Raw genomic sequence first — 57,671 nt, 5'->3', positions numbered from 1 at the left:
ATTGATACTTATGTATACCGTGTAGGCTTGTTGAATGCCCAATTCAGCTATACCACTGCAATTGGATTATTCCAGTCCATTGTTGGATTGGTGATGGTCATGTCGTTAAATTCCTTAAGCAAGAAGGTTTCTGGCGAAAGTATTTATTGAGAAGGGAGTAGGAGTTATGGTTAGATCGAAATCAGACTGGGTATTCACCTCCATTAATGGAACAATCTTAATTCTTATTTCCGTATCGATGGTGCTGCCGCTTATTCATCTGCTTGCGGTGTCATTCAGTGATGCGCTGTATGCTAATGCGAAGCTGGTGTATTTCTGGCCGAAAGGATTTCAGCTTGATGTCTATAAAACGATTTTTGGCATGAACACCTTATGGCGTTCAATGGGAGTTACGATTTTTATAACGGTGGTTGGTACGCTCATCTATTTGATGTTTACAACCTCAATGTCTTATGGACTTGCGAGACCTTTCACGCCTGGCAAGAAAATTATTCTGCGTCTTGTACTTGTCACACTCGTGTTTAATGCGCCGCTTATTCCGAATTATTTGGTCATTAGCTCAATAGGGCTCGAAAATACGCTATGGGCATTAATGCTCCCGGGTGCGCTTAATGCGTTCGGCGTTATTATTATGAAAACCTTCTTCCAGGGATTGAGCTCCGAGCTGTTCGATGCTGCCAAAATTGATGGCTGCAGTGAGTTTGGCATTTTTACCCGGATTGCATTACCGTTATCCACGGCTGGTATAGCGACGCTTGCGCTTTTTCATGCGGTAGGGCTATGGAATTCTTACTTCGCCGCTCTCATTTATATTCGTACGAAAGAGCTGTTCCCGCTGCAAATTATGCTTCGCAGTCTTGTCGTTGAAGAGAATTTCATGTTCAATCCAAGTGGCGGAGAAATACTATCGGCTACACCAGAGATGATGAAGGCAGGAATCATACTATTTGCGACTGTTCCTATTCTGATTGTATATCCGTTTCTGCAAAAATATTTCGTGAAGGGTGCTATGCTTGGTTCGTTGAAGGAATAGAAGAATATGGGAGGATTGTCGATGAAAAAGTATTTTATTTGTATCTTTGCTTTCATCATAATGATAGGCTTATTTCCCTTTTTAGCTTCTGCAAACGCACCAAATGTATACGATAATTTACGATTAAAATATAGAAATACACTATTGGGCGGCACTTTGGATGCGACCGATCCTATAGTTGCTTCTAAGCTGGCAGTAATTGACGACGATACGGAAAAATATTGGGCAAGCCAAAATGTGGACGGGGTCTGGGATGAGTATGAGCAGTTTGTTGATTCAAACTCGGCGTATACGGCTTACTCTTTACGAAGGTTGAAAAATATGGCGATCAGCTGGTCACTTCCTGAATCGCAATATTATCAAAATTCAATTCTCTTAGCAGATATTTTGAAAGGAATGGATTACCTGTACACCGACCAATATAACGAAAATACTGTTCGCTATGGGAATTGGTGGTGGTGGGAGATTGGTACACCATTCGAGCTAAATGATCTCGTCGTCCTTCTCTATGATGAGCTGACTAGTACACAGAGTGCGAATTATATGAAGGCGGTTAAAAAGTTTGTTCCCAACCCAGTTAGAACGGGGGCAAATTTGACGGATTCAATCAAAATAGTTGCTGTCAGCGGTGTGATCAGTAAGGATAGCGTTCGAATCCAGGCAGCATCGGATGCACTAAGTCAGGTTTTTCCTTATGTAACGGCTTTGGACGGCTTCTACGCTGATGGCTCCTTTGTTCAGCATTTCTATTTCCCTTATGCAGGCGCTTATGGGGATGCATTGCTGGCCAGTATTAGCGTATCGATGAATTTGCTTGCAGGCTCGCAGTGGGAAAATACGGATCCGTTGAAAACGAATGTGTTTAACTGGGTGTTCGACACGTTCGAGAATGCCTTGAACAAAGGGACAATTATGCAGGCTTTTATGGGCCGCGGCCATTCGAGGTCTGCTAATTCAACGAATATATTAGCTGCCATATCAAACATCTCTCAAATGTCGGGCAATCCCTATGCTAGCGAAATGCAGGGACTGGTTAAATATCATATCCAGAACAGCGATGAGACGATGATCTATGAAGCGTTGTCTCTAGCGAACTATACGCAAATCAAGCAAATCATGGATGACACGACTATTTCGCCTAGACCAGCACCTGCTGGCAATCGACAGTTCTATAATCAAGATGTGGCAGTTCATCATGGTAATGACTGGACACTAGTTGTGAGAAACCACTCGACGCGGATGGCGACCTATGAGAGCTTCGGCGGTGTGAATCTGGAGCCGTGGTACCAAGCAGACGGTGTGACTTATTTATATAATGATTCGCTGGACTTTACGGATAACTATTTGACGACAGTGGATAATCATCGACTTCCGGGCATCACTGTCGATATTGACCGCTCCAGACCATCAGCGGGGTCAGACGGATTCAGGAGCGAGCAAGATATGACCGGAGGCGTGGAGCTGGATCGTTTGTTCGGCGTGACACTGATGGATTTCAAGCAGCACAATTATTCGAATATGGACTTGGAGGCGAAGAAATCCTGGTTCATGTTCGATGACGAAGTAGTAGCCTTGGGGTCAGGGATAACGAGCACGTCGGGAAGAACAATTGAGACGATCGTGGAGAACCGGGCACTTGATAGCGGCGGCTTGAATCCGTTAACGGTGGACGGAATAACGAAGCCTGCAAGTTCAGGCTGGCAAGAGACGATTGCTTCGACAGATTGGGTGCACTTGGCAGGTACGGGAGGCTTCTACTTCCCTAAAGGCGATTCGATTAAAATGTTAAGGGAGCAGCGTGCTCGAGAAGCTCGTGAAATTAATGCGAACGGCCTTCCAAGAAGCAGTGAGTTCGATAGTGCATCATTGCCATCTGCATGGCAGTGGACTCGTGAAGATTCTTCGCATTGGAAGCTGGAAAATTCAGCTTTAGTGCTTACGGCTCAGCAAGGCTCGTTAGCTGGAGCAGCAAATTCCACGAAAAATATTTTGACATTTGAAGTACCGCGTGGCGACTACACGATGTCGACTAAGCTGACGTTCGATCCAGTAGCTGATGGACAAGAAGCGGGAATCATAATGTACTTGGATGATGATAACTACATCTATCTATCCAGGGCGGGAACAGCCTCAGGGACGGAACTGCGTGCTGTCAATGAAGTGATGGGTTCAGCGACGGTGCATAGCAGCTTGGACTCGTTTAACAGCACGATGTATTTGAAGCTGGACAAAGACGGTGACCAATATTCGCTCTATGCAAGTAGCGATGGTGTGAACTGGGGAACTGTCATTCACGCCTTTACGAGGCAATTTGAAAGGCAGTTAGGTCAAAAGCTCACGATGGGGGTTTTTGCTCATAGTGGTACGGGTACCTTGGAAGCCGAGGCTGCCTTTGATTGGATTGAAACGCTTGTGACGAATCATTATGTCACGATATGGAAGGATCACGGCGAGGATCCATCTGATCAGATGTACAGTTATGTGATGTTGCCCAATATGAGCAGCACAGAGGTAGAGAGCTACTCCGTTAATCCAGATATCGAGATTGTGGAACAATCGAAACAAATTCATGCGGTGAGAGAGCGATCGCTCGGTCTATTAGGAGCTGTGTTCTGGGAGCAAGCAGGAGGCATGATCGATTATTTGTCCAGTCGCCAGCAAAGCGCGGTCATGGTGAAGGATACAGGGACAGAGATGCAACTCGCTGTATCGGATCCATCGCAGAAGCAGGCCAAGGTTGTTATCGAGTTGAACAGAAGCGGGACGGGTGTCATCAGCCAAGATCCAGAAGTAACTGTCGTTCAACTACAGCCGACCATCATTCTGGAGGTCAATACAGCCAGCACTCCGGGAAAATCTTTTGAAATCAGCCTGGCCTATGACGCGAATACAACTGCGTTGCCTTCAAATGCTCCTGTTGGTTTAACAGGCAATTACAATGGCGTTGACGAGAGCCATCGTTTATCTTGGAATGCGATTGATAGTGCAATAAGCTACAATGTGTATCGGAGTACGACTAGCGGAAGCGGGTATGTACAGCTGGCATCGGGTATAACTTCCCCTAGTTATACGGATGCCGCGATTGGTCATGCACCTTATTACTATAAAGTGACAGCAGTTTCGACCTATGGGGAAAGTTCTTATTCCGATGAGATTCGAGTGGAGAACGAATCGAACATTCGATTACTGCCTGCAGCTGACACTTTCGTGCGCGATGGAGCAGAAGAGGGCATTAATTATGGCAGTGATCGTGAACTGATTATTAAAAAATCAAATTCAGTTGGCTTCACCCGTGAAACTTTCATGAAATTCGATCTCAATGGCATTGATGCTGATCAAATTATATCTGCCACGCTCTATGCTTATGGGAGGGCCATTGATGGCACCTCCGTTCAGGTGCATGCTCATGGTGTGGAGGATGATAGCTGGGATGAGAACAGCTTGACTTGGCTCAATAAACCGACTCTATCTCCAATACAATCAACATTAGTAATTGACAGCTTGGCCGATCGGTGGAGGGCGTTCGATGTCACATCGCATGTGAAGAGTCAGTATGCAGGAGATGGTATGGTCAGCTTAGCATTCAGCTCTGCAGCAGGCGCTGGCGCTAACTTTGAAAGCCGTGAGGGTGGTGTAAGGCCATATTTGGAGCTAAAAGTAAGAGAGGATCGCGCGCTTACGCCTATGGCGGATGCCTATGTGCGGAATGGAGCGTACTCGGAGCAAAATTTTGGTTTCAAAGATGAACTTGTCATTAAGAAATCAAATTCCACTGGTTTTGCAAGAGAGTCATTTTTGAAATTTAATCTAGATTCGATTATGGGTGAAGAAGTGGCTTCAGCGAAGCTTTATGTGTATGGCAGAGTGGTAGATGGTGTTGACCTTACCTCCGATGTGGAAGCCTATGGGGTTGATGATGATAGTTGGACCGAGCATGGAATCACCTGGAGTAATAAGCCGCTATTAACCGCGCTGCAATCTACAGCAACTATTGATAGTACGAATGAATGGAGAGAATTTGATGTTACTGAGTATTTGCAAAGTCAGCTGGATGGAGACCGGGTCGCGACGATCGCTCTAAAGGATATAGGCGGTTTTGGATCCATATTTACAAGTAAAGAAGGAAACTTCCAGCCATACTTGGATGTGAAGATGTCAACGCTTGTTTCTACAACAGCAGATGCCTATGTCCGTGACGGGACTTATGCAGACGTGAATTACGGATCGGATCGTCAGCTTGTGACGAAGAAGGGGAATGTCGGCTTTTCTCGACGAGCCTATTTGAAGTTCGACCTTTCACATTTAGAAGGAAAGACTGTCTCTTCAGTAAAGCTGCTCCTATACGGTAAAGCCGAAGCAACTCACTTGGTTGCCAATGTAGAAGCCTATGGTGTCGAAGATGATACTTGGACAGAGAGCGGGATTACCTGGAATAACAAGCCCGCATTCACCTCGTTCCAGTCGGCGATAAGCATAAACGGTACTGATGAGTGGAGAGAATTTGATATTACTGCATTCGTGCAGAATCAGCTGGCGGGGGACATGATTGTATCTATTGGCTTGCTAGATGTGAGTGCGAATGGGTCGATATTTTCCAGCAAAGAAGGTATAAATAACAGCTATCAGCCCTATTTAAGTATTGTTCTGGAGTAGCTGCGGCAGAATTTACATCAATCTGGCAGGAGAGATTGATATGATATTAGAGATGATTTTATAACCAGGCATCTGAAACGCAATATTCAGTTCATCAAATTGAACAACCTTTCGTTGAACTTTATATTTTGCAGCAAGTCCTTGTCGGCAGAAGCGGAATCGCTCCTACCAAGACAGGGGCTTGTTTTGATTAAAATAATAGAAAGTATTAGTTTTAACTTATCCTGTTTCTATATTTCATCGGTAAACGCGCCTGTCCAAAGGACGGCGGAGCCGTTTATCCTTGTTCCATTCGGCCCTTCCTTATATAATGTCTGCTTTCTGGTATACTATATCAATAGATATATATAGGAGTGGAATTTAGAATGAGTAATGGAAAATTGCGCAGCAGCATAAAGCCGGGTCTCGAGGTCGATATTGTGCTGAAGCAGGATCAAAGAACTGGAAAACTGACGCGAGGGGTTGTGAAGGATATTTTAACGAACTCCGCACAGCATCCGCATGGCATTAAGGTTAGGCTGCAGGACGGGCAGGTAGGCAGAGTTCAATCTATTGTATCGCTGTAATAAAAAAAAAGTAAGTTTTACAGATTGGCTATTTTAATATATTATATTAGTTAAGTTAATTATTAAATAGTTAGTGAGGAGTTCATATTGAAGAGTAAAGCGGGGAACCCAAAATTAATCCGGTCAACTAATCTTAATTTGATAACAGATTTAGTTAGAAAACAGGGACCTATTTCTAGAGCTGATGTAGCTAAAATATTAAAATTGAGTGCGCCGAGCGTATCTTCCATCACGGAGCATTTGCTTGCCATGGGCATTGTGGAGGAGGTAGGGACGCGTGATTTGGTCGGCAGCGGCAGGCCTCCTATTATGCTGAGCTTTAATCAGCACTATGGTTATATTATTGCAATCGATTTGGCTGGTGACAAAATACGTCTTGCAGTAGGGGATTTGCAAGGAAACATCATCGTTGATGATGAGGTTATGTTCTCTTTGCGTGCAAATATTACTAAGGATGATTTCACAACTGTCATGAATCGAATTAAGCAATTGCTGCAGCAGCAAAATATTTCAAATGAAAAAATACAAGCCGTCTGTGTAGGCACGCCTGGTATTATCAATAAGGAAACAGGCTTCTTTCAAGCTGCGCCTCGCTACAAGGAATGGAATAAAATTAATATACGCCAGCTCATTAAGCAGGAATTTCAATCTGATGTCATCGTGATGAATGATATTAATCTTAGCGTTATAGGCGAAAGCCGCTACGGAGCCGGCAGAGGCTTCTCTAACTTGCTGGGCATTAATATAGACATAGGTATTGGAGCGGGCATGATCATTCAAGGGCAGTTGTACGAAGGCAGCCGACTTGCTGCCGGTGAAGTAGGCTATTGGATTTGTGATACGCCTAGTATCGATGAGCCGGAAAATTTTCATAAGCATTATTTAGATTATCGTTTATCGCTTCATGCGCTTATGGGTAAAGTAAAACAGGACTTGCAAAATGGGCAAGCAAGCAAAATATTGGATTATTGCCAGCATAATTTGGATAAGATTACCTTTGAAGCCTTTTGCAAAGCTGTAGAAGATGGGGATGCCTATTGCATAAAGATGACAAAAGAACTGGTACAGTCGCTGTCCGTAGTATTGGCTAATATGAGCGTACTGCTTGATCTCGAGCTTATTGTAATTGGCGGGGACATTATTAAATTAGGCTATTCCTTCGTTCAGCCTTTGCGAGAACTGGTTAATCGGATGGTGCCGTTAACGACAACGATAGTATTTTCTGAGCTGGGCGAACGTTCAGGCATATACGGAGGCTTTGCTGTTGCCCTGGATCATGTAATGAGCCAGCTGTTTGAAGAATAGTCGACATAAAGAAATGAGAAATAGCAGGTTGACGAGTCTCATTTCATCCTTTATTATTAAGTTAAGTTAATTAATTAATTAGTTGAGAAGGGGGAAGCCATGCAGCGTAAGTGGATACTAGGAGCCTCGATCACTCAAATCTTGTTTATGATTTATGCTCTTTCGATTATTTACCCGTTTATTTGGATGTTTATTAATTCTTTCAAAACAGGACCTGAGTTTTATCAAAATATTTGGTCGCTGCCTGAGCAATGGAGATGGTCGAATTACACAAAGGCTTGGAATGATACCGGCCTGGGCACTTATTTTATAAATAGTGTTTTTATAACATCAGTAGGAACGGCGCTAGCTGTACTGTCCGCAGCGACATCTTCCTATGTCGTGGCTAAGTATAAGTTTCCTGGAAGCGGCATCATTTTCTTTTTTGCGGTATCTACATTTTTAATTCCATCTGTCGGATCTTTGGCAGCTCTGTACAAGCTAATGATTGATTTAAGCCTGTTTAATTCCCATTTGGGACTTTTGATATTGTATTCGGCTGGCTTGAGCATGAACTTTATTATATTGTACGGCTTTTTCAAGGGTGTCTCTTGGGAATATGCCGAAGCGGCTTATATGGATGGAGCGAATGATTGGCAAATATTTTTCCGCATTATGCTTCCGATGGCCAAGCCCGGCTTGGCGGCAGTTGGATTAGTTACGATGATTGGAATATGGAATGATTACTTTTTGCCGTATATATTTCTGCAGGACAGAAAGCTGTTTACAGTGTCCGTAGGGCTGCAGGATCTTGTGTTGAAGCAGCAGTATGCAGCCGATTGGACAACTTTGTTTGCAGCATTGACGATGTCTACCATTCCAATCTTAATCGTATACTTCTTTCTGCAAGACCGTTTGATTAGCGGATTGACAACAGGGGGACTTAAAGGATGAGAAAGATATATCTGATATCCTCGTTCGTAATTATATTATTGGTGGTGCTAGCAGTAATGACTTTATTCAAAAAAGACGAAAACAATCAGACAACAACAAACAACGAAGTATTTCCGATCGGGCTATGGGTTTCTCCGCCTGTTGATCAGATAACGATGGGACGCTATAAGGAAATCAAAGATGCTGGCATCACGTTTATAACGGGGTTTGCCGAATGGACAGGCGGCGAGGAGGCACAAAAAAAATCGCTTGATTTTGCCGCTGCCAATGATTTGAAAGTAATTTTGCGCGATCCGAGTATTAACGCACTTGGCATGGATGAATTGGAGCAAATGAAAGATAAAATTACTGCTTATTCCAGTCATCCTGCATATATGGGCCATGTTTTTTATGACGAGCCCTCTCGCCAGCAATTTGAATGGCTTACAGCTATGAAGGATGAATATAGCAAGCACGCGCCTAATGGACTAGCCTATATTAATCTATTTCCAACGTATGCTTCGGTAGAACAGAAAGGCGGAACCTCCGTAGAGTATGTGCAGGACTACTTGCAAACCTTTAAACCAAGCGTGTTGTCTTATGATCATTATCCTTTTCTAAAAAAGACCTCGGAAGATGAAAGCGCGAACATTACAGAGGATTATTACTATAATCTTGAACTGATACGCAGTGAAGCATTGAAAGCCAATACTCCATTCTGGCTGTTCATTCAGACGCTGGACTTTAACCTGACTCATCGTGATCCGACGGAGGATGAGCTGCGTTGGCAAATATATACCAGTCTTGCTTATGGCGCTAAAGGCATTCAATACTTTACTTACTGGACTCCTAAACCTGGCGGCAGTGAAACTTTTGGCAAGGGGATCATCGACCTTGAAGGCAATCAGACGAGACATTACGGAGAAGTACAACGATTAAACAAGGAAGTCCAGGCTCTCGGGCGTCAGCTGCTGAATTTAAAATCAGAAGGCGTCATTCATCACGGGTTTGTTCCCCCTCTAATAGCAGAGTTAAAGGAATCCTTTGGTCCTATTGAAGAAATAGCAGGCGATCCAGCTGTTATTGGCTGCTTCAGCGATGATAAGGGACAATCCAGCATTTTGGTTGTTAATGCAAGCTATGAGAAGTCTTCATCTACGACAATATCTTTAAAGCCAAACATCAAAAACATAACGTTGTGGAAAAATGGCGAGCCCCAAACAAGTAAAGTAGTGGGCGGCAAGGTTGAATTGGAGCTTATACCAGGACAAGGTGTCTGGATCCAGCTTGGGAAATAAGGCGGCATATGCGGCTTTATATCATAAAAATATTAAGGGGTGTACGTCAATGAAGTCTACATTAACTCGTCATCGTTTTTTTGTAATAACCGCAATTGTACTCGTTATGATGCTTGCAGTAAGTGCTTGTTCCAGCGGCAAGGAAAACAACAACGGATCCGGCAAGGGATCAAACACACAGCAAGAAGGAGGAAAAGGAGAGGCGGCAAAGAAAAAAGTGCTGAAAGTCGCCTTTTTTCAGGGAGGTTTTGGTGACGCATGGTTTAAAGAATTAAAAGCAGGCTTTGAAGCCTTGCATGAAAATGTAACGGTAGAGCTGGAAGGCGACCCTGGCATTATGGAAAAGATGGGTCCGCGCTTTGAGTCGGGAGCTAATTTGCCAGATGTCGCTTTTCTTACAAATACGCATTGGCAAATGTGGGCGGCACAAGGATACTTGGCGGATTTGACGGACTTTTTCAACGGCCCGGGAGCTGACGGCGTATCGATTAAAGAGTCGTTAAACGCTGCAGCTCAGCAATACGCGGTATATCAAGACAAGGCGTACCAAATTCCATGGTCTGATGGCGTGCTCGGCATGGCTTACAACAAAGGAATGTTTGAGGAGAATGGCTGGGAAGTGCCAAAAACTTGGGACGAGTTTGCAGCGCTAGCCGAAAAAATTCAGCAAAAGGGCATTGCGCCAATCGTTTATCCAGGCAAAGTTGCCGGCTATTGGGACTTTGTGGTGAAGCCTATGATTGTACAAGCTGGAGGGTTTGAGTATTTGGATGAGTTTTTGAATATGACAACGCCTGAGGTGATGGGCAATCCGGCCAGATTGGCTGCTCTGCAGCAATTTGAAGCGATTTTCAAACAGGGCTGGACATTAAAGGGCTCGGAAGCTTTGAATCATACGGAAGCGCAAATGGAATTTGTAAATGGCAAGGCTGCCATGATTCCTAACGGAAACTGGCTGGAAATTGAGATGAAAGCTTCCACCCCTGAAGGTTTCCGTATGGGCATGATGCCCGTTCCTGCAGTGAGCAATGCCAAAGAGCCTAACGTTTATTTCAGCATGATCGGAGATATTACGGTAGTACCGGCAAAAGCAAAGGAACAAGAGCTTGCGAAAGAGTTTATCGCATTTGCAGCTTCCAAAGAAATGAACAAAAAGTTCACGGAATTGACAGGCAACTTTAGACCATTTAATTATTCTCTTGAAGGCGTGGAAGTTTCAGAGTTTACAAAAAGCGTGATGGACATTATGAATAACAACAAGCCGTTCACTTTTAACTCTAACCACCCTATGTTTATAAAAATGACCATGTATCCGTCGGGAGATGCATACGGCAATATCGTATTTGGTACCAAGACAGCTGAGCAGCAGTTTAATGACGACTTATCGTTTGCAAAAGAAAAATGGGATGCCTATAAAAAAGAAGTAGGAATGGAATAAGATGCAAGGGGGAGCCTGTCGGCTTCCCCGGCTTTGAAAGCAGGGGATATTGATGCGATGGTTTTCCAACCGCTCGAAACGGATGAGGCTTTTATTTATTTTATCAATGACCATCTATCCAGTGGCTCATTATTTATTGTTTACGATATATGTAAACTTCAATACCATTTTGTATTCTTTTAAACGCTGGAACATTTCGACCGGCAAAATCGATTGGGTCGGCTTTTATAATTTTACAGATATAATAGAAAAAATTGCGACTCAACCGCCTTACAAATATGCCATAAGAAATACACTTCTATGGATACCTTTAAACATAGCTGTTTTACTGCCGCTTTCTTTAGTGGTTGCCTATTTTTTCTCGAAAAAAATAAAGCTTCACAATTTTTATCGGATTGTGTACTTTTTTCCTTCTATTTTATCTATCGTCATCATCACAATGGTTTTTTCATTTATGGTTAGTCCTAATCTAGGTGTTGTGAATGCGGTTTTGGATGCGGTCGGACTTGAAAGCTTAAAGCGTTCCTGGCTTGGTGATCCATCCACTGCACTAGGAACAGTTTTTTTCTTTTGCGTATGGGCTGGAATAGGGTTCAACGCAGCTATATTGCTGGGTGCAATCGGGCGAATTCCTAATGACCTGTATGAAGTCGGCATGCTAGAGGGGATTACAAAAAGAAAAGAACTTATTAAAGTTGTTATTCCTATGATATGGCCGACGATTTCAACCTTAGTCATTATTGGAACAAGCGGCGCGTTTACCATTTTTCTGCAGTCCAAGCTGCTGAGCAACGGCGGGCCAAACTTTACTACCAATACAGCTGCGCTGCAAATAGTTAATTTAGTAAGTGACGGAAATTATGGCACAGCATCTGCATTTGGAGTTATGCTCGCTATTGTTGGCGGAGTTATCACTTGGATGATTAAGTGGTTCTTGGATAAAAAAACAACGGTTGAATATTAAAGCATAGGATGCGGTGCTAATGAAAATGTGTAAACAGATAGGTGAGGCTGTTGTATTTGAAAAAGAAGCGCCCCATTCGCTGGCTAATCACAATATTCAAAGCGGCAGTTTGAAATTGTATAAAAGATCGATTCAGTCTGAAGATGAGATCGTATATGTTCCTATCGTTGATTATATTGTGAACGAGCAGGAAGGAATCATTCAAAGGACAAAGGATAGCCGCATACCGGACTGGTCCCGCCATATTTTTTATGGGCAGCAAAAGTTCGACCAAACTGGCCTCAAGGATTACAGCAATGAGCCATTTACCTTGTATGCCGATTATTGTTGTCTTGGCGATATGGATGCAGCTGAAAACGTAAATGCGCCCACTATTGAAGAGGCGCTGCCTGTTTGCTCTGCAAGGCATCTTGCGGGAGAGCCTATTGTTTATGTCGTATATGGCGATAGTATCAGTACGGGAGCTGAGGCGAGTCAACAGCGCTATGCTTATTCCTACCTATTATATGAAAGCTTGAAGAAGAACTTCCCCAACAGCCCTGTTCATTACGAGATGAAGGCACTTGGCGGGGAAACGAGCAAGGGCGGCTTAAGCAGACTGGCCGACGATGTTATAGCTGTAAAACCGCAATTAGTTACGATTGGATATGGCATGAACGATCAAAATCGATTGCAGCTGCATAGCAATGATGTACCTGTCGAGCAATTTGAGGACAATATTCGGCAAATGGTCGAAGCGCTGCGTACCCAGGCACAGATCGATATAATTCTGGTAACCCCATGCGCGCCTAATCCGCTGTGGAAATTCAGCAGCGGTGAAATCGGCCAGTATGCAGAGGCCTTACGTGCGATAGGAAAGGAATATGAAATTCCAGTCGCCGATGCCTATGCAGTATGGATGGAGCAGATAGAGGCCGGAAAAACGTATGAAAGCTTACTGTTAAATAATATCAATCATCCCAACGATTATGGACACTCCATTTACTTCCGATCCTTTGAACGATTATGGCAGTCCAGGCTTTAGTTAAACGGTGCAAGCGGTTTAAGCTGAATTAATAAATGGAGGGATTATTCGTGTTGAAGAAAAGCATAAGTATGTTTCTTGCCATGCTATTGCTGGCAGCAAGCTTCTCCGAAATCGGATCGGCATACAGTCCAGCTATTCAATCGTTTCCAATCGGTATTTTTTGGCCGCCTTCTCCTTCTAATACAACTAATGCCAACTATGCTGATATAAGCGCAATGAACGCCAACTTTATTGTGGGCGGCAATGGAGTGAGTGATTTTACTTCTAGTGATGCCGCTCTTAGCTATGCAGATAACCATGGATTAACGCTGCTGGTTGAGGATAGCCGGTTAATTTGGAGGGAGCATACTGTTTCTCAGAATAGCTCTGGGCATGGGTTGTTTGTAAGTACAACCTCTTCATTGGGGCAAACCATCCGTACGCCTGCAGGGTCGGGATGGGGACTAAATCGAGTTCAATTTTATATCGACAAGCTAAATTGGCCGGCAGGCACCACCATTACGCTTCGTTTGTATGACAGCCCTGCCAAAAGCCAGTTGATTGCTTCGGATGCGATTACAGCTCCTGTTTCTACCTACTATCCGGTCTTTAACTTGCATACTGCTGTTCAAAGCAATACCGTTTATTACTTGGAATTGACAAGCAACAGCTCTACGTCAATCGGCTGGGTGACGACTAGCACGTCTAACGTATACGCGGATGGACAAGCCTACATGAACGGCGTGGCACAGTCTATAGATTTATGGTTTAATCTTGAATATTCGCAGCGAGCTTATAATGATGGCAATCAGCCAGCCCATGCAGTTATTGACGATATAGCGAATCACTATCGCAATAAAGCTGCTTTGCAAGGCTACCATGTGCTGGATGAGCCGTCTGCCTTGCAAATGACACGTTTGCAGGACACGATTCGCCGTCTCAAAATGACGGATCCCAATCATATGTCCTTTGTTAATTTATTCCCAAACTATGCCTCTGCCAGCCAGCTTGGCTTGAATCAGCAAACAGGCGAATTTGTAACGGACGCTTTCTCGCTAGGCCAGACCTTTACAACGAAGAAGGGTCAGACCCAAATCGATACAGTGCAATGGTGGATTGATAAAAACACATGGGGAACAGGCGAACAGCTGACTTTAAAGCTATGGAGCTCTCCGGCAAAAACGAGTTTGATCGCTCAAAACACATTAACTACGCCTGCTACGGAGTGGCCGCAATTTCATTTAAATGCCACGGTTTCACAAAATACGCAGTATTATATGGAGTTAACGCATAATGGCGGCGGCGATCGTTCGGTCGGCTGGGTTATCCGGTCCAATACAAATGATAATTGGTATAATGATGGGTCCGCTTATTTGAATGGCTCGCCGATTGCTGCAGATTTTTGGTTCACAATTAATCAAAATATTACAGGCGCTTCATATGAGGACTATGTTTATCGATGGATGTATACGGAACCAGACGTGCTAGTATTTGATCATTATCCATACATGGCAAACGGGCAGTTCCGCGCAGACTATTATGACAATCTTGAAGTCATTCGACGCCAGGCTAAGCTGGGCGGAGTTGATTTCTGGTCATATATTCAATCTGTCGGGGTTAACGGCGTATGGAAAGCACCATCCGAGAGCGAGATGCGCTATCAAATTTATTCTAATCTTGCGTATGGAGCAAAAGGGTATATTTACTTTACCTATTGGACTCCGGATGCCAGCGGCGGCGAGAGCTTCAATAATGGGCTTATTTTGTCTAACGGCATTAAAAATGCCTCGTACAATTGGGCTAAAAATATTAATGCGGAGGTGCTGCAGCTTGGCAGTACGCTGATGGGATTGGAGTCATTGGCGGTGTACCACACGGGGAACAGCTTGCCGGCATCAACGACGCAGCTTCCAGCTTCATTTGTTATGCAGCCTGGCAGCAACACGGTGCCGCTTGTCATTAGTCATTTCACGAATCAGGCGGGGCAGGAATATGTGATGATCGTAAACAAAAACACGGTGAGCCAACAAACGGTTTCATTTACGGTTCATTCATCAGTTAGCAATGTAAGAGAAGTATCTAAGATAGATGGACAGCTCATAGCCACTAATTTTAGTGTGGGCGGTATGTCTGTTCAGCTGGCTGCAGGGGAAGGAAAGCTGTTTAAGCTGGAGTAAGGGATAGGGAGCATTACTGCAAAGTAAGGAGGGCTCCCCGAGTTAAACTCCGTTGCTCTAACGGTTGCTATCGCTGCTATTTCGATTATTTTAGCCAGTTTGCTTGTGTGACGGTTGTGACAAGCGTTAATGCACCATTTTACGAAAAAAATAGCCGTTTTTACGATATTAAGCGCGGCTGCAACCATTAGAAAATTTTTTGCTTCATTTTAACATGATTAGCGTCTGTGGCAACCGTTAGCAGTCGCCGTTAGAAGTCACTCGTTTCGCAAAACCAATTCAATACCAGTACTTAGGGATTGCTGATTATTCGGCGGTCCTTTTTTTATTTTCCATTTTACCGATAATCATTTGATCTGATTATTTCTTTATTTAGAAATCGTTTATACACTTATCGCAGATACACTAAATGGCAGCAGGAAGGTGATTCATTTTGAAGATAGAAAATCTGGGCTCGGTTGTTTACTCCAGCTTTGGGCAAGGCGCAGCTATAAGACAGTATGAGGGCAAGAGCTCCATATGCTTCGTAGGCAATGGGCTGCCTGCCGTATTTTATGAGTTCGATTTATTTACAGGAGAATTATTGTTTTCACGGGAGCTTGAGAATCAAGATTGTGTATGGGCAATTACTCGCAATCCTGACGGCGAAGTGTATTTCAGCGGCACAAATGACGGTATTCTTTATCGTTATAGAGGAACTGGGCAGCTGGATAACTTAGGTGTGAACCCGGCGAATAATTGGGTCATTAATCTTGTATGGGAAGAACAATTTGTGTGGGGAGGAACATATCCGAATTCGAAACTGTTTTCGTATAATCATCAAACCGGAGAATTTAAAGATTATGGCACGATGGCAGAGCATGAACAGTATTCGCGCGGCATAGCCAGAGATGGCGATTGGCTTTATGTTAGCACCGGGAGCAGGAAGCATTTCTTCAAATATAATCTTGTTACAGGCGAGCAGGTGGAGATCCAGCTGGACAAGCTGACTGGCAGCAATGGTTTTCTGGACCGCTTATGGCTGGTCGATCAATATTTATTTGTAGCATCTGACTTCATTGATATGTATGTGTATGATCGGAGAACGATGGAGCTCGTCGATCAGTTTTCTTTTGATAATTTGCTGCTCACGGATCATCCGCTTGATCCGCAGCTAGTGCTCTACAAAGACGGGGCATCCTTACGGGGCTGGCATAAAAAAGAGCGCAAGGCTGTGACCGTAGTAGACGGCGGATTGCCTGTAGGACGCTGCAAGGCGTTGGAATATATCAAGCACAATGACAACGAATTTATTGCACTTGTAACCGTAAATGCGGAGCAGGCGCTTATAAATTTATCGGATATGTCCATTTCACGAAGTATGCTTAAGATTGAACCTCAGCCGCTGCTTCAAACCTGCTTGGAAGTTGCGCCGGATGGGGCGGTGTACGTAGGCGGTTATCATAGGGGGTTAAGCAAATATAATCCGGATACGAATGAGATTGAATGGACGGTTGGGTTATTTCCACAGTCTGAAGGGATGACCTTCCATAATAATCAAGTGTATTTCGGTACGTATACGAAGGCCCATTTGTATAAGTATAATCCCGAGATGCCTGTAGCATTTGACTGGTCGGCAGAAGGAAATCCAAGCTGGCTCGGACAAATTCAGCATCAGCAGGATCGTCCGTTTACGATGACTGCAGGCGATCATTATGTGTTTGCGGGTACAGTTCCTGATTACGGTCTTCAAGGAGGAGCGCTTGCAGTCTATAATACGCGCACTAACGAGCTGGAGACGTTTCCTCAGGTTGTGGAAAACCAATCTATTCTAGGGTTAGCTTACTGGAAAGGGCTAATATTTGGCGGCACTTCTGTTTGGGGCGGCCTAGGAGGCGAACCGTATGCTGGGCCTGCAAAAATTTTTGTGTGGGATGTAGAGAAAAAACAAAAAATCGCGGAGTTTATTCCTCAAATTCCAGGCGCTGCACAGCAGCCTTTAATGATTGGCGAACTTATGCTTGGCCCGGACGGATTAATATGGGGCGCCGATGATGGCACGATATTTGCTTTTGATCCCGTAACCTATGAAATTGTGAAAAGCAAAATCGTGTTTCCGACGGAATATGCGTACAGCAAATGGCGCCCGATCGTCGTGCGATTCGGCACAAACGGCTTGCTGTACACGACGCTTGCCCGCAAAATTATTGTGCTAAATCCGGAAACGCTGGAGCATCGGCAAATAACGGATGAGATTGTAGGGAATATGGCGATTGACGCGAGCAATCGGATTTATATAAACAAGGGCAGTGAGCTAGTACGCATTACAATGCCAGATAATCTTTTGAAATGATTATATCAATCGCAAGATTATATCCGTTATGATAGGCGTACATCTGAGACATCGCTGATTTATTGGGAAGGGAGCATGATCATGCAAGCGGATTCTTCTATAGACATTTCTGCTGAGTCTGTTCAGCCGCAGGAGCCAAGACGCCGCCGTTTTAAGCTGGGGTGGCTCAGGAGCGACTGGGATTTATATTTGATGCTGGTACCCGGTATTTTGTTTTTTGCTTTATTTCGTTATCTTCCAATGTGGGGGATTGTTATTTCCTTTCAGGATTACAATCCTTTCGGTGGAATTTGGAAAAGTGACTGGGTTGGTTTAAAGCATTTTATCGCCTTATGGAATTATGATGGATTTTGGTTAATTTTTCGAAACTCTATTATGTTGAGTTTGCTAAATTTAATTTTCTTTTTTCCAGTTCCGATTTTGCTTGCGCTTATGCTGAATGAGGTGCGGAAAAAGTATTTTAAAAATGTGATTCAATCTATTATTTATATGCCGCACTTTATTTCATGGGTAGTCGTAGCTGGTATTTCATATTTAATTCTGGCTACGCAAGATGGTATTGTGAATGAATATTTGACGAGGCTGGGCGGCGAGGCACAAAGCTTCCTTACGTCAAGCAATTGGTTCAGGCCGCTCATTATTTTGCAAAGCATATGGAAGGAAGCGGGCTGGGGCACAATCATTTTCCTGGCTGCTCTGTCAGGGGTTGATCCTCAGCTTTACGAAGCATCTGTGGTAGATGGCGCTAACCGCTGGAGACAGCTGTGGCATATTACGCTGCCAGCAATTCGCAGCACGATCTTTATTTTGCTCATTTTAAGATTGGGGCATATTTTGGACAACGGATTTGAGCAAATTTTCCTTATGCTTAGCGCTACTACCTATAGTGTGGGAGATGTGTTCGAAACGTATGTGTACCGCGAAGGTCTTGTAGGCGGCAAATACAGCTATACAACGGCAGTCGGCTTGTTTAAGTCTGTTGTAGGCTTAGTCATGGTTGTGCTTGCGAATCGTCTCGCTAAAAAATTCGGCGAGGAGGGCGTTTACTAATGAACAAATTCCGCAGCCGTGGCGAGAAGGCCTTTGATGTATTTAATATTTTGCTGCTGGCCGCCGCCGCCGCCATTACGCTTTTTCCGTTTTGGTACATTGCAGCCGTATCATTATCTCCCATTGAACAAGTAATGCGCGGCGGTCTGATCTTATGGCCGGAGTCGCTTACTCTGGAATCGTATAAATTGATTCTTACCAATGCTCATTTCACCAGGGCGCTTTGGATAACCGTAGCTCTTACAGCGGTCGGAACACTTACTAATCTAGTGCTCACTGCATTAATGGCATATCCCTTGTCTAAAAAAAGGCTGAAGGGCCGCAGCGCGCTGCTGTTTCTAGTATTATTTACAATGCTGTTTTCAGGAGGCATGATCCCGAGCTATCTCGTTATGAAATGGCTGAATCTATTGAATTCCTTCTGGTCTGTTATTATACCAAGCGGAATCAGCGCATTTAACCTAATCATATTGAAAAACTTTTTTCAGGGTATTCCGGAAGAGCTCGAAGAATCCGGAAAGATGGACGGCTGTACAAATACAGGAGTATTGTTCCGAATCGTGCTGCCGCTGTCGATGCCGGCTATGGCGACCTTTACGCTGTTTTACGCGGTAGGGCATTGGAATCAGTTTTTTACATCAATTTTGTATGTTACCAATTCCAAGCTCTGGCCCATTCAGGTTGTACTGCGCCAAATGATTATTCAAGGCTCCACAGAGGAGTTTCAGGCGGCAATAGCAAATGAGACAACTGAAATTATGCCAACTACGATTAAGATGGCGGCTATTATCGTAGCAACTGTTCCGATCTTGTTTGTTTATCCGTTCTTGCAGAAGCACTTTGCAAAAGGCGTGCTATTAGGTTCAGTGAAAGGCTAGTATATTAGCTTTTTATAAAGATATAAGGATGACAAAGAGACTGTCGATTAATTGTGGGCAATTATTGATAAGCAATGAGAAGAGGGAACGGAGAGCAAGAATTGGACTACAACAGCGGTCGGAATCCCAATCTTGATCGCAGTGGGACCTTTTTCTATTGCTTGTTGCCCTAGCCACAATTAATCGGCAGTCTCACAAAAAATCGTTTATCCTTGTATATATTTTTCTACTAACAGGAGGGGTTCTAATTATGCAAAAAACAAGAAAAACGCTGGCAATGGCATTAACCTTTGTGCTTATGCTTGCTTTGCTGGCAGCTTGCGGTTCAAGCGAGAAGAAAGGCGAGGGCGGGGGCAGCTCGAATAGCACACAGCCAGAAAAAAATTCTACTGCGCCTAGCAATAAGCCAAAAGAAAGATTGAAAATCAGCATGATGTATCCGCTTAGCGGCGATGCGCCGCAAAAGAGTGAGGCTTGGAAGTATATGGAGGACTTGCTTGACGTGGAGCTGGATTTGATCGCGGTTCCCGCCAGCGGATATTTGGAGAAGGTTAGCTTGACTGTCGCTTCTGGTGAGCTTCCGGATCTTATGGTTTGGACAACATACCCGGATCCAGAGCTGATTAAATACATTCGCCAAGGTGCATTCAAGCAGCTTGATGATGTAGTCGGCAATTATAAAAATATTATGGAAACACCGGAGCAAACGTTTGAAAACGTAAAGGTGGACAAAAAGCTGTATTCGATTCCACGTACTCGTCCATTGCAAACATCCGCTGCCTATATTCGCAAGGACTGGCTGGACAATTTGAATTTGGAAATTCCGAAAACAGTTGAAGAATTCGCCGATGTAGCGTTGAAATTCACAACTATGGACCCGGATCAAAACCAAAAGGATGATACGTTTGGCATTGCGCTTGGCGAAGAGCTTGTTTTCCTTGATCAATTGTGGATGGCATTCGACGCAGGCAATCAGTGGAGAGAGAAGGAAGACGGCACGCTGGAGAGCTGGCATGTATCCGAAGGCCGCAAGGAAGCAATTAATTGGGTGACAGAGCTTTACAAAAAAGGTGCTATTGACCGCGACTTCCCGGTACTTAACTATGCACAGGTTAATGAGAAATTCATTGCAGGCAAGATGGGAATTATGATTGGCGGCGGTGTTACGAACTATGGTCAGTTTTTGGCTGATGCACAGAAGCTGAATCCAAAGGCGGAGTTCATTATGATTGACCCGCCAGTAGGACCAACCGGTAAAACAGGTGTGATGCAGTCTCATGGCTTCTACGGCCATTGGGTAATCAGCAATAAAGTATCCGATGACAAGCTTGCAAAAATTATGGAGGTGCTTGATTGGCAGGCAACTCAGGAAGCTCTTGATTTCAAACGCGTAGGTATTGAAGGCATCCACTACAATATGGAGAACGGCGCACCTGTACTTACAGATCAGTATAAAGCTGACGGTGTATTGAACCTTGTCGCGCATAACAAATTCAACCCTTACTATACAACGCCAGGCGCTCCGGAAGAGGTTGCACAAGCTCAGCTGGACGAGTGGAAAAAAATCGAGAAGCTAGGCGTGCCTAACCCGGCAGTCGCAGTTCTTACGCCTGCTATGCAGGAAAAGCAAGCCGATCTGAATAAATTTGCAATGGAATACTACATCAGCGTTGTCGTTGGTCAAAAATCAATCGATACCTTTGATGCATTTGTAGAAGAGTGGAACAAAAAAGGCGGCGAGCAAATGACGAAAGAGGTTAATGAGTGGTACGCTGCCAATAAATAATTGAATAGCAATGGAAGAGGGAGAACGCTCCCTCTTTCTTCTATTTAAAGTACAGCATGAAATATGAAGAATTATCCTGTATTCATGCAGGCTAATCGTTTAATATAGAAAAGCCTGATGAAAGATTGTCGAATTTTTTTACATGAAGGAAGTGAAAGTTTGAGGTGGATAGCTTTAAATAATAGGCTGCGATTGAAGTTTATTATCGGGACATGTTTAATCGCAATTATTCCTATTCTTATCTTTAGTTTTTTTTCCTATACGATAGCATCCTCGAGCTTGCAGCAGGAGCTTGGGAGAGCCAAAATTGAAACGCTGAAGCAGGTGCAGCAGCGGATTGATGATAAGCTGATTACAATCAATAAAAATGCCATTCAGCATCTGTATACAGCTTCATTTGATTCCTTTCTATCGAAGGAAGATTTAACGACGGATCTTGCCACCTATAGAGATGTGAAGTCTTTGCTGAGCTCCATCGAAGTGCTTGTCGACAATGTAGAGTCGGCTTCTTTATATTTGAAAAAAACCGATCAGCTAATTATACATGATAGTATACGGCCTGCTGAGGAGTACATGGCGCCAATCTTATATGAAAAAATACAAAACAACAAAGAAGCTTATTTTTGGGTGGATGATCTGAATGAGCACTCCAGCCATAGACGTAGTCCCAAGAATATTACCTACGTACGCGCAGTTCCTCTAAAAGCTGAGGAGCCGCTCGGCTATATTATTATCCGTCTGAATGACCGGACTTTTTTTGAAGTTTACGATAAACAGGATAATACCTTTATGAGCGAGATGCTCATTATAACGCCGTCTGGAACGGTTTTTTCCGATTGGAATCGCGATATGCTGCAGGATGACTTGTCGCAGTATCCGCTTGTAACATCAATTTTGAATGGCGATGAGCAGGAAAGCTCGTTTTATGAATATATGGACAATAAAAAAATGCTGGTAAGCTATTGGCAGTCCCCGCTTAACAATTGGTCGTATGTATCGATTATTCCGACGACTGAGCTGATGTCCAGCTTCAATAAAATCAAAAAAATAACGATTATTGCTTGTTCAGCTTTAATTTTGGCTTGTTTGGCGGCAGCATTATTTGTCTCCAGAAATTTCTATAACGGCATAAAAAGCATCGTGGATCGTATTCGCGGAAAATCACAATGGTCAGGCTCCGGCGACCGCAAGGATGAGATCGGGCTGATCAATTCGTATATGGATACGCTTCAGGACTTGAATACTTCGCTGCATAATCAAGTGAAGCGGGATAAGCCGATTCTTGCCTCCGGTTTTGTACAAAGTATATTGCTGGAGCATGTGCGCAAAAAGGATATGGAGCAGCAGTTTGAATATTTTGATCTGCCGCGCGAAAGCTCGTTTTACTCGGCCCTTTGCGTGGAATTGAACGTCGCGGAGGAGCTGGATGAGAAGGATGTTCAGTTGTTCGTGTATGCGGCGACGAATATTTGTGAGGAAATATTCGCGGCTAACTCGCCAGGCATGATCACGAAAGCAGGGCCTAACCAGATTGCTCTTATTATGAATCATACTGCAGATTCTGTTCAGGGACGGATGAATGAGGCGTTTCGGGTGGCAGAGGAAATATCAGCGGCGATATTCGATTCTTTAAGCGTAGAGGCTACAATAGGAATTGGCCGCTGCTATGAGCGCATCGATATACGAAAATCATTTATGGAAGCGCGCAATGCGCTGCAATACAGGCTTGTCATCGGCACAGGCCATGTTATTTATGTAGAGCAGGTAGAGCCGCTGCAAGCGGAGAATGCTTATGAGTATCCGCACGAAATCGAGCAGCAAATGATGATGCAGGTAAAGGTCGGCAATTTGGAGCAGGTCAGCCAGCTGCTTGATCAATTTTCCAATAAGCTGCGCGAGGACTCCAACATAACTGCTGCCCAAGTGCTGATGTCTTATACACAGCTGGTGTCGCATGCCGTCAGAGAGTTTTATAATATTGCACCGGAAGCAGCCGCTGCTTTATTTAGTTATAACGTATTTGATAAGCTGACAGAAATGCCGACCATGTCTCATATTCAGCAGTGGGTGTACCACCATGTATTTGTCAGTATGTCCAAGCACTTCGAATCGATAAGAACGGAGAAAAGCTATAAAACGATGGAGCAGGTGCTTACCTATATTGCCGAGCATTACGATGAGGACATTTCGCAGCCGCAAATGGCGGAGATGGCTGGCATTCCTCCGTCGCATTTCAGCCAGATGTTTAAAGACGAGCTTGGCATTACATTCAGCGATTATATTATTTTGTATCGGATGGATAAAGCAAAGGAGCTGCTGCTTCAAACCGATATGAAAATATTCGAAATTGCCGAGCACTTGCGCTATCAAAATTCGCAAAACTTTATTCGTACTTTTAAGAAGACGCATGGCATGACGCCTGGAGAATACAGAAGCAAGGAGAAGAAGGACGGAGCGTAGGGGAAGGAGCGCTGGCTGTTATTGTTACTGCGTGTTGAAAAGCTATATAGCAGCTTAATTGCACGGATACAGGTTACAGAATTTGTGAGCAAACGTGCAAAAAGCCTGTGACATTCAGTCGATGAAAAACCCTTTATTTCGCGAAATGAGTTACTAAAAAGTCGTTTTGAGGAAGCGACGACCAGATCTGTATGATTTTTCATATACAATCGTGTTTTTTGGGGCATTTCAGCGGAATGTATATGAAATTTCATATATAATTAGATGTTTTGAGGTGGCAGCGACCAGTTCTGTATGATTTTTCATATACAATTGTGTTTTTTTGGGCATTTCAGCGTAATGTATATGAAATTTCATATATAATTAGCCGTTTCGAGGTGGCAGCGACCAGTTCTGTATGATTTTTCATATACAATTGTGTTTTTTTGGGCATTTCAGCGGAATGTATATGAAATTTCATATACAATTAGCCGTTTTGAGGTGGCAGCGACCAGTTCTGTATGATTTTTCATATACAATTGTGTTTTTTGGGGCATTTCAGCGGAATGTATATGAAATTTCATATACAATTAGCCGTTTCGAGGTGGCAGCGACCAGATCTGTATGATTTTTCATATACAATCGTGTTTTTTGGGGCATTTCAGCGGAATGTATATGAAATTTCATATATAATTAGATGTTTTGAGGTGGCAGCGACACGGATAGTGCTGCTAAGCTTCGCTACAATCTAAAATGAGCTGTTTTCGCTGAAATAGTGCTTGTCAGCTTCGTTAGAATTATTTCCAACAGCGTTAGCAGGTAACTTTAGTTGAACAGAAGCTGGCTGCCCGTAAAAAGGGCTTAGCTTGGAGAGTTTAACAGCTCGTAATATTGCGACAAAATATGCTCAAGCTCATCGAAAAGGATAAAGCGCGCAGCGCGATACACTTCTTTGCCTTCGTAGAACAGAAGCAACAAAGGGGATGAAAAGGCTAGAAATTCGGCCGCGCTTTCTGGCGCATCCTCAACATAAAGATAAATCCCGTTGATATTGCTGAATTGACTTTGCAGCAAAGCGTCAGCTTTGGCCTGAACTGCTTCGCATACCCCGCATTGTCTTGTTTTTAGTATAAGCAATGTGAGCGGATGCTCGGCGATGCTTTGCTTTACATCCTCTAAAGCTTGCAGCTGCTGCATAATAGCGTCCTCCTCCATCCATTTGGTTTCAAAAAGCCTCTTCGATTATTATATACGTCGAAGAGGCTTTTCAACATAGCCCGCTTATTAGCTTTTTAACATATTGTAGACTTGTTCAACGTCCTTGTCGCCGCGGCCGGACAAATTGATAATAATAATTTGATCCTTACTCATTGTAGGAGCAAGCTTCTTGGCGTAAGCAACGGCATGCGAGCTTTCCAATGCAGGGATAATGCCTTCCGTACGAGAGAGCTCCTGGAAGGCTTCCAATACTTCTTCATTGCTTACGGCATAATATTCCGCACGTTCGCTAACCTTAAGGTGGCTGTGCTCAGGTCCAATGCCTGGATAATCCAGACCGGCTGCAATGGAATACGTAGGTTTCGGATTGCCATTCTCGTCTAGCAGCACCAGGCAGCGGAAACCGTGAATAACTTCAGGAACACCTTGTGTTAGCGTAGCGGCTTGATCAGGCTCAGCGCCGATCAAACGTACAGATGGCTCGTCCAAATAATGAGCGAAAGCGCCGATTGCATTGCTGCCGCCGCCTACACAAGCGATAACCGCATCAGGCAGCCGGCCTTCCTTCTCCAGAATTTGACGCTTGGACTCCTCGCTGATGATGGACTGGAAATGCTTGACCATCGTTGGGAACGGATGCGGTCCAACTGCGGAGCCAAGCAAGTAGAAAGTGTTTTTGTAATTGACTACGAGGTCATTGAGAGCTTCGTCGACAGCATCCTTCAGACGGCCTTGGCCGGCATGAACAGGCACAACCTTGGCTCCGAGCAGCTCCATACGGAATACGTTCAATGCTTGACGTTTTGTATCCTCGGCTCCCATATAGATGACGCATTCCATATTGAACATGGCACATACGGTTGCAGTTGCAACGCCGTGCTGGCCAGCGCCCGTCTCCGCAATAATCCGTTTGGCTCCCATGCGCTTGGCAAGCAAAATTTGTCCAAGCACATTGTTGATTTTATGTGCACCGGTATGATTAAGGTCTTCACGCTTTAAGTAAATTTTGGCGCCGCCCCAAGCTTCGGTGAGCTGTTCTGCGTATGTAAGCGGGTTTTCACGCCCCACATATTCCTTCAAATAATAGCGTAATTCTTCGTTGAACTCTGGGTCATCCTTGTAGGTATAAAATTGATCAGCCAAATAGTCCATAACCTCTTGCAGCTCGGGCGGAATAAAGCTGCCGCCAAACTCGCCAAAATAACCTGCTTGCTGTTGCGCTTCGCTCATAAAATTGCATACCTCCAATAGAATAAATTCGTTAATCTTCCCCATATCATACCATTATTTTTTAAATAAAAATATCCATTTGGCCAGGTGCAGCGTCCCATTTGCCCATATTTTTTGAAAGGTGAAATGTGTCTGTCCAGCCGGACAAAAAAAGACAAGCCTCATGGGAAAGAGACTTGTCAGGCTGTTGCGCTGCGTATTATGACCAACCAGTACTCATACTGCGATACGCTGCCTCTGCTTCGTCAGCTAATTACTTTTCCTCAAGAATGCCTTTGAACGACTGTCTAATCACATCGCCGCGGCTAATGACGCCAACCAGCACGCCGTTTTTGACAACGGGCAGTTTTTTAATTTGCTTCTCGCCGAGAATAGCGGCAATGTCTTCAATATTGTCATCCCACTGTGCCGTGAGTACCTTTTTGGTTGCCAGCCTCATCACATTAACATCCAGCACCTCACGAATGCGATCTTCAAATTCATCTTGATCACCTTGAATGTAACTGAACATATACACCATATTGATAATAATGTCATTATGCTTACCAATATAGCTCATCACGTCGCCATCACTAATATAAGCTACAATTTCGTTTGCATCATTAACCACCGGCAAGCCGCTAATATTATGATCAATAAACTTTTTGACAACGGTACGTATGGTATCATCTTTCATTACTTTGTACACGTTACTTATCATAATTTCATGTGCTTTCATTGAATATCTCCTCCTGACTGAATCGTATAGAAACGCAGGTCATTCATGCACAAAATATTATGGCCTATCTTTATTATAACGGATTATAACCAAATTTTCATATATAGCTATTTCCTGAGTTGGTCATTTTAGTGAAACAAGGATAAATGGCTTCGCTATTGTTGCCTGCAACATTACTTAGGTGATCTGCGTCTATTAACCTGTAATCGAAGAGCTCCGATTACTAGAATTTTAGTGCAAGGAGAATAACCCCATGAAAAAAACAGCAATGTCTCTTCTAGTCGTCACAGCTCTGCTTGGCAGCTTGCTGACGGCGTGCTCCGGCAATACGAACAATAATAGCGCAACTCCACCTGCAACAAACTCGCCGATCACAAGCGAAAGCCCGACGCCGAGCCCAAGCCCGTCTGATGAGCCGTCAAATACCGATAAGCCAGATGATAACAAAATTGAATCGTCTACTGATAAAATTATGAAAGCAATGCTAGACAAAATAGAACAACCGGGTCTCATGGACCTGACCTTGGACAATATTGACGCCTATTATGTCATCGATACCGATCTGATTGATGAATTTTCGATTAAAACACCGGCTTTCAACCTCAGCTCCAATGAAATTGCGATCGTCAAAGTGAAGGACAAAAAAGATATCGCTGAAATCAAAAAGAGCATGGAGCAGCGCGGAGCTGACGTGCAGAAGATGTTCGAGCAATACTTGCCAGAACCATACAAGCTCGCCCAAGACTATAGAGTAGTCACAGTTGGCGAATATGTCTTGTTCCTGATTTCCGAAAAAGCCGATGAGCTGGAAAAAGCCTTCAAGGAAGCGGCAGCTAGCGCGTAACTTGTGCTCCTTGGCCAATTTCGTTAGAAAAAAAGATGCATCCACCTTCTATTCAAGAAGGCCGATGCGTCTTTTTTCTTTCCTATATTTAAAATGACCGGGCGCTAAAGGCACTCGGTCATTTCATTAAGGCAGCGCTGTTGGAGCAAGCCAGCTCAGCGCAGGTAAATTTCTTGCTATGCCATATGCTATCGCAAGCGTGAGCATAATTAGCATTGCTGTATTGCTTGTTCTTTTCCATTGATATTTATTGGCCATGTAATAAATGACGTATAATGGCGGAACAATGAATAGCAACGCATTATAACGCAGGCTTTGATATATGTCTAAATGCAGCAATGTCAAAGCCGCGCGCGTCATCCCGCATCCAGGACAATAGAAGCCTGTAACAGCAAGAAATGGGCAAGGGATGCCGATATGAGTCAGCGGAAGCCAAACAAGCAAATAGAAAAGCAGGAGCAGCCCAAGAACAATGATCCATACTAGCTTTGGATTGTTCTTTACAAAGGTTGTTACCCTATGCCAGCTTGTTGACGTCATTTTGTGCCAATGCATACGTAACGATACCTAAACCAAAGATCGTCAGAATCAGATAGACAGCAGAGTTGTCCGTTGGCTGATAACCGCGATGGTATTGCGCATGAGCGATATGCTTGCCTACTTGGTAGGACCAAATAAACGACCATATTCCACATGTTACTATAGTAAGCAAAAAGTGCTTGCCGCCTGTAAAGCTTGGATCATTGCTTACTTTACCAATATCATTGGTAAGTACAATGAACCAATAGATACCGTAGATTCCGCATGTAATAAATGTTAATACGATACATAATGCAATGTTTCTTTGGATAATCACATTTACACCTTCCTAATAAAATAGTTTGAATTTGTAGAACCTTGTAGAAATATGCCAACGTCATTATATGCAACAATATACAGAAAAACAAGACAAAAATTAGTTAAGTCAGCCCAAACTTGATCGCAGTGCTCTTCCCTTTTTGTTGTTTGCTCCACTATTCAAAACGAATCGGCAGTCTAGTCAAAAAAATACTTTTTCAAAGCCTAAAGATTTACTCTTACTTTTATTCGGTGGTAGAATGAAGTATACATATTTTGAAAAAATGAGGGATGAATGATGGATTTAGGCAAATTGACTAATATGGCAAGCGGGCTTGGACTGGATTTGGACAAATTGAATCTGGAGCAAATCATTACCGATAAATTTATTAAAGACAACACTATGCTTGATTCGGTACAAGCTTTTCTGGATAAGGTTGGCGTAGGCAACGTGCTGGATTTGAAAAATATTTCTGCCGATAAGCTGGATGGAATTATTAAAGGAATCAGCAGCTTTGGTTCCTGGAAAGATTTCTTGGTGAAAGCAGCAGGAGGCCAAATTGGCGGCGGTCTTGGCGATAAGCTGGGCGGATTGTTCAAGTAATAAAAAGTGGCAAATAAAAAGCCGGGCGCATCATTCATGCGACCCGGCTTTTATCGAGAAACGGCACATCCTTAGCCTAGGACGCGCAGCGTTTCTTCTTGTAAACATAGCTTTCAAGTACTCGTTTTAATGTTGATATTTACATCGTAATAAAAAGACTTTATGATTTTGTATATGCAGGGGGGGAAACAGTGATAAAGAAACTAGCAAGAATAAAAAAGATTACCTTCAAAAAGAAAATACTTATCTATTGTTTATTTCTTAGTATCATTCCTGTTACTTTATTGGGAATGATTTCATCCTATACAGCAGTTAAAAGCATTCAATCAGAAGTGGATACGAATAACAGGATCATACTAAAACAAATTGAATATCAATTAAATGCATTTTTAGCTGAATTGAAAACGTTGTCATTACAGGTGTCAGAAGATTTAATTATACAAAATTCATTGCTGCTCGGCATTTCGACAACGCCAAAAGAAAGTTTTGAAGCTACCATGAATATGATGAGCACGGTATCGAAATATAGAAGTGTCACAAAAATCCCGTTTGGCGTAACTTTGGTTTACACTGACTATGATCAAATTTACTCAACTATTAAAGGACTGTCGTCGATAAGCAATTTTAATTACAGACAATTGATTCAAACCTATAATCCTAAATATTTTGGTGTATCGGTAATTACTCCCAACACCTATCTTAATCAAAATGAATTATTAATTGTAAAGCAAGTTTCTGTCGACTACAGTACAGCTGGAATCGTGATTTTACATGTGGATATCAAGAGAATGTATGAGTATTTACAATCCATTGAGATGGGAAATATTCAAGTTTTAATTGTCGATGATCAAGGGAAAATTGTTTTGAGTCCAAGGGCAGAAGAAATTGGTGCCCGCTTGACATTGGAATCACCTATTTATAGCGTGTCGAAAGAAAAGGCGGGGATTTCCAAACAATTGGTTATCGCCAATGAGAAGTACAATGCTACGACCATAAAGTCGACCTATAATAATTGGACATATATTGCGATGACGCCCATGCGTGAGTTAACTAATAAAGCTAATGATATTCGCAACTGGACATGGGGAATGGCAGCGTTTCTCGTTATATTCTGGGGATGTATATCCTTTTTAAGTTATCGAAGCCTCTACATGCCTATTTATCGTATTATGCAGAAGTTGCCTCGAGTGATGAAGGCGGGCACTGATGATGTCCAAGCCATTCATTCGTATATGGATGATGTGGTAGAAAAAAATAATTATCTGAAAGATCAATTGCAACAGGAGCAGCAACAGGTCAGGGAGCATGTAATGAAAAAGCTGATACATGGGGAAATATCAGCGGCTTCTATACAGGGAAAATTACAGCAATATAATCTTGTTATTGAAGGAAAATCATTTTATATATGCGTAGTGGATGTTGATCAAGTGAATGCGTTTAAACAGAGATACTTGAATAATGACAGAAATTTGATTATGTACGCGCTTAATAAAGTGATTCAAGAGTTATGCGACGAGAATGATCAGATTCACTATATCACTTCTAATGTGCAAATTTGTCAAGTTCTGCTAATACTCGGGTTGCAAGACTCATCAGATGATTCGGAACAATTGATTAGACATTTATGTGGACTAATACGTTATAAAATTCAGGAAATATTCCAGTTCACGGTTTCGATTGCGGTAAGCAGAGAAACTAATGATCCCTACTATCAAATAAATGACTTGTATGAGCAGACGCTTCAATTGTTAGGCTATCGTCATTTGATTGGTGTGAACAGCACGATCTCGTGTCAAGATGTGGAAGCATTATCGGTTATTGATTTGCGAGATAGAAACTCTGCCAAATGGCATAAGATGACGATATCATGCTTAATGGAAGGGAATGTGAATGAAGCGGAGGAAATGTATATGTCCATGTTGGATATATTGCCTTTGCACGTCCCTGATTTTAAAATGTTTCAAGGAATACTGACTTACTCTCTGGATGATATCGGACAATTTATGTATGAGAGAATGGGCTGCACATTTGATGAAGTGTTTGAGAACGATGTTTATCAAGATATTTTTGCAACTACATCACTGGATGAAATGAAAGAATGGTTTTCCATTGTATTTTTTCCTGCCATCAGAAAAAAAATTGAACATATGGAGCTTATAAGTGATAGAAAAACAGTAGATCGCACAATTGAATATATTCATAATCATTATGATTCCGATCTTTCTTTGCAAGCCATTGCTTCAGAGCTTGGAATGTCCACCTCTCAATTAAGTAAAGTTTTCAAAAAACAAGAAAATATTAATTTTGTTGACTACGTCATTAATTTCAAAATGAATAAAGCGAAAGAATGGCTGGTTTACACAGATTTGTCCATTAAGGAAATCTCCGATAAGCTGCAGTATACAACGACTCAAAACTTCACAAGAGTATTCAAACAAATTACAGGGATACCGCCTGGGAAGTACCGAAGCGATTACAGATCCGGTAAATCCGATGAAGCAGAACGATTGGAATAATAAAATGAACAGCCCTCATCTTGCTGTAGAGATGGGGGCTGTTTGTTTTTGGACAAGGATCGGGTTAGCAGTTTCTTCTTGAACAGAAGTATCATCTTTTGCCTTATTTGTTTCAATTTTTGCCGAACTGTATTTTAAAAAATGAAACTATGCATTAATTATGTGTTCCCCTATAGTGAAAGCAATAACAGGCAGAGAGAGGGAGATTGCAATGAGTGCGTTAAGGTTAGAGTCCCCGAAGAAATCATTATTAAAAGAGATTGCGAAGAACAAGTATATATATATCATTTTAATTCCGGGACTATTGTATTATGGCATTTTTTGTTACGGTCCCATGTATGGAGTTTTGCTGGCTTTTAAAGATTTTCGAGCAAACCTGGGCATATGGGGAAGCCCTTTTGTAGGTTTGGAGCATTACCGTTATATTTTCAATGATTATGAGTTTTGGCAAGCATTCAGGAATACGATTGAAATCAGCTTGAGCCGCATTGTGTTTCAATTTCCTGTTCCAATTATATTGGCGCTGTTAATCAATGAACTATGGGACGGGAAATACAAACGGTTTTTGCAAACGGTATTTACATTTCCTAATTTTTTATCGTGGGTTATTGTTTCGGGAATTATACTCAATTTATTAGGCAGTGAAGGGGTCGTCAATCGCTTTTACGCGTTGTTTGGCGCAGAAACGCAAATGTTTTTGGCTGATCGCGATTTGTTCAGACCGCTTATTTATATATCAGATATTTGGAAAAGCTCCGGTTGGGTGTGTATTATTTATTTGGCGTCAATTACTTCGATCAGTCCTGAATTATACGAGGCTTCTTATATGGATGGAGCAAATCGGTTTCAGAGAATGCTGTATATCACATTGCCTGGCATACGATCGGCCATCGTGTTGATGTTGCTCTTGCAAGTTGGAAATACGATGAATGCCGGTTTTGATCAAATTTTCAATATGTATAATGCTGCGGTTTTAAGTGTAAGCGATATCCTGGACACCTACATTTATCGCATTACATTTCAAACGTCAGGCGATTTCGGATTTAGTACAGCAGTAGGTTTGTTCAAGTCATTAATTAACTTTATGTTGCTTGTGGTTTTTGATCGTATCGCCAAACTGATGGGTGAAAGAGGAATTTTCTAGGGAGGTGCAATTGTTGAGAGTTAAAAAAAATCATATCTTCAATCTAATTAACGCTGTCTTGTTGGGAGCATGCGCCTTACTGATTATATATCCATTCTACAATGTCCTGCTAATATCGGTTGTATCGCAGAAGGAATATATGCAAACTCCGTTTATGATTTTTCCAAAAGAAATTACATTTGAAGCTTATCATTTTATTTTTCATAATCCACGTTTTTATCATGGCTATATCAATACGCTTATGATTCTGGTGATAGGTGTTCCTTATAATATGATCATTACAACTTGCACGGCGTATGCGTTGTCCAGGAGCAACTTCCCGGGAAAGAAGCTGATCACTTCCATGGTTATTTTCACCATGTACTTTAGCGGAGGCATGATTCCTCTCTATCTGCTTATCAAAGAGATGGGGCTGATGAACAATTTGCTGGCGGTCATTCTTGTTTCGGGTGCGAACACTTTCTATATGCTGCTTATTCGAAGTTATTTTCAATCCATATCTCCGGCTGTTGAGGAGTCGGCAAAGATCGATGGGGCAAATGATATTGTTATTTTGATACGAATTATGCTGCCTTTAGCATTGCCGATTATGGCTACCATCATTTTGTTTTTCTCGGTTGACCGTTGGAATGAATGGTTTAATGCCATGCTCTTTATAAGAGATGGTGATAAATGGCCATTGCAGCTTGTGCTGCGCAGTATTATATCGACCACTACGGTAGATATGAGCAGCGCAGGTATAACTATCGATCGCAATATATTTTCTGACGGGGTTAAGATGGCTGCTATTTTTATAACGATGGCTCCCATTATGGTGTTGTATCCTTTTCTCCAAAAATATTTTATGAAGGGCATTATGATTGGCTCTGAGAAGTCATGAACGAGTGATTTAAAGAGTTTCTCTTTAAATATAAAAAAATGTAGGAGGGTTAAAATGAAAAAGATTGTAATGGCTTGCTGGATTATTCTTCTCGCTGCAGTATTGGCCGGATGCAGTAAAGGAAATGGCTCTGACAACGGCGAAAATCAACAACCTGCTCAAAGCCCGAAAACAGGCGATGAACAACAAGGCTCGCAGGAAGGCGCAACAGGATTCGAGAAAAGAATAACCTTTACAGCCACCTCTGTAGACGTTACGGAAAACGGAAATTATACGGAAGATGAAATTTTCAAGACGTTGGATGAAAAATTTAATTTTGAATACAAGCTGGTTCCGTTAAGCTGGGATAATTGGGCAGAGAGAGATCGATTATGGATTAATTCCGGTGACATGCCTGACATGATGTTTTGGGATTTTAATTATACTGACTATTTGAATTATAGCAAACAAGGCTTAATCAAGCCTCTGCCAGATGATTACGAAAGTAAATATCCGAATTTGGCAAATTCCATTAAAAAATCCGGAATCGGAGATTTCTTGAAAAGCCAGGATCCGGATGGTCGATTGTATATGGTTCCTAATGTCATTTACAATAATCCAGTTACTGAAACTACCGATATTATTATTGATTCGAAGGTATTGTATTACAGACAAGATTGGGCTAAGAAAGTCGGAATTCAAGTTGGCGACACGATCACAATGGAACAAATAGCTCAATTGGGGAAAGCTTTTGTTGAACAAGATCCAGGTAATAATGGTGCTGGTAAAACAATCGGACTGTCATCTGCACCGGATCAATTATTCGCTGCATTTGTTCAGCCATTCAATAAACACTACAAGATATTCCATAAGGTTGACGGGAAGTATGTATGGGGAGCTTTCGAGGATTCCACGCTGGAAGGCGTGAAAAATTTCGAATATTACTTTAAGCAAGGCTTCATGGATAAAGATTTTTATACGTTTAAAGCACAGGAACATTTGGAAAAATTCAATGCTGGCATTAGCGGGATGTTCGTATGGGGTGCTTCAGCAGCAAACGTGAACGAAAGAATGCAAGCATTTGACAAAGCAAATCCGGATTTGGATTCTTTGGAATCGATTGGTATCGCCACAATTGTTGGAGATGACGGAAAGTTTTATGGTGAGCAGAACTTAATGAATTTCTGGACAGGAGAAATATTCAGTCCGACTTTGGATGATGAAACTTTTGATAGAATTTTGACTATTCTGGACTATATAGCGACACCGGAAGGCCAGCGTCTGATTTTTGCCGGAATTGAAGGCAAAGATTACGAAATGAATAGCGAGGAGCTAGTGATTACAAGAGAGAAGGACAGTGCGGGCAATTTCAAATATATTGCTGACATGTATCCTTCCTACTATTTCTTTTATACCAAAGTCATATTGCCGGATGATTGGTCTGCGCGCGATCCATCCTTGCCTGCCGCGGTACGAGATAGAGCTATAAGCATGTTTCGAGTAAAAGAAAAAATAACAGACGTTGTACCACCAGACTATGAGCTCATATTGTTGTCTACGCCAAATAAAAACAAGTTTAGTATTAATGTGGTCGATGCGATTGTGCAAGCTTTGTATAGTGGCAAAGATATTGAAACAGCTTGGGAAGAATGGAAGCTGAGTTCAGAGCCGAAGGTTAGAGATGTATTGAATGAAATTAATGGAGCGCTGATAAAGTGACGAAGCACGTCCCAGTATTCCTTTGACTGTGAAGGAATACTGGGGCTTTTTTATTGTTTGCGAAATTATGCATGGTTAAAATTGTGTTACCGATAGGTATTTTGTTGTTCGTCGACGTGCTTCAGCGCTTCGATGAGCAGCAGCTGCGTCATGGACTGCCCATATGTCATAGGCGAGATCGGAATATCCTTATAGAACTGGGCGTCGTAGCCTACCGGCGTGCCGTAGGAAACTTGCTGCACAACTCCGTCCTCGTTAATTTGAGCAAGAACTCCTTGCAGGGCAAGCATCCCATTATTTTTAAGCTCAGCAGGCAAATAGCCCAGCCGTACGCCTTTGAGAATGCCGTAGCCGATTGCAGCCGATGCGGAAGCTTCAAGATAAGAGCTTGGATCGTCAAGCACGGTATGCCATAAGCCGCTTTCATGCTGCAGCTCCACTAAAGCCAGTACTTGGCATCGCAGCGTATCCAATAAGTATTCCTTCAAGCCGGGCTCCATCGCTGCCGTATCTAGAAAATCAACGGCGCCGCACGTATACCACGCATTTCCCCTGCCCCAGTGAACAGCTCCGTAATTGTGCTTGCCATTGTAATCCCAGCCATGATAGAACAAACCGCTTTTTTTGTTGTACAAATATTTGATATGAAGAAGGTATTGACGCTTCGCTTCTTCGACATATTCCGGTTTTTCAAAATAATTGCCTGCTTTGGCGAGAAACATGACCGTCATAAACAGGGTATCGATCAGAATTTGCCCATCGTTGGCATCGCCGGTAATCATATGCTGGAAAGCACGATCCTCGCCTGTACGGATGAGACCGTTCATCACCCATTCCGACCATTCCTTGCATATATGGCGGTATTCTGGGTTATCAGTTTTTTCGGCTAAAGAGACAAGAGTAATCAGCGGTGAGCAGGTGTTGACATTACGCTCCGGCAAGCCAGCTGCAATGCGGCGGTCATACCAGCTTATCAAATATTGCAATACGTCGGGATCGGCGGTCGCTTCAAAATATTGATACATGCCGTATAATCCGACCCCTTGCGGCCATTCCCACAAATCAATATCGATCAGCCCAATCGGATATTGTTCATTCATAGAGCTGTTTTTAAGAGTTTTCATCGCTTCAGAAACTTTTTTTATAGCAGATAGCAGCTGCTGCTTATTAATGGCAGTTTGTTGCGGCATTATGCTTTCACTCCTTTGTTTGCTCATCCAACATCGTGAGCCGTCCCATTACGCCAGCTCCGTCCACCTTCTGTATTTGACCGTTAACGGTAAAGCCATGTTCCCAATAAAGCTCTGCTGAGCCATATTCGGGATCCTGCAGGCGGATATGAAGGCCAGGCTCGTTCTCAATTCCAGCAGCAAGCAAACTTGCGGCGAATTGCTGGAAGCTCCCAGCTTCTGCTACGTTGGAGCAGCGCATCACCCATGTATTAAACAGCCCGTCTGATACCCATTCCCGTCTTCGATTAGCGCCTTGCTCCGTCATTTTCATGCCATTTGCCGTCCAAACACCGATATACGAGCAGTCCTTGCGGGCAAACAGCCAGTTGCCCTGACTGAACCACTCGTCGTATTCATCGACTGGCAAGAAAAGATGCGTATATCCGGCATCATGCTGCGGATTGATCTGATAGTGCAAGACGGCAAGTCCTTTGAACTGCGCAGCCTTTGGCAGGGTGCCATTGCCGGCCCAGAAGCTTGGGCGTCCGCTTCCATAGCTATGAAGCTCTCCGGGATGGTTAATCCAAGCTTGTGCGTACGGCGATGCCGCATAGTGGACGATGTGCTCCTGATAGCCCGCATACCCCGGGCGGAAATCTTGAATGGAGGACATGACGCCATCCTTCGTTTTATAGTGATACAAGCGTGCGTAACCGTCTTTTCCTTGCTCATACTCAAAGATGAAGCCTTTGCCGGCAGGCTTTAGATAAGCAGCGTAGTCAGCAGGAGCTTCGTATGAGCAAAGGCTGAAAATAACATTGCTTAAGGAGTAGCCATTCAATATGCCTTCGCCATAAGCAATCCAGCACATCGAGGAGGTGCCGGCTACATTGTGTCCTTTCAGCTCTTTTTCATAGCTTCTGCCAAAAGTCGTCATCAACCGTCCGTCATGCGCATGAACAGCTATATAATAGAACAATTGATCCATCGCTCGCTTGGCCGCTTGCCGCAGCTCAGCCGACTCGGCCAAATCGTAAATATGGAGAAGCCCTAGCGCATCGACAGGAATATAGGCATTAGAATTCCATTCTGCAAGACCTTCTTCAAAGAACCGCTCGAACCATTCGGCTAACCGGCTTTCAGCTTGCTTGCGATGCTCCTTGCCGGTTTTTCCGCTGTTGCTAAAGCGCTCATCCGGGAACAGCTGTCCGGCAAACAGCTCGCAGGCATGGAATAGCAGAGCATGGTTTTCGCTGAAAAACCACATAACATCACTGCCTGGATCATCGATCCAATAGCGGAAGGAAAGCATGCATTCCTTCACCTGCTGCCAGAACTGACCGGTTAAATACGAATCATAATCGTTGCCTTTGTATTCCTTCCAAAGCTTGAACAATCCCGCTAAATAAAAATCAGAGCAATCCTCGCGCGCATGAATTCGTTTCATGCCTTCGTACAAAATAGCCATCGTCTGATCAGAAGGACCATGTATGTGCAGCTGCGCAACGGCGGTATGAATATTTTGGCTGCCTTGATCCGCAATAAAGCGCAGCGCAGCCTGCTTTCTTTCTTTGATCGTGTTCGAGGCAGGAGGCGGGTCTAGCGTTATGCAAGCCTCCATTCCAATTCGCTTGCTCAGCTTCAATCCGTCAAGCCAGAAATCGAGCGTAAAGTAATGATAGCCCATACCGATTTCATCTGTATGACCTAGCTCAAGCTGCTTCATGCCCGGCTGCAGCATAATCTGCTTCTTCTGCTGGCCGTCAAAGAAATTGCCCCATGTCACGTCAACCTGGATCGGCTCGTGCAAAGGATTATCCAGCTGAAGCGCGATAAAGCCGTCCGTGACAGACTCCTTTTCAAAGTAGCTGGCTTCAAGCGCCAGCTCCAGCTGCAGCCACTGCTCTGACCGTTCAGGTGCAATCGGAAGCAGGATGGAGGGCTCGCTAGTGCTATATTCATCCAGCTGAAAGTAGTACTCGGTATCCCGTTCCGCCAAATCCTCAAATCGTATTTCAAATAAATGCACGCCTTGCTCAAGCTCGAGCTCGAATTCGGTTTGCTGCACTTTGTTGCGTTTGTACGATACAAAATCTATAACTAATGTGCCATCGACCCACAGCGTGACCGCACCACAGGTGCGGAGACTAAATTTGTAACGTCCGGCATTATCATATTCAATTTGCGTCGCTGCATAAGTGGTAAGCAGTGTCGGCTCAAACCAAAAGCCGGAATGATCGACTCTTGGATTGTCCCAAGGACAATAGACGGTCCAGCTTTGCTGCTCGCCCTCATGGCTGACAGCAGCGCCTGGGCCCGGCATTTCTAGCTGGAAAGGATATTGAGGCGGCTGCTTGCGCCGCTCCTCAACATATTCTTTTCTGCAAGGATTCTCGTGAATAGAGAAGCCTTCCAGCAGCCAAGTATTAATTTCGCCCGTCATCGTAACAGGCTCGAATTGTATTTTTTTCTCAAAAGGGCCGCTTATTAACCAGCGATTGATAGATTTTGCAGCACTATTATGCCCGTTTGGGCTGAATTGGCCTGTTTGATACGGTTTGTAGCTCACGGTTGTATGCAGCATCGGATATTCTGTCCTTTCCTTATTTCATTCCTGTAGTGGCCATCCCTTGCACAAAGTGCTTTTGGAACATTAAAAACACAGCAAGCACCGGAACCATCGTTACAACGGTCATCGCAAGCAGACTGCCCCAGTCCACGTCATATTGTCCGATAAAGTTGGAGATTGCCAGCTGTACGGTATATTTGTTCGGGTCGCTGATCACGATGAGCGGCCAGAGGAAGTCATCCCAGCGCCACATAAAGGAAAAGATAGCGAGAACGGCCATAATAGGCTGGGCAATCGGCAGCACGATGCGCCAATAAATTTTCCATTCGCCCGCCCCGTCTATACGCGCTGCCTCCAGCAGCTCATTAGGGATCGTAAGCAAATATTGGCGCATCAGGAATACGCCGGTTGGCGTTGCAGCCGGAGGAATAATAATCCCCCATAGCGAGTTGTATAACCCGAGCTTGCTAATCACCTTAAAGATAGGGATCATAATAACCTCGAGCGGAATCATAAGCGTAGAAATAAAAGCGATCAGAATAAACGTATCTCCGCGGAAACGGTATTTTGCCAGAGCGTAGCCCGCCATCGAGTTGATCAGCAGCAGCAGCAGGGTAGACACAATCGTAACGAATAAGCTGTTCATAAACAGCAAGCCGAATTTCCCGGCCTTAAAAGCTATTTCATAGTTTTCAAACGTAAAATGGCTAGGGAATATGGACGGCGGCCATTTGTACAATTCATTTTTGCCCTTAAAGGATGAAACGACGACCCAGAACACAGGGAATATATATACGATGGACAGCAGCGACAAGGTGATGTACGTAAATGGTTTCGATCTCAATCGTATGCTCCCCCTTTGGACAATTTGAACTGCACGAATGCGAACGTGCCGATAATGGTAAACAGAACGACAGACATGGCGCTTGCCAGGCCAAGCTCGGTCTTTTCAAAGCCGATTTCATAGATGTACTGCACCATATAAGTCGTTGCTTTGCCTGGACCGCCGCTCGTTAAAGCATACATAAGCGGATACTGCTTGAAAGCGTCAATGACAGTTAGAATAAGCACAAGCAGGCTCGTCGGCTTAAGCAGCGGCAGCGTGATTTTGAAAAATATGCGGGAACGCGATGCCCCGTCAATGCGGGCTGCTTCATAGAAGTCTGTAGGGATGGAATGCAATCCGGCTATAAAAATAACCATATAGAAGCCGATACGCGACCATAGCGTTGCTGCCACGACGGATACTTTCGCCCAGAACGGATCAGTCAGCCAGCCGATTTCCGGCAGCCCCAGCCCTCCCAGAATATAGTTGAGTATGCCGAAGCTGCTTCCAAAGATCCATTTCCATGTCAGACCGACGATAATAAAGGAAATCATAACCGGCCAGTAGTAGACGGCGCGAAACAAGCCTTTAAAGCGAATCTGTTGCGCAAGAAGCAGCGCAATGCCCAGCGAGCAGATAAACAGCAGCGGCACTGCTGTACCTGCATAAAGGAAAGTATTTTTGAGCACCTCCCAAAATTGCGAATTGGATAAAATAGATTTATAGTTATCAAGGCCAATAAACTTCATTGGATTGAGCCCGTCATATTTGTGCAAGGAATAGTAAAACCCCAATATAGCCGGGATGACAATAAACACGCTGAAAATGATAATGTTAGGCAAAACAAACAAATAAGGCGTTATCAGCTGTTTGAATTTGTGCATACGCTTCGGTTTATTGGAACTGCTGTGAACAGCTGCCTCCATAGTCGCCCTCCTTCGAGTTTTGTGAAGAAAGGCTGCCTATTTGGCAGCCTCTTTGATTGCGGCGTTAATTTTTTCAGCAACTTCATCCAAAGCTTGCTTGGAAGTTTTACCGCCGGTTAATACATCCACAATGCTGTCGCGAATTTCATTTTGAACTTTAGGAATAATTTCTTGCTTGGACCAGTCCATGGCTGCACTTGCAGGCGTATTTTGCAGCTCATCCGCAAAAATCGCAAACATATCCGATCCGAATTCATAATCAAGCTTTGCATTATCAATACGAGGGCTCATAAACAGAGACTCGCTCGTATACTTCGCATTTACTTCCTTGGAGGATAGATACTGAATGAAAGCAGCGGCTTCGTCTTCCACGCCGGAGCCTTGGAACGCCATTACGTATTTTCCGCCTGGAACGGAGGAACGCTGAACCTCTTTTGGCATATACGTAATGCCCCATTCAAAATTATCGATATCCTTGTAGTTGCTAATCATCCAGTTGCCAGAGAAGTGAGCGCCTACCGTGCCTGTGCGGAACAGGTTATTCGGATTTTCGCCGCCCAGCCATACCGACTCAGGCATTAGGCCGTCTTTATGCAGTTTAATAAAATAGTCTACAGCGCGAACGCCGTTCTCATCATTGATAGCAGCAGCTGTTCCGTCTTCATTGAAAATGCTGCCCCCGAATTGGTAAAGCTGTGTCGACCAGCGATGCGGTGTAAAATCCCATACCATGCCGTGTTTAGCGCCGCCCTTATCGATTACCTGTCTAAGCGACTGTGAAAACTCATCCCATGTCCAGATCTCTTCAGGCGATTGCGGTACTTTGACGCCCGCTTTGTCGAATAGGGTCTTGTTGTAAATGAGGCCGTTTGCCGTTACGTCCATTGGCACTGCAGCGAGCTTGTTGTTGATGTAGTAGTAAGGCTTAACCGATGATGCGAATTGCTCCATAAACTTTTCAACATCGCCTACATAGGAGGACAGATCCAGCGCTTGGTTAATATAGGCTCCCGGATTAGTCATCCGTGATAGCGCTGGCGGTTTGCCGCCCGCAATCATCGTTTTCAGCTTTGTTTCTAGATCCTTGTATGCAACCTCAATTAAGTTGATCGTAACATGGCTGTTTTCGGCGGTATATTGGTTAATGATGCTTTTCATGACTTCGCCTTCAATACCGTCTGTAAACCATACAAAATCGAGCGTAACCTTCTTTTTCGTATCCGTTTCAGTCTTGCCGCCCGTGGCATTGCTCTCATTATTTTTAGGCGTGTTTGAGCTCGTATTTGGGCTGTTTCCAGTGGTACCGCTGTTGCCGCAGGCAGCCGTCAGTATGAGCAGTAGCGCGCTAATTAATACTAGCAATAAACGTTTACGTTGCATGCTTGATTCCCCCTAAGTCATTTAGTTGAATACGCTTACAAGTACATTATAGGGGGAAGCCCTAAGGCTCCGCCTTCAATTGCTTCGGATGATCATCTTCATTTTTTTCGGTTTTGCTGGTACTCTAATGGGCTGAAGCCTGTTACTTTTTTGAACACCTGACTAAAATAATTCGGGTTTGAAAAGCCGGTAAGGCCCGATATATCTGTAACTCGGATATCTTCGCGTTCGAGCAGCTGTTTAGCCTTTTCGATGCGAATTTCGGTTAAATAATCGCGGTAGTTTTTACCGATTGTTTTTTTAAACAGCTCAGATAAGTAGGTGGTATGCAAATGAAACCGGTCGGCCAAATGAGTGAGGCTGATTGTTTCGTCCGCATAATGCTCGTGCAAATAAGCAGCTGCCTGCTGAATGACGTCTTGGCCGTTATTTTGCTGGTTTTTAGCTATATCAGATAGGATCGTTTCCATTATTTCGGTGAAAAAAGTGCCTGCCTCTCCTTGTGAAACACATTGCCACAGGCTTTCGGGCAGTCCGCCAAGCATGAATTCGGCTTCCTCCAGCTTTATTCCGTGCTTGTGGGCCAAGCTGTCCAGCAGCAATAGCAGGCGCAGCATGCGTACCGATTGCTCCTGCAGCGTTGGCAGGCTGCTTAGTGAAGTCAACTGCTGAATAAGCAGTACAGCTTTACTCCGGTTTCCTTCCTCAATCGCTTGACTAAGCTGCTTTTCGGTCTGCGGCGGCAGCTCGGCACTGGCAGCCTTGCCGGCAGAAGGCGTTTGCTGTGCGAATTGCATCCATTGCAAACGGCTGGACGTAAATCCCTTCTTCCACTGCTCAGGGCCTTGTACAGCTATACCAATTCCGATCTTCAGTGTTATGGTGAGCATGCCTTCGAGCTGAATGCGGAATTCATTCTCTAGCCAGCTTTGCAAGGCGGCAGTTTCATAGGGCTCTGTTTTGAAGACAAGATGCAGCAGCTGCGGCATGGCAGAGTCCCGGAACACATAGGCCTTGTCATGCCACTGCTCAAGCAGCTCGGCGGCTGTCAAATAAGCGGCTAACAGAAGCAGCGGATCGGGAGCTCCTTGCGCTTGCTGGCTGACGCTGGAAGGGGGATGATTGCTCCGGGCATCCCCTATTTCGACAGCGGCGAAGCATACCCATGCCTCCGCATGAAGAAGCTCGCTTAGGCCAAGCCGCTCGCCTTCACTTACCCATGCAGCGGCGCTGGAGCCGGAGCGTACCGCTTGCAGCCAGAACTGCTCCCGCAGCCGCTCTGTATGCTGATTTAACTCGTGTTTCAGCTTTTCTCCCTTGGCAAGCTCCGCTTGCTTCGCATCCAGTTCTTCTTTTATGCGCTGTAAGAGAGATGCCAGCTCCTTGCGGATAACCGGCTTTAGCAAATAGTCGCTAGCTCCGTATTTCATTGCGGCTTTCACATAGCTGAACTCTTCATAGCCGGATAAGACAATATAATAGCAGTCCGGGTATAAGGCTGCGCATTGCTTCAGCAGCTCTGCGCCGTCCATAACCGGCATGCGGATATCTGTAATGACGAGGTGCGGCCGTAATGCCGCTATTTTGTCCAATGCTTCCTTGCCGTCAGCTGCTTCGCCGCATATTGTAAAGCCGTGCTGCTCCCAATTGATTTTTGCCATCAAGCCTTGCCGGATTTGACGCTCATCATCTACCAGCATTACTTTGTACATAGCTGCTGTCCTCCTCGTTGACAGGCAACGTCAAGCTGATCGTTGTTCCCTGCTGCAATTGTGATTTAATATTCACGCTGAATGCTTCGCCATAGTATAAACGACATCTTACGAGCACATTGCGAAGGCCAATTTTGCTGCCAGGGCTGCCGAGTACTTTCGCAGGGTCCTCAGAGTAAGCTACCGTAATTAGTTCTTTTATCAGCTCTTCGCTCATGCCTTCGCCGTTGTCCGAGATGGAAAGCTCCATAAAGTCACTGCTTGTTCGCTGCATACTAATGCGGATATGAGCATAGCGCAGTTTTTCCTTGCTGTATTTCACGGCATTTTCTATAAGCGGCTGCAGCATAAATTTCATAATGGTTGCCTTCTCCAGGGAAGGATCCTTCTCGATAGAGAAGAACAGGCTGTCTTCAAAGCGTGTTTCCATAATAAAGGTATAGTACTCGATTTGCTGCAGCTCATCAGACAGAAGAATTGTGTCCGAATCCTGTTTCAGCGAATGGCGCAGCATTTGGCCCAATGACTCCGTTACATCAAGCAGCTGCTCCGTTTTTTGCTGAGCGGCGAGCGCGCCGATCGTTTCCAGCGTATTGTATAGAAAATGCGGATTGACCTGCATTAAGAGCGCTTTGTATTCAGCGTCCTGCTTTCTAAGCTTCAGTGTAAACTCATCGTGAATCAGCTGGTTCAAACGGCCCGCCATCCGCTCGAAGGCATGCAGCAAATAGCCGGTTTCGCCTCTTCGGGCAACACTTACCTTCTCTGCTGCTTGAAAATCTCCCATCTCAAGCCGCCTCATCATTTGCGACAATTTGCTGAGCGGTCGGGTCATGCTGGCAGAAATCCAGTAAGCTGCCGCTAGCGTCAAAAGCAGAAGACCAAGTCCAATAGCCAGCATCGTACGGCTCATTTGGTCAATTTGGCGAAACAGCTCCTTCTCGGTAATTTCACCTATAATAATCCAGTTAAGAGCATCAAGCTTGCGATAGAACCAATAGCTGGATGTGCCATCATCATTTTTAAGCTTGAAGGCATCTTTGGTTTGTTCGCTTTGCAAAATATGGCTCCATTGCGGGCTATTGAGCACATTCAGCAATGCTTGCCCGGCGGGCTGTGCACCGAATGGATCAGCTGACCGCAGGGAATCGCTTTCATTCCCCGCCATAATAAGCCCTTGTTTGTTTACGAGCTGCACGGTGCGCCATTGCTCCATTTCAATTTTGGACAAAGGCTGCTGAATCAGCGATGATTCCACATTAATTTTGATAATTCCTTGAACGGTCATTGAATCGAGCTCAACGAGCGGGATGATCAGACTGTTCACCGGAATATTTTGCAAGGAATGGGGCTGGTAAGGGTCCAAATGTGTGCCAACCCAGCTAGGACCATGCTCCAGCACGTAGCTGTACCAGTCCTTGTTATTGTATTTGACATGGTGATATACGGAATCATTGCCAATGACAAAGCCGTTGCGGTCGCTAAGCGAGATAGAGGCTATATTGGTTAAATTTAAGGTTACCTGGGACAAGTATTCCTTCACTTCGGCATTAAGCTGGTACTGCTCGGTTTGCGAAGGCTCAATCCGCGTTCCGCTGCGGACGCCGATCCAGCGCTGAATGAGCTGGTTGCTGAGCACCTGGAAGGCAGCATCCTCTACTTGGCCGCCAAGCATATCCAGATATCCGGCATATTGCTCAAGTGTTTGAGCGGAGGACGATTTGGTGATCAATTCTACATTGTTTTTGGAATGCTGAGTAAAAATGACGGTCATCGTCAGAAGGGGCACAACTAATAAAAGCGAGAAGATTAGGATCAGTTTTGACTTTAACGTATAGAACAATAGTTTCCTCTCCCTCGATCGTTGAAGATGCCTATACCATAGCGCAACTGAAACAAAGTTGGCAATAAACAATTTTAGCCTTCGGTCGAAATGAAGAGCGTTGAGAGCGCAGAATTTAGCAGGAAAAGACAAAAAAAGTGCCGGCGGCGATGCCGCAGGCACTTTTGACTATATGGTTTAGCATCTGCACGGGTCGAGTAAACGGTGACGAAATTGTAACGGTTGTGAGAAGTGTTATTTAGCCCCAAAAGGCAGTTTTGAATTTGTAACGGTTGCCACCAGCGCTATTTGTGAATTTTTTGCTCAATATCTCCGATTTGAGGCAAATAAGCGTTTCTAGAACCGTTAGAGTTTTAAAAGCGGTTTTTAGGACCAAATAGCGCCTCCGGCAACCGTTAGAGTGAAATCGATGGACGAAATGATTACAAAGAATCCACATATTGACGAACGATCGGCGCTGTTTTTGTACCTAGCAATTCTATCGCGCGCAATACGTCCTTATGCGGCATTGTGCCGACATTAATATGCAGGAAGAAACGGTTGATGCCCAAATTTTTATGCAGCAAAATAATTTTCTCCGCTGTATACTCAGGATCACCTACATATAAAGCGCCGCGCGGGCTGCAGGCAGCCTCAAAGGCTTCATACGTATATGGCGGCCAGCCGCGCTCGCGCCCTATTACGTTCATTTGCGCTTGAGTTGGCGGGAAAAACAATTGCTTGGCATATTCCGAAGTGTCAGCAATAAAACCGTGTGAATGTGTAGCAATTTGCAGTTTATTCGGATCATGACCCGCTTTCTCTGCAGCCTCTTTATAGAGATGTACAAGCGGCGCAAAGCGCTCCGGCATTCCGCCGATAATAGCCAGCGCAAGCGGCAAGCCAAGCTGTCCGGCGCGAATAACGGAATCCGGGCTGCCTCCGCTTGCGATCCATACAGGCAGCGGCTGCTGTTCAGCGCGTGGATAAACTCCCAAATCGCGAATGGAAGGGCGATGCTTGCCGTTCCAGCTTACTTTTTCATTTTCGCGAATTTTGAGCAGCAGCTGCAAATGCTCCTCGAACAGTTCATCATAATGCTCCAAAGAGTAGCCAAATAAAGGGAAGGATTCGATAAAGGAGCCTCTGCCTGCCATAATTTCAGCTCTTCCCCCAGATAAACCGTCAAGAGTGGAAAAATCTTGATACACTCTTACAGGATCGGCCGAGGATAGCACCGTAACTGCGCTCGTCAAACGGATATGCTTTGTCATAGCGGCTGCAGCAGCGAGTATAACCGCTGGCGCGCTAGAAGCATAATCAGAGCGGTGATGCTCGCCAATTCCGTATACATCAAGTCCAGTTTGGTCAGCCAGCACCATCTCATCAACCGCTTGACGCAGCCGTTTTGCATGGCTCATAGGCTTGCCTGTTTCCGGGTCAATCGTCGCTTCCAAAAAAGTGCTTATGCCAATTTCAATTTTTTTATTTGCCGTGCTCATAGCTTCACTCCCAATCTCCTGTTGCCAGGTAGTATCTGCGAATTAATATGCAAATATTTCTCTTCTTTAATTAGACACCATTATACTTTATAATTTAATGTTTCTCAATAAAAGTTAGAAAGAATGATAGTGTGAGCGAGCAGGACATACAATGAAATAGCCAACATTCAAAATGAAACGTTGATACCCGCCAGTGGGCAAAAAAACACCCCAGATCTAATTGCCTGTGCAATTAATTCCGGGGCACTCTTAATTTTTAGAAATATAGCAAAGTGTAAATGTTTCTCCGTAACCTGCTCCTATAGTTCATCGGAATTACATTATTCAAAGGATGGTGAAGCTGCTGATCCTTATTATTTCGTATAGTTGTCGAAGTAGCCTTGGATGAACACGATCGGCGTACCTTTATCACCGCTGCCGGAAGTCAGGTCAGATAGCGAGCCGATCAAATCTGTCAGGCGGCGAGGCGTTGTACCCTGCGCTTCCATAGCGCCCACCAAATCCTCTTGCTTGTTATTAATATACTCCGCTACCGCTTTTTGAAGTTCTTCACCGCGTAAATTAGCAAAATTGTTATCCGCCAAATATTTCAGCTTCACTTCGTTAGGTGTGCCGTTAAGACCTGCTGTAAAAGCTGGCGATACGACTGGATCCGCAAGCTCCCAAATTTTCCCTACAGGATCTTTAAATGCACCGTCTCCATAAACCATAACTTCGATCGTTTTTCCAGTAATTTCTTTAAGCTTTGCTTGAATAGAATCTACGATAGGCTGACAGTCGCGCGGGAATAGCTTAATGCTGTCCTCCGTTGATTTGTTGGAGCCAAGCAAGCCGTATTGCTCGTTATAGCCGCTGCCATTCACAGGTGCTGACAGGATGTCATCCAAGTTGTAAACTTTTTCAGCGCCATTAGCATTCAATATTTTTTTCGTTCTTGTACGAGTATGGATATCGCAAGTTAATACGCTTTTTGTAGAGTCAAGAATCGTTTTTGGATTGTTGGAAAAAATAATTTCACATTCCACGCCGTTTTCTTCGATAATGGAACGGTAATATTCAATATAATCAACGCCAGTGAACGTATGCTTATTGTAGCCAAAATGCTTGCGGAATTGATCTTCAGTAAGCACATCTGTCCAAGGATTGATTCCTTTAACATCCAGCTCGTCAATATCAACCAAATGGTTGCCTACTTCATCAGATGGGTAGCTAAGCATCAACACAATTTTTTTTGCGCCTTTTGCAATACCGCTCAAGCAGATAGAGAAACGGTTACGGCTAAGAATCGGGAATATAACGCCAATTGTGTCATCTCCGAATTTTGCTTTGACATCTGCGGCAATATGATCAACAGTGGCGTAATTACCTTGTGCTCGAGCTACGATGGACTCTGTTAATGTAACGATATCTTTATCTTGAAAAGCAAAGCCTTCTACTTCAGCTGCTTTCAGTACGCTATCTACAACGATTTGCTCGATTGAATCGCCTTGATTAATTATTGGGCAACGTAGTCCTCTAACAACAGTACCAACTACTCTTTCCACTATAATCTCTCCCTATTTCTTGAATGTGTGAAGCATCTACTTGTAATATACACGATGGAAATGGTATAAGTAAAATGAATATATCAAATGGTAGGTATAAGGGGTGGTTATATGGTTAGTAAATTAGATTTATACAAGATCTTCCTAAAGGTCGGTCAGTGCGAAAGCTTCTCTCATGCAGCCAAGGAGCTGTTTATGACCCAGCCTGCTGTAAGCCAGGCTATGCTGCAGCTGGAGCGCGAGCTTGATACCCGTTTGTTCCACCGAACCCCCAAAGGTGTTACATTGACTAATGAAGGCAGCCTATTATTTGAATATGTTCATTCTGCGATTAATTTGATCGGCGTAGGCGAGCAAAAAATATTAGCATTTAAAAATTTAACGATGGGCGAATTGAAAATCGGCGTTGGAGATACGATTTCACGTTATTATTTACTGCCTTTTTTGGAGAAGTTTCATAATCAATATCCAAATATTAAATTCAAAATCGTCAATGCAACGACACTTGAGCTGTGCTCCATTTTAAAATCAGGCGGTATCGATATTGCCATATGCAATTTCCCGCTTGACGATCCTTCCCTTGAACAAATCCCCTGCAGCCATATTCATGATGTATTCGTATGCGGATCTGAATATAAGCATCTGAGCGTAGAGCCTCAGGAACTGACTGATATATTGAAGCAGCCGCTTATATTTTTGGAACCGAAGTCCAATTCCAGAAAATATGTGGAAAATTATATCGCTTCGCAAGGGCTGCAGCTGGCGCCTGAATTTGAGCTTGGCTCTCATGATCTGCTGCTTGAATTCGCCAAAATAAATCTAGGTGTAGCTTGTGTCATCAAGGAATTTGCTGCTGAATATTTGGATAAGCGGCAATTGTATGAAATTCCGCTAATTGCGCCTATTCCAAAGCGCAGTATCGGTGTTTGCTATTTGAGAAGCGTCCAGCTTTCACTTGCTGCTACCAAATTTGTTGAAATTATTGAGCAGGGCTGACTACTATAGGATATCCATTTGGAAAGGTGCTATTCGATGTACCGTTTCTTTCCGATCCTTTGTACCATTTGTCAGAATATCAATAGTATGTCACTATAGAGGGTGAATGATGATGAATGGGGGATCTGAATAAAGATGTCTACTTTGCCAAATTGTCCACAATGTGGTTCCGAATATACCTACGAGGATCGAAACATGTTCGTTTGTCCGGAATGCGCGCATGAATGGACGCTAGCAGCTGCTGATGATCAAGGCGCGAATGACGCAGTTGTGAAGGATGCTCATGGCAATGAGCTTCAAGATGGGGATTCAATTACAATTATTAAAGATTTGAAAGTTAAGGGCAGTTCAAGCGTGCTTAAGGTTGGCACGAAAGTGAAAAATATTCGCCTTGTCGAAGGCGATCACAATATAGACTGCAAAATTGACGGCTTTGGCGCGATGAAGCTGAAGTCAGAGTTTGTTAAAAAAGCATAGTCTAGCTGTAGCTGCAGCAAATGAGACCCTGCCTTGTTGGGATGTAACAAAACATCCTGGCAAGGCAGGGCCTTTTAATAGATCTGGCGAAACGAAGAAGGCTGGCGATTAATTTGCATTACCCGTTTTCCTGGCCATTTTATCGAGAAAACTCAAAAATGATGCAAAGGTCTGACTGTTGAAAAAGTATGCCATGTAGAATGGACAAGTGCTGCATCCATGCTCGTGATAGCTAAGTACATTTTATGCATCTAGATTCTCATTTTTTGCTGAATAAACGATTCTAGATGTATTTCATGTATCTAGTTTTATTGAATCACCCTATATCCTGTGAATTCCGCCAAACTAAAGGCAGTTTTTCCTCTTAGAATCACTAAAAGCCCAAATTTCTTCAAACTAATTACAGGAAATACAGGCTGTTGAAAAAGTAACTTTTCGGACGAAGCCGAAAGCGTTATTTCAATGAAAACAGCTAATTTTCTCTTATAAAGAAACTCAATAACCCTATGCGTGTCTGCACCACCTCAAAACGTCTCCATGTATATGAAATTTCATATACATTACACTGATATGCCCTAAAAAACACAATTGTATATGAAATTTCATATACAATACGCTGATATGCCCCAAAAAACACAAATGTATATGAAATTTCATACACAATAAGCTGAGATGCCCCAAAAAACACAAATGTAAATGAAATTTCATACACAATACGCTGAAATGCCCCAAAAAACACAAATGTATATGAAATTTCATACAGAATTGGTCGGTGCCATTTCAAAATCGGCGCTTCCACAAAATAGAGTTTACCATTGTTGCAAAGTACTTGTTGCGGTTTTTCAACAGTATGAAAGGTGCATCATTTTCTTCCATTTTCATGCCCGAATTACAAAATCCTGCGATTCTCAGGCTGTTGATAAATAATTCTAACGATGCTGACAAGCGCTATTTCAACGAAAACAGCTCATTTTAAATTGTAACGAAGATTAGCAGCTCTATGTGTGAATAATCCACGTTTTGAGGCACCTTTTTATCCAAATAAGGCCGCCTATCTCCGTTAGATTTTTGACAACAACGTTTTTTGCATAATAGTGCTTCTGACATTCATTACATTTCCATACCGTTTCGTACTATGAAAATTCCTTCATTTCCGCCAAAGTAGAATCCGTCAGCACGCCAGCTCTGGAGAAATGTCCGGTGTAAACATATAGAATCAGCTCTCCATTATCAGGTGTGACCGCCTTTAAATGCAGCAAGCCGCGATTGATCAAGTCAGGATGACGCTGGGGATCATTGTAAAGCGTATTCCATGCCCTAGTTCTAAGCACAAGATCGTCGCCAAATAGTGCATCCTCCAGCTCTTCGTCAGGCAGCGGGATCGAAAAAATTTCATAAGGATTCTCGTAAACATCTGTTACGAGCTTTTTTATTAGCTCCCAGCTATTATCGGCAATGTGTAACTCCTTATTATTATGCTTGCAGTACACCGCTTCACCGATCATATAGCAGCCTTCTCCGCTTGCGGTTATGGGCAGCCCTTCTTGCCACTTGGCAGTAGGCAGCAACTCGATTGTTTCTGTGTCCGTATAAAGGTAATAGTTAAACGTAGGCTCCAATTTTGCAAAGACAGCCAATAAGGCATCCATAGACTGCACATCGTAACCATTCAAATCGGCAAACGCCTTCGGTTTATAATAGCACTCTATACTTACTGAAGATGCAATAATTGTCCATTCCAGCTCCGGCATATCCCATATGACTCTAAGACCGATTTTCCCTTCAATATTACGTACTTCGCTATAAATCCACCAGCATCCTATCCGCAGCTCAGTTCCTTTATATTCGATTTGCGGATTTTCAAAATGAATCGTTACATACCGTTCTCGATTAAAGCCTCCTGCAGTTAAACGCAAAGTCAGCTTATCCGCCTGGTTTAGCTGATGTAAAAGCTGGCCGTCATGGAAGCCTTCTTGCAGCAGCTTGCAGGTTTGCTCATCTACAAGCTCTTCAAGCGACTCAGCAGCATGCCATGCGCCTTCTATAGAGGCAGTAATCTGCTGTCGTTGTTCCTGATACCATTGCAACAGATCCTCACGAACAGCAGCTTCCAGATTAGGCTGGTTAATAGTACCGTCATGAACGTACGGATGAAAGCGGTCTGGCAGCATTCGCAAGAGCTGCTCAGACATAGCCGCAAGCCGTTGCTCCCGCATAGCAGTGCCGTCAATGCCTTGCTCGGCTTCCTCCATCAGCAAACGTGACCATTCTTCCTCAGACTCAGGCAGGTTAAGCAGATTAATGATATTTGCACGACTTATAGGTTCTAACTTTAAACTCCACATTGCTTACAACTCCTTACTCATATAGCCCTACGGCATTAAAAATTAAACTTAAGCAAACGAAATGAAATCGTTACAGGGTTATGATCGCTATTTTTGAAATGCAGCTGCTCGCCTCTAGTTTCTATAATTTCAATGTTTGAAGAGGCAAGAAAACCATCTATAACAGCGAGAAAGTTTACCCCATCCTCATAAGCAATGTCTAGCGTGCGAACAGTCGGCGTATTAGGGTCTACTCCCCAATTAAAATTTTCCGCACCAAAGCTTACAGGGAAAGGCTGAAGCCATTCCGGCCATGCTTGCTCTGCGGGAAATACTTGCGGATCAGTGCCTGGCAGGGAATGGTTCCAATCGCCGCCAAGCAGCAAGTAATTGCCTTGCTTTACTTCTTGCTCAATGTAAGCTTCGAGAAATTCAAGCTGCTGCTTGCGAATTACGCCGCCTTCGTCAAAGGCGGACAGATGCAGGTTGACCAGCACGAATTCCTTGCCGTTGTCTACAGGATAGCGGCTTTCGATAAAGGCGCGGTCAAGCTCCATCTGCTGAACAGGCCAGCTTTCTTTGCCCGGCAAATCGTATCTTGTATGCGCGCGGCTTGCATATTGCGACATCGTGAGCAGCCCGCTTTGCACACTGCCCATTGGCTTAAATACAGGAACAGGCACCCAAGGCACCTTATAATTGAGTGCAAAGACGTAGCCGTATTGCGGCAATAAATCTCGCAGAATAGTAACCTCGTTTACTTTATAGCTGCGTGAGGATTTGATATCCACCTCTTGAAGCAAATAAAAGTCCGATTGTTTGTCCTGCAAATATCCACCCATTGAGAGAATGTTTTCGTCGGTTTTGGACTTACTGCTTGAGCGCGAGCGGGTTCCGCCATCCATAAAGAAATCCTGCCCTTCGTCAAGACCGGCGTAGCCGATATTAAACGTAGTAGCTGTAAGCGTGTCACCTTGCGTAATGACTGTTTTGGCAGGCAGCATGGGTTCATTCAAGGGCAGCGCTATCTGTGCAGGCGGCTTATAATCCGTAATTGTGACATAGCCAAGAAATACAACAATAATAGCAACTGGTATCAGCAAAAGGGCTGCTAACCATTTTATAAGCTTCTTCATCTAAGACCCTCCTGTATGATAAAGATAAGGCTGCGCATGACCGGGTAATCGCGCATGGCCAAAGGACGACGGAATCCGTTTATCCTTATGTTTATGTACATAGTGAATTTAACATAATTAGTGAAATAGGGATAGCAGCAAAGGGCAGGTTTCATTAGGCAAGTGTCGAATAGTTAAAATAGGAGGTGGCTTATGAAAGCATTATTTATTGGTGGAACAGGAACGATTAGTTTAGCTATAACGGAGCAGCTGGCGCAGCAAGGCTGCGAGCTGTATGTATTGAATCGTGGTTCAAAAAATAACGCGCTGCCTGCGGGTGTAAAAAGCATTGAAGCGGATATTAACGATGAACAGAAGGTAGCATCGCTTATTGCCGATATGTCCTTTGATGTCGTAGCTGATTTTATTGCCTTTAAGCCCGAACATTTGGAACGTGATTATCGACTCTTTCATAACAAAACGAAGCAGTTCATTTTTATAAGCTCGGCTTCTGCTTATCAGAAGCCGTTATCGGATTACCGGGTAAATGAAGGGACGCCGCTTGCCAATCCATATTGGGAATATTCCCGTGACAAAATTGCCTGTGAGGAGTATTTAATCAAGCAATACCGTGAACATGGATTTCCGATTACGATTGTCAGGCCGAGCCATACTTATAGCAACAGATCGATTCCTCTCGGTGTGCACGGAGCAAAAGGCTCATGGCAGGTAGCCCGCAGAATGCTGGCCGGCAAGCCTGTTATTATACACGGTGACGGCACATCATTATGGACGATGACGCATAACAGTGACTATGCCAAAGGTTTTATTGGCCTTATGGGCAATATGCATGCTATAGGCGAGGCGGTTCAAATTACTTCTGATGAGACCGTTACGTGGAATCAAATCTATCAAATTATTGCAGATGCGCTTGGCGTCGAGCTGAAGGCCGTGCATGTGTCTTCCTCGTTCTTGTCCGCATGCAGCAATGGCTACTATGAAGGAGGCTTGCTTGGAGATAAAGCGCACTCCGTCGTTTTTGACAATAGCAAGCTAAAGCGGCTTGTGCCCGGATTTGTGGCGACGACTCGGCTTGATCAAGGGATGAAGCAGACGATTAATCATATTTTGGCGCATCCGGAGCTTCAGACGGAGGATCCTGAATTCGATGAGTGGTGCGACAAAGTCATTGCAGCGCTTGAGCAAGCAGCGCAGCTTGTGAATGAGCAAGTCTAGCTTGTTAGCTTTTGTATAAGTGGAATTATTGTCGGGGGCGATACTAGATTGAAAATTATAATTGCAATAGATTCCTTTAAAGATTGCTTGTCCTCAATAGAAGCGGCAGAGGCGATTGCATCCGGTATTTATGATGCTGCGCCTCAAGCAGAGGTGTGCTCGCTTCCGCTGGCAGATGGCGGCGAAGGTACGGTCGAAGCGATGATTGCCGCTGCGAATGGCGTATTGCAGACAGCTGATGTGACTGGCCCGCTAGACGAAATTGTTCAGGCTTCCTACGGTGTGATGAGTGATCATACAGCCGTGATAGAGGTCTCTGCCGCCTGCGGCTTGCCGCTCGTTCCGATGCCGAAGCGCAATCCGCTGCACACGACGACCTATGGGGTTGGCGAGATGATCCGCCATGCAGTCCTGCAAGGCTGCCGCCAGTTTATTATTGGGCTTGGAGGCAGTGCCACTAATGATTGCGGTATCGGTATGCTGTCTGCCCTCGGCTGGCGTTTTCTGGATCAAGAAGGCCGGCCCGTTGCGAATAACGGTGCCGCATTAGCGAATATTGCAAGCATTGATGCCAGCGGCGTTATGGAGCAGCTCAAGGACTGTCACTTCCGCATTGCCTGTGATGTGGATAATCCGCTGTATGGCCATGACGGCGCTGCATATATATTTGCGCCGCAGAAGGGTGCAGATCAGGCGACGGTTGAGCAGCTTGATCAAGGCTTGCGCCAGTTCGCCGAGGCAGCTAATGGATTTCTCGGACGTGATATCGCCCTCATGCCAGGAGCGGGGGCTGCCGGGGGATTAGGCGCTGCTTTTGTCGGCTTTCTTGGCGGCGAGCTGCAATCCGGCATCGAGCTGGTGCTTGACCGCCTGAACCTAGCGCAGCATATGGCAGGAGCTTCACTAGTCATAACTGGCGAGGGCAGGCTGGATGGGCAGACAGCGCGCGGCAAGGCGCCGCTCGGAGTCGCCAAGCTTGCAGCTCAGCAAGGCATTCCCGTTATTGCGCTGGCCGGCAGCGTGCAGAATACGGGCAGTGAGCTGTTCAGCAATGGCATAACAGCGAGCTTTCCGATCGTTAGCGGTCCTATGACGCTGGAGGAGGCAATGAAGCCTGAGCGGACGCGCCAGCATTTGCGTCAAACGGCCAGGCAGCTTATGCAATTGCTGCAGGCTGCCAGCAGTGATTTTCGTGCTTGAACAAAAAAGGCAGATAAGGGATAGATCCCTTATCTGCCTTTTTCTTTAAACGAGCTCGTTCAAAGGAAGTCGATAGCCGTTTATTCTTGTTGGTTAGCATGTTTTGTGTAATATAAGTACAGTGCCTGTGTGCCTTTCTCGCCATATCCTAGCTCGGCAAGTTGTTTGTAAATCGATTCAGCCAGAGCGAGTCCTGGCGTATTGAGGCCCATCTCTTTGGCAGATTGCAGCGCAATGCCCATATCCTTTATGAAATGCTTAATATAAAAGCCAGGTTCAAAATTGCCGTCAATCATGCGCTTGCCGAGATTGCTGAGCGACCAGCTGCCTGCAGCTCCGCTTTCTATGCTTTGAAGGACGGTAGCGGGATCAAGACCGGAGCTTTTCGCATAGGCCAACGCCTCGCACACGCCCATCATATTGGAGGCAATAGCGATTTGATTGCACATTTTCGTATGCTGACCGGCTCCTGCTGCGCCTTGACGCACAATATTGCTGCCCATCAGCTGAAGAATCGGCAGTACTGCGTCATATACATCTTTGTCTCCGCCGACCATAATCGACAGCTTGGCATCTCTGGCGCCGATATCGCCGCCTGACACTGGCGCGTCAAGCGCATGCACGCCTTTTGCGGCGCATGCTTCGTGAATGCGCTGGGCCAGCTGCGGGCTGGACGTGGTCATATCGATGAAATAAGCTCCCGGCCTCGCATGTGCAAGCAATCCGTCAGCCTGCAAGTAAATCTCCTCTACATCGTGCGGGTAGCCGACCATCGTAATGACGACATCGCAAGCTGTTGCTAGCGCTTTGGGAGAATGGTGCAGCGTTGCGCCCCTCTTAACCAGCTCGTCTGCCTTGGATGCGGTTCTTGTATAAACATGAAGCGCATAGCCTGCGTCTAATAGATGCCCCGCCATACTTCTGCCCATTACGCCAATACCGATAAAGCCAACTGATGTGTGTTGCGGTGAAAGACTCATTGCAGCTGCTCCTCTCTGATTAAGCCTGTTTGTATGCCTATAGCTTATTTTAACACAATAAAAAGAGCAGATTCCTGCCCTACGAAAACAGTCACTTTTCTCCTATATCGAAACTCTACCACCCTATGCGTGTCCGCGCCCCTCGAAACAGCGTATTGTATATGAAATTTCATATACAATACGCTGGAATGCTCCCAAAAACACAATTGTATATGAAAATTCATACAGAATGGGCCGACGCCCCCTCAAAACGTCTCAATGTATATGAAATTTCATACACAATGTGCAGAAATGTCCCAAGTAACAAAATTGTATATGAAATTTCATACACAATGTGCAGAAATGTCCCAAGTAACAAAATTGT

At 44.2% G+C, this 57,671-nt stretch carries 43 protein-coding genes (1 of these 43 running past the window's edge); 26 read left to right on the top strand and 17 right to left on the bottom strand.

Annotation, left to right across the window (positions count from 1 at the left end; all coding sequences use genetic code 11):
* The 16 genes from ACRRU2_RS21230 to ACRRU2_RS21155 all read left to right on the top strand — a co-directional run.
* Window positions 1-150, top strand: the end of a protein-coding gene (locus tag ACRRU2_RS21230; RefSeq protein ID WP_331697377.1) for an ABC transporter permease. The gene continues 750 nt to the left of window position 1, outside the view; only the last 150 of its 900 coding nucleotides appear in the window; its start codon lies off the left edge, out of view; its stop codon occupies window positions 148-150.
* Window positions 151-166: 16 nt separating this feature from the next.
* Window positions 167-1,033: a carbohydrate ABC transporter permease gene (locus ACRRU2_RS21225; protein WP_432504809.1), complete on the top strand. Its 867-nt coding sequence runs from the start codon at window positions 167-169 to the stop codon at window positions 1,031-1,033.
* A 21-nt stretch (window positions 1,034-1,054) separates the two neighbouring features.
* Window positions 1,055-5,686: a DUF7594 domain-containing protein gene (locus tag ACRRU2_RS21220; protein WP_432504807.1), complete on the top strand. Its 4,632-nt coding sequence runs from the start codon at window positions 1,055-1,057 to the stop codon at window positions 5,684-5,686.
* A gap of 365 nt (window positions 5,687-6,051) precedes the next feature.
* Window positions 6,052-6,252 carry a YwbE family protein gene (locus ACRRU2_RS21215; protein ID WP_331697374.1) on the top strand — a complete coding sequence of 67 codons (201 nt, stop codon included), beginning with the start codon at window positions 6,052-6,054 and terminating at the stop codon, window positions 6,250-6,252.
* Between the two features lie 87 nt (window positions 6,253-6,339).
* Window positions 6,340-7,557 carry an ROK family protein gene (locus ACRRU2_RS21210; RefSeq protein WP_432504805.1) on the top strand — a complete coding sequence of 406 codons (1,218 nt, stop codon included), beginning with the start codon at window positions 6,340-6,342 and terminating at the stop codon, window positions 7,555-7,557.
* A 99-nt stretch (window positions 7,558-7,656) separates the two neighbouring features.
* Window positions 7,657-8,490 (top strand): carbohydrate ABC transporter permease, encoded by an 834-nt coding sequence (locus ACRRU2_RS21205; RefSeq protein ID WP_331697372.1) that lies wholly within the window; start codon window positions 7,657-7,659, stop codon window positions 8,488-8,490.
* Window positions 8,487-9,767 (top strand): beta-galactosidase, encoded by a 1,281-nt coding sequence (locus ACRRU2_RS21200; RefSeq protein ID WP_432504802.1) that lies wholly within the window; start codon window positions 8,487-8,489, stop codon window positions 9,765-9,767. The genes ACRRU2_RS21205 and ACRRU2_RS21200 overlap by 4 nt, the downstream gene beginning before the upstream one ends.
* Window positions 9,768-9,816: 49 nt before the next feature.
* Window positions 9,817-11,205 carry an extracellular solute-binding protein gene (locus ACRRU2_RS21195; protein WP_331697370.1) on the top strand — a complete coding sequence of 463 codons (1,389 nt, stop codon included), beginning with the start codon at window positions 9,817-9,819 and terminating at the stop codon, window positions 11,203-11,205.
* Window positions 11,206-11,257: 52 nt separating this feature from the next.
* The gene (locus ACRRU2_RS21190) at window positions 11,258-12,169 is read left to right on the top strand and encodes a carbohydrate ABC transporter permease (RefSeq protein WP_432504800.1); all 912 of its coding nucleotides are present in this window, start codon (window positions 11,258-11,260) and stop codon (window positions 12,167-12,169) included.
* A gap of 19 nt (window positions 12,170-12,188) precedes the next feature.
* Window positions 12,189-13,193, top strand: a complete 1,005-nt coding sequence (locus tag ACRRU2_RS21185; protein ID WP_432504798.1) for an SGNH/GDSL hydrolase family protein — start codon at window positions 12,189-12,191, stop codon at window positions 13,191-13,193.
* A gap of 50 nt (window positions 13,194-13,243) precedes the next feature.
* Entirely contained in the window at window positions 13,244-15,352 is a 2,109-nt protein-coding gene (locus tag ACRRU2_RS21180) for a hypothetical protein (RefSeq protein WP_432504796.1), read from the top strand.
* Between the two features lie 433 nt (window positions 15,353-15,785).
* Entirely contained in the window at window positions 15,786-17,684 is a 1,899-nt protein-coding gene (locus ACRRU2_RS21175) for a hypothetical protein (protein WP_432504794.1), read from the top strand.
* 81 nt (window positions 17,685-17,765) lie between these two features.
* Window positions 17,766-18,734 carry an ABC transporter permease gene (locus ACRRU2_RS21170; protein ID WP_432504792.1) on the top strand — a complete coding sequence of 323 codons (969 nt, stop codon included), beginning with the start codon at window positions 17,766-17,768 and terminating at the stop codon, window positions 18,732-18,734.
* Entirely contained in the window at window positions 18,734-19,612 is an 879-nt protein-coding gene (locus ACRRU2_RS21165; protein WP_432504790.1) for a carbohydrate ABC transporter permease, read from the top strand. The genes ACRRU2_RS21170 and ACRRU2_RS21165 overlap by 1 nt, the downstream gene beginning before the upstream one ends.
* A gap of 250 nt (window positions 19,613-19,862) precedes the next feature.
* A complete protein-coding gene (locus ACRRU2_RS21160; protein WP_432504788.1) occupies window positions 19,863-21,398 on the top strand; it encodes an extracellular solute-binding protein in 1,536 nt (511 codons plus the stop codon).
* A gap of 159 nt (window positions 21,399-21,557) precedes the next feature.
* The gene (locus ACRRU2_RS21155) at window positions 21,558-23,858 is read left to right on the top strand and encodes a helix-turn-helix domain-containing protein (RefSeq protein ID WP_432504786.1); all 2,301 of its coding nucleotides are present in this window, start codon (window positions 21,558-21,560) and stop codon (window positions 23,856-23,858) included.
* An 840-nt stretch (window positions 23,859-24,698) separates the two neighbouring features.
* Here the strand turns inward: ACRRU2_RS21155 and ACRRU2_RS21150 are convergent.
* The 3 genes from ACRRU2_RS21150 to ACRRU2_RS21140 form a co-directional block, all read right to left on the bottom strand.
* The gene (locus ACRRU2_RS21150) at window positions 24,699-25,034 is read right to left on the bottom strand and encodes a thioredoxin family protein (protein ID WP_432504784.1); all 336 of its coding nucleotides are present in this window, start codon (window positions 25,032-25,034) and stop codon (window positions 24,699-24,701) included.
* An 87-nt stretch (window positions 25,035-25,121) separates the two neighbouring features.
* Window positions 25,122-26,285, bottom strand: coding sequence for a tryptophan synthase subunit beta (gene trpB / locus ACRRU2_RS21145; RefSeq protein ID WP_432504782.1), 1,164 nt, complete (start codon window positions 26,283-26,285; stop codon window positions 25,122-25,124).
* 253 nt (window positions 26,286-26,538) lie between these two features.
* On the bottom strand, window positions 26,539-27,003 hold the full coding sequence (locus ACRRU2_RS21140; RefSeq protein ID WP_331697359.1) for a CBS domain-containing protein: 465 nt from the start codon (window positions 27,001-27,003) through the stop codon (window positions 26,539-26,541).
* 253 nt (window positions 27,004-27,256) lie between these two features.
* Between ACRRU2_RS21140 and ACRRU2_RS21135 the strand changes: the two genes are divergently transcribed.
* Entirely contained in the window at window positions 27,257-27,847 is a 591-nt protein-coding gene (locus tag ACRRU2_RS21135; RefSeq protein ID WP_432504780.1) for a DUF4358 domain-containing protein, read from the top strand.
* 126 nt (window positions 27,848-27,973) lie between these two features.
* On the opposite strand, the gene ACRRU2_RS21130 is transcribed toward ACRRU2_RS21135, so the two are convergent.
* Window positions 27,974-28,402, bottom strand: a complete 429-nt coding sequence (locus ACRRU2_RS21130) for a DUF2752 domain-containing protein (RefSeq protein WP_331697357.1) — start codon at window positions 28,400-28,402, stop codon at window positions 27,974-27,976.
* Complete coding sequence (locus tag ACRRU2_RS21125; protein WP_331697356.1) at window positions 28,365-28,703, bottom strand: DUF4234 domain-containing protein; 339 nt, start codon at window positions 28,701-28,703, stop codon at window positions 28,365-28,367. Before ACRRU2_RS21125 ends, ACRRU2_RS21130 begins: the two co-directional genes overlap by 38 nt.
* 276 nt (window positions 28,704-28,979) lie before the next feature.
* Between ACRRU2_RS21125 and ACRRU2_RS21120 the strand changes: the two genes are divergently transcribed.
* From ACRRU2_RS21120 to ACRRU2_RS21100, 5 genes are all read left to right on the top strand, one after another.
* On the top strand, window positions 28,980-29,288 hold the full coding sequence (locus tag ACRRU2_RS21120) for a hypothetical protein (protein WP_432504778.1): 309 nt from the start codon (window positions 28,980-28,982) through the stop codon (window positions 29,286-29,288).
* Window positions 29,289-29,479: 191 nt separating this feature from the next.
* Window positions 29,480-31,804, top strand: coding sequence for an AraC family transcriptional regulator (locus tag ACRRU2_RS21115; RefSeq protein WP_432504776.1), 2,325 nt, complete (start codon window positions 29,480-29,482; stop codon window positions 31,802-31,804).
* A gap of 211 nt (window positions 31,805-32,015) precedes the next feature.
* Window positions 32,016-32,948 carry an ABC transporter permease gene (locus ACRRU2_RS21110; protein WP_331697353.1) on the top strand — a complete coding sequence of 311 codons (933 nt, stop codon included), beginning with the start codon at window positions 32,016-32,018 and terminating at the stop codon, window positions 32,946-32,948.
* Between the two features lie 13 nt (window positions 32,949-32,961).
* The gene (locus tag ACRRU2_RS21105) at window positions 32,962-33,828 is read left to right on the top strand and encodes a carbohydrate ABC transporter permease (RefSeq protein ID WP_331697352.1); all 867 of its coding nucleotides are present in this window, start codon (window positions 32,962-32,964) and stop codon (window positions 33,826-33,828) included.
* A gap of 54 nt (window positions 33,829-33,882) precedes the next feature.
* Window positions 33,883-35,526 carry a hypothetical protein gene (locus tag ACRRU2_RS21100; protein WP_432504773.1) on the top strand — a complete coding sequence of 548 codons (1,644 nt, stop codon included), beginning with the start codon at window positions 33,883-33,885 and terminating at the stop codon, window positions 35,524-35,526.
* An 86-nt stretch (window positions 35,527-35,612) separates the two neighbouring features.
* On the opposite strand, the gene ACRRU2_RS21095 is transcribed toward ACRRU2_RS21100, so the two are convergent.
* From ACRRU2_RS21095 to ACRRU2_RS21055, 9 genes are all read right to left on the bottom strand, one after another.
* Window positions 35,613-36,716, bottom strand: a complete 1,104-nt coding sequence (locus ACRRU2_RS21095) for a glycoside hydrolase family 88/105 protein (protein WP_432504771.1) — start codon at window positions 36,714-36,716, stop codon at window positions 35,613-35,615.
* 7 nt (window positions 36,717-36,723) lie between these two features.
* Window positions 36,724-39,282: a hypothetical protein gene (locus tag ACRRU2_RS21090; RefSeq protein WP_432504769.1), complete on the bottom strand. Its 2,559-nt coding sequence runs from the start codon at window positions 39,280-39,282 to the stop codon at window positions 36,724-36,726.
* A gap of 19 nt (window positions 39,283-39,301) precedes the next feature.
* A complete protein-coding gene (locus ACRRU2_RS21085) occupies window positions 39,302-40,111 on the bottom strand; it encodes a carbohydrate ABC transporter permease (protein ID WP_331697348.1) in 810 nt (269 codons plus the stop codon).
* Window positions 40,108-41,019, bottom strand: a complete 912-nt coding sequence (locus tag ACRRU2_RS21080) for a carbohydrate ABC transporter permease (RefSeq protein WP_432504767.1) — start codon at window positions 41,017-41,019, stop codon at window positions 40,108-40,110. Before ACRRU2_RS21080 ends, ACRRU2_RS21085 begins: the two co-directional genes overlap by 4 nt.
* 36 nt (window positions 41,020-41,055) lie before the next feature.
* Complete coding sequence (locus tag ACRRU2_RS21075) at window positions 41,056-42,399, bottom strand: ABC transporter substrate-binding protein (protein ID WP_432504765.1); 1,344 nt, start codon at window positions 42,397-42,399, stop codon at window positions 41,056-41,058.
* 98 nt (window positions 42,400-42,497) lie between these two features.
* Window positions 42,498-44,111 (bottom strand): response regulator transcription factor, encoded by a 1,614-nt coding sequence (locus ACRRU2_RS21070; protein WP_432504763.1) that lies wholly within the window; start codon window positions 44,109-44,111, stop codon window positions 42,498-42,500.
* Window positions 44,086-45,954 (bottom strand): cache domain-containing sensor histidine kinase, encoded by a 1,869-nt coding sequence (locus ACRRU2_RS21065; RefSeq protein ID WP_432504761.1) that lies wholly within the window; start codon window positions 45,952-45,954, stop codon window positions 44,086-44,088. Before ACRRU2_RS21065 ends, ACRRU2_RS21070 begins: the two co-directional genes overlap by 26 nt.
* A 422-nt stretch (window positions 45,955-46,376) precedes the next feature.
* The gene (locus tag ACRRU2_RS21060; RefSeq protein ID WP_432504759.1) at window positions 46,377-47,435 is read right to left on the bottom strand and encodes an LLM class flavin-dependent oxidoreductase; all 1,059 of its coding nucleotides are present in this window, start codon (window positions 47,433-47,435) and stop codon (window positions 46,377-46,379) included.
* A 353-nt stretch (window positions 47,436-47,788) separates the two neighbouring features.
* Window positions 47,789-48,979, bottom strand: coding sequence for a coenzyme F420-0:L-glutamate ligase (locus tag ACRRU2_RS21055; RefSeq protein WP_432504757.1), 1,191 nt, complete (start codon window positions 48,977-48,979; stop codon window positions 47,789-47,791).
* A gap of 111 nt (window positions 48,980-49,090) precedes the next feature.
* On the opposite strand from ACRRU2_RS21055, the gene ACRRU2_RS21050 reads away from it, so the two are divergent.
* Window positions 49,091-49,975, top strand: coding sequence for a LysR family transcriptional regulator (locus tag ACRRU2_RS21050; RefSeq protein ID WP_432504755.1), 885 nt, complete (start codon window positions 49,091-49,093; stop codon window positions 49,973-49,975).
* A gap of 135 nt (window positions 49,976-50,110) precedes the next feature.
* Window positions 50,111-50,452, top strand: a complete 342-nt coding sequence (locus tag ACRRU2_RS21045; RefSeq protein ID WP_331697340.1) for a zinc ribbon domain-containing protein YjdM — start codon at window positions 50,111-50,113, stop codon at window positions 50,450-50,452.
* A 1,133-nt stretch (window positions 50,453-51,585) separates the two neighbouring features.
* On the opposite strand, the gene ACRRU2_RS21040 is transcribed toward ACRRU2_RS21045, so the two are convergent.
* Both ACRRU2_RS21040 and ACRRU2_RS21035 read right to left on the bottom strand, forming a co-directional pair.
* Entirely contained in the window at window positions 51,586-52,797 is a 1,212-nt protein-coding gene (locus ACRRU2_RS21040; protein ID WP_432504753.1) for a DUF4085 family protein, read from the bottom strand.
* Window positions 52,798-52,832: 35 nt separating this feature from the next.
* Complete coding sequence (locus ACRRU2_RS21035; protein WP_432504752.1) at window positions 52,833-53,912, bottom strand: endonuclease/exonuclease/phosphatase family protein; 1,080 nt, start codon at window positions 53,910-53,912, stop codon at window positions 52,833-52,835.
* A 192-nt stretch (window positions 53,913-54,104) separates the two neighbouring features.
* Between ACRRU2_RS21035 and ACRRU2_RS21030 the strand changes: the two genes are divergently transcribed.
* Window positions 54,105-55,127 (top strand): SDR family oxidoreductase, encoded by a 1,023-nt coding sequence (locus ACRRU2_RS21030; RefSeq protein WP_432504750.1) that lies wholly within the window; start codon window positions 54,105-54,107, stop codon window positions 55,125-55,127.
* Window positions 55,128-55,175: 48 nt separating this feature from the next.
* On the top strand, window positions 55,176-56,327 hold the full coding sequence (locus ACRRU2_RS21025; protein WP_432504748.1) for a glycerate kinase: 1,152 nt from the start codon (window positions 55,176-55,178) through the stop codon (window positions 56,325-56,327).
* Between the two features lie 80 nt (window positions 56,328-56,407).
* Here ACRRU2_RS21025 and ACRRU2_RS21020 read toward each other — a convergent pair whose 3' ends face one another.
* The gene (locus ACRRU2_RS21020) at window positions 56,408-57,355 is read right to left on the bottom strand and encodes an NAD(P)-dependent oxidoreductase (protein WP_331702694.1); all 948 of its coding nucleotides are present in this window, start codon (window positions 57,353-57,355) and stop codon (window positions 56,408-56,410) included.
* Window positions 57,356-57,671: the final 316 nt, after the last annotated feature.

This window comes from Paenibacillus sp. GXUN7292 (assembly GCF_050864975.1).
In the GTDB taxonomy this organism is placed as follows: Bacteria; Bacillota; Bacilli; order Paenibacillales; family Paenibacillaceae; genus Pristimantibacillus.
This window is presented reverse-complemented; position numbering and strand designations above follow the sequence as displayed.

Coding starts and splice junctions, on each gene's coding strand:
- ACRRU2_RS21225 (WP_432504809.1), top strand. CDS start 167: ATGGTTAGATCGAAATCAGACTGGGTATTCACCTCCATTAATGGAACA.
- ACRRU2_RS21220 (WP_432504807.1), top strand. CDS start 1,055: ATGAAAAAGTATTTTATTTGTATCTTTGCTTTCATCATAATGATAGGC.
- ACRRU2_RS21215 (WP_331697374.1), top strand. CDS start 6,052: ATGAGTAATGGAAAATTGCGCAGCAGCATAAAGCCGGGTCTCGAGGTC.
- ACRRU2_RS21205 (WP_331697372.1), top strand. CDS start 7,657: ATGCAGCGTAAGTGGATACTAGGAGCCTCGATCACTCAAATCTTGTTT.
- ACRRU2_RS21200 (WP_432504802.1), top strand. CDS start 8,487: ATGAGAAAGATATATCTGATATCCTCGTTCGTAATTATATTATTGGTG.
- ACRRU2_RS21195 (WP_331697370.1), top strand. CDS start 9,817: ATGAAGTCTACATTAACTCGTCATCGTTTTTTTGTAATAACCGCAATT.
- ACRRU2_RS21190 (WP_432504800.1), top strand. CDS start 11,258: ATGCGATGGTTTTCCAACCGCTCGAAACGGATGAGGCTTTTATTTATT.
- ACRRU2_RS21185 (WP_432504798.1), top strand. CDS start 12,189: ATGAAAATGTGTAAACAGATAGGTGAGGCTGTTGTATTTGAAAAAGAA.
- ACRRU2_RS21170 (WP_432504792.1), top strand. CDS start 17,766: ATGCAAGCGGATTCTTCTATAGACATTTCTGCTGAGTCTGTTCAGCCG.
- ACRRU2_RS21165 (WP_432504790.1), top strand. CDS start 18,734: ATGAACAAATTCCGCAGCCGTGGCGAGAAGGCCTTTGATGTATTTAAT.
- ACRRU2_RS21160 (WP_432504788.1), top strand. CDS start 19,863: ATGCAAAAAACAAGAAAAACGCTGGCAATGGCATTAACCTTTGTGCTT.
- ACRRU2_RS21150 (WP_432504784.1), bottom strand. CDS start 25,034: ATGCAGCAGCTGCAAGCTTTAGAGGATGTAAAGCAAAGCATCGCCGAG.
- trpB (WP_432504782.1), bottom strand. CDS start 26,285: ATGAGCGAAGCGCAACAGCAAGCAGGTTATTTTGGCGAGTTTGGCGGC.
- ACRRU2_RS21140 (WP_331697359.1), bottom strand. CDS start 27,003: ATGAAAGCACATGAAATTATGATAAGTAACGTGTACAAAGTAATGAAA.
- ACRRU2_RS21135 (WP_432504780.1), top strand. CDS start 27,257: ATGAAAAAAACAGCAATGTCTCTTCTAGTCGTCACAGCTCTGCTTGGC.
- ACRRU2_RS21130 (WP_331697357.1), bottom strand. CDS start 28,402: ATGCATTGGCACAAAATGACGTCAACAAGCTGGCATAGGGTAACAACC.
- ACRRU2_RS21120 (WP_432504778.1), top strand. CDS start 28,980: ATGATGGATTTAGGCAAATTGACTAATATGGCAAGCGGGCTTGGACTG.
- ACRRU2_RS21110 (WP_331697353.1), top strand. CDS start 32,016: ATGAGTGCGTTAAGGTTAGAGTCCCCGAAGAAATCATTATTAAAAGAG.
- ACRRU2_RS21100 (WP_432504773.1), top strand. CDS start 33,883: ATGAAAAAGATTGTAATGGCTTGCTGGATTATTCTTCTCGCTGCAGTA.
- ACRRU2_RS21095 (WP_432504771.1), bottom strand. CDS start 36,716: ATGCCGCAACAAACTGCCATTAATAAGCAGCAGCTGCTATCTGCTATA.
- ACRRU2_RS21090 (WP_432504769.1), bottom strand. CDS start 39,282: ATGCTGCATACAACCGTGAGCTACAAACCGTATCAAACAGGCCAATTC.
- ACRRU2_RS21080 (WP_432504767.1), bottom strand. CDS start 41,019: ATGGAGGCAGCTGTTCACAGCAGTTCCAATAAACCGAAGCGTATGCAC.
- ACRRU2_RS21075 (WP_432504765.1), bottom strand. CDS start 42,399: ATGCAACGTAAACGTTTATTGCTAGTATTAATTAGCGCGCTACTGCTC.
- ACRRU2_RS21070 (WP_432504763.1), bottom strand. CDS start 44,111: ATGTACAAAGTAATGCTGGTAGATGATGAGCGTCAAATCCGGCAAGGC.
- ACRRU2_RS21060 (WP_432504759.1), bottom strand. CDS start 47,435: ATGAGCACGGCAAATAAAAAAATTGAAATTGGCATAAGCACTTTTTTG.
- ACRRU2_RS21050 (WP_432504755.1), top strand. CDS start 49,091: ATGGTTAGTAAATTAGATTTATACAAGATCTTCCTAAAGGTCGGTCAG.
- ACRRU2_RS21045 (WP_331697340.1), top strand. CDS start 50,111: ATGTCTACTTTGCCAAATTGTCCACAATGTGGTTCCGAATATACCTAC.
- ACRRU2_RS21040 (WP_432504753.1), bottom strand. CDS start 52,797: ATGTGGAGTTTAAAGTTAGAACCTATAAGTCGTGCAAATATCATTAAT.
- ACRRU2_RS21035 (WP_432504752.1), bottom strand. CDS start 53,912: ATGAAGAAGCTTATAAAATGGTTAGCAGCCCTTTTGCTGATACCAGTT.
- ACRRU2_RS21030 (WP_432504750.1), top strand. CDS start 54,105: ATGAAAGCATTATTTATTGGTGGAACAGGAACGATTAGTTTAGCTATA.